Source organism: Nocardia niigatensis NBRC 100131, assembly GCF_000308655.1.
Lineage (GTDB): Bacteria > Actinomycetota > Actinomycetes > Mycobacteriales > Mycobacteriaceae > Nocardia > Nocardia niigatensis.
This window is the reverse complement of the sequence record NZ_BAGC01000043.1, coordinates 687814-744360: the sequence shown is the minus strand read 5'-3', so window position 1 is coordinate 744360 and position 56547 is coordinate 687814. Positions and strand designations below refer to the sequence as shown.

54 protein-coding genes (2 of these 54 cut by a window edge) are annotated in these 56547 nt (G+C 69.0%); 34 read left to right on the top strand and 20 right to left on the bottom strand.

The features are described 5' to 3' along the window. Nucleotides 1-1518 carry the 5' portion of an alpha-1,4-glucan--maltose-1-phosphate maltosyltransferase gene (locus tag ON33_RS20705; RefSeq protein WP_040860479.1) on the bottom strand. Its footprint begins 486 nt before the window's first position, so only the first 1518 of its 2004 coding nucleotides appear in the window; the start codon lies at nucleotides 1516-1518; the stop codon falls past the left edge of the window. A 22-nt stretch (nucleotides 1519-1540) separates the two neighbouring features. Then, entirely contained in the window at nucleotides 1541-2200 is a 660-nt protein-coding gene (locus ON33_RS20700; protein WP_040860478.1) for a PaaI family thioesterase, read from the bottom strand. 211 nt (nucleotides 2201-2411) lie between these two features. On the opposite strand from ON33_RS20700, the gene glgP reads away from it, so the two are divergent. After that, entirely contained in the window at nucleotides 2412-4979 is a 2568-nt protein-coding gene (glgP, locus tag ON33_RS20695) for an alpha-glucan family phosphorylase (protein WP_040860477.1), read from the top strand. A gap of 2 nt (nucleotides 4980-4981) precedes the next feature. Here glgP and ON33_RS20690 read toward each other — a convergent pair whose 3' ends face one another. Then, nucleotides 4982-7036 carry an AMP-binding protein gene (locus ON33_RS20690; protein WP_040860476.1) on the bottom strand — a complete coding sequence of 685 codons (2055 nt, stop codon included), beginning with the start codon at nucleotides 7034-7036 and terminating at the stop codon, nucleotides 4982-4984. A 271-nt stretch (nucleotides 7037-7307) separates the two neighbouring features. Here ON33_RS20690 and ON33_RS20685 point away from each other — a divergent pair, with 271 nt between their 5' ends. Further along, nucleotides 7308-8669, top strand: coding sequence for an NCS2 family permease (locus tag ON33_RS20685; protein ID WP_040860475.1), 1362 nt, complete (start codon nucleotides 7308-7310; stop codon nucleotides 8667-8669). A 158-nt stretch (nucleotides 8670-8827) separates the two neighbouring features. Then, a complete protein-coding gene (locus ON33_RS20680) occupies nucleotides 8828-9346 on the top strand; it encodes a DoxX family protein (RefSeq protein WP_040860474.1) in 519 nt (172 codons plus the stop codon). 159 nt (nucleotides 9347-9505) lie between these two features. Here the strand turns inward: ON33_RS20680 and ON33_RS20675 are convergent, their stop codons facing one another. From ON33_RS20675 to ON33_RS20665, 3 genes are all read right to left on the bottom strand, one after another. After that, entirely contained in the window at nucleotides 9506-11557 is a 2052-nt protein-coding gene (locus tag ON33_RS20675; RefSeq protein ID WP_040860473.1) for an ATP-dependent DNA helicase, read from the bottom strand. Between the two features lie 213 nt (nucleotides 11558-11770). Continuing rightward, a complete protein-coding gene (locus ON33_RS20670; RefSeq protein WP_040860472.1) occupies nucleotides 11771-12340 on the bottom strand; it encodes a nicotinamidase in 570 nt (189 codons plus the stop codon). Nucleotides 12341-12661: 321 nt separating this feature from the next. Then, nucleotides 12662-13975, bottom strand: a complete 1314-nt coding sequence (locus ON33_RS20665; protein WP_040860471.1) for a nicotinate phosphoribosyltransferase — start codon at nucleotides 13973-13975, stop codon at nucleotides 12662-12664. Between the two features lie 135 nt (nucleotides 13976-14110). Between ON33_RS20665 and clpS the strand changes: the two genes are divergently transcribed. The 10 genes from clpS (at nucleotide 14111) to ON33_RS20615 (ending at nucleotide 21317) form a co-directional block, all read left to right on the top strand. Beyond that, nucleotides 14111-14467, top strand: a complete 357-nt coding sequence (gene clpS, locus ON33_RS20660; RefSeq protein WP_085996795.1) for an ATP-dependent Clp protease adapter ClpS — start codon at nucleotides 14111-14113, stop codon at nucleotides 14465-14467. Nucleotides 14468-14489: 22 nt separating this feature from the next. Then, entirely contained in the window at nucleotides 14490-15059 is a 570-nt protein-coding gene (aosR, locus tag ON33_RS20655) for an oxidative stress transcriptional regulator AosR (RefSeq protein WP_040860470.1), read from the top strand. Nucleotides 15060-15115: 56 nt separating this feature from the next. After that, nucleotides 15116-16183, top strand: coding sequence for a P1 family peptidase (locus tag ON33_RS20650; RefSeq protein WP_040860469.1), 1068 nt, complete (start codon nucleotides 15116-15118; stop codon nucleotides 16181-16183). Between the two features lie 115 nt (nucleotides 16184-16298). Further along, a complete protein-coding gene (locus tag ON33_RS20645; protein ID WP_040860468.1) occupies nucleotides 16299-16730 on the top strand; it encodes a M67 family metallopeptidase in 432 nt (143 codons plus the stop codon). Nucleotides 16731-16780: 50 nt separating this feature from the next. Further along, nucleotides 16781-17059: a MoaD/ThiS family protein gene (locus ON33_RS20640; RefSeq protein ID WP_040860467.1), complete on the top strand. Its 279-nt coding sequence runs from the start codon at nucleotides 16781-16783 to the stop codon at nucleotides 17057-17059. Nucleotides 17060-17061: 2 nt separating this feature from the next. After that, nucleotides 17062-18024 (top strand): PLP-dependent cysteine synthase family protein, encoded by a 963-nt coding sequence (locus tag ON33_RS20635; protein ID WP_040860466.1) that lies wholly within the window; start codon nucleotides 17062-17064, stop codon nucleotides 18022-18024. 182 nt (nucleotides 18025-18206) lie between these two features. After that, a complete protein-coding gene (locus tag ON33_RS20630; protein WP_245550606.1) occupies nucleotides 18207-18911 on the top strand; it encodes a rhomboid family intramembrane serine protease in 705 nt (234 codons plus the stop codon). A gap of 68 nt (nucleotides 18912-18979) precedes the next feature. Next, on the top strand, nucleotides 18980-19744 hold the full coding sequence (locus ON33_RS20625) for a cyclic nucleotide-degrading phosphodiesterase (RefSeq protein WP_040860465.1): 765 nt from the start codon (nucleotides 18980-18982) through the stop codon (nucleotides 19742-19744). Nucleotides 19745-19941: 197 nt separating this feature from the next. Next, nucleotides 19942-20712, top strand: coding sequence for a ribonuclease PH (gene rph, locus ON33_RS20620; RefSeq protein ID WP_040860699.1), 771 nt, complete (start codon nucleotides 19942-19944; stop codon nucleotides 20710-20712). Beyond that, on the top strand, nucleotides 20709-21317 hold the full coding sequence (locus tag ON33_RS20615; protein WP_040860464.1) for a non-canonical purine NTP pyrophosphatase: 609 nt from the start codon (nucleotides 20709-20711) through the stop codon (nucleotides 21315-21317). The genes rph and ON33_RS20615 overlap by 4 nt, the downstream gene beginning before the upstream one ends. A 225-nt stretch (nucleotides 21318-21542) precedes the next feature. Here ON33_RS20615 and ON33_RS20610 read toward each other — a convergent pair whose 3' ends face one another. The 3 genes from ON33_RS20610 to ON33_RS20600 all read right to left on the bottom strand — a co-directional run bounded on the left by ON33_RS20610 (nucleotide 21543) and on the right by ON33_RS20600 (nucleotide 23397). Further along, nucleotides 21543-21908: a DUF3817 domain-containing protein gene (locus ON33_RS20610; RefSeq protein ID WP_085996810.1), complete on the bottom strand. Its 366-nt coding sequence runs from the start codon at nucleotides 21906-21908 to the stop codon at nucleotides 21543-21545. Between the two features lie 47 nt (nucleotides 21909-21955). Next, nucleotides 21956-22432 (bottom strand): transcriptional regulator, encoded by a 477-nt coding sequence (locus tag ON33_RS20605; RefSeq protein WP_174391547.1) that lies wholly within the window; start codon nucleotides 22430-22432, stop codon nucleotides 21956-21958. An 89-nt stretch (nucleotides 22433-22521) separates the two neighbouring features. Next, nucleotides 22522-23397 carry an oxidoreductase gene (locus tag ON33_RS20600; protein ID WP_040860461.1) on the bottom strand — a complete coding sequence of 292 codons (876 nt, stop codon included), beginning with the start codon at nucleotides 23395-23397 and terminating at the stop codon, nucleotides 22522-22524. A 121-nt stretch (nucleotides 23398-23518) separates the two neighbouring features. Between ON33_RS20600 and ON33_RS20595 the strand changes: the two genes are divergently transcribed. After that, a complete protein-coding gene (locus ON33_RS20595) occupies nucleotides 23519-24190 on the top strand; it encodes a TetR/AcrR family transcriptional regulator (protein ID WP_040860460.1) in 672 nt (223 codons plus the stop codon). Nucleotides 24191-24266: 76 nt separating this feature from the next. Then, nucleotides 24267-26303, top strand: coding sequence for an MDR family MFS transporter (locus ON33_RS20590; RefSeq protein ID WP_040860459.1), 2037 nt, complete (start codon nucleotides 24267-24269; stop codon nucleotides 26301-26303). A 57-nt stretch (nucleotides 26304-26360) separates the two neighbouring features. On the opposite strand, the gene ON33_RS20585 is transcribed toward ON33_RS20590, so the two are convergent. From ON33_RS20585 to ON33_RS20575, 3 genes are all read right to left on the bottom strand, one after another. Then, nucleotides 26361-27560, bottom strand: coding sequence for an FAD-dependent oxidoreductase (locus tag ON33_RS20585; RefSeq protein WP_040860458.1), 1200 nt, complete (start codon nucleotides 27558-27560; stop codon nucleotides 26361-26363). A gap of 188 nt (nucleotides 27561-27748) precedes the next feature. Next, complete coding sequence (locus ON33_RS20580; RefSeq protein ID WP_040860457.1) at nucleotides 27749-28411, bottom strand: PadR family transcriptional regulator; 663 nt, start codon at nucleotides 28409-28411, stop codon at nucleotides 27749-27751. A gap of 85 nt (nucleotides 28412-28496) precedes the next feature. Next, nucleotides 28497-29294: a helix-turn-helix domain-containing protein gene (locus tag ON33_RS20575; RefSeq protein WP_040860456.1), complete on the bottom strand. Its 798-nt coding sequence runs from the start codon at nucleotides 29292-29294 to the stop codon at nucleotides 28497-28499. Nucleotides 29295-29426: 132 nt separating this feature from the next. On the opposite strand from ON33_RS20575, the gene ON33_RS20570 reads away from it, so the two are divergent. The 3 genes from ON33_RS20570 to ON33_RS20560 all read left to right on the top strand — a co-directional run bounded on the left by ON33_RS20570 (nucleotide 29427) and on the right by ON33_RS20560 (nucleotide 31613). After that, nucleotides 29427-30470, top strand: a complete 1044-nt coding sequence (locus tag ON33_RS20570; RefSeq protein WP_063711034.1) for a zinc-dependent alcohol dehydrogenase family protein — start codon at nucleotides 29427-29429, stop codon at nucleotides 30468-30470. Nucleotides 30471-30626: 156 nt separating this feature from the next. After that, complete coding sequence (locus ON33_RS42515) at nucleotides 30627-31172, top strand: hypothetical protein (RefSeq protein ID WP_174391545.1); 546 nt, start codon at nucleotides 30627-30629, stop codon at nucleotides 31170-31172. Between the two features lie 33 nt (nucleotides 31173-31205). After that, complete coding sequence (locus tag ON33_RS20560; protein WP_040860454.1) at nucleotides 31206-31613, top strand: hypothetical protein; 408 nt, start codon at nucleotides 31206-31208, stop codon at nucleotides 31611-31613. Here the strand turns inward: ON33_RS20560 and ON33_RS20555 are convergent. Continuing rightward, on the bottom strand, nucleotides 31610-32350 hold the full coding sequence (locus tag ON33_RS20555) for a VIT1/CCC1 transporter family protein (protein ID WP_040860453.1): 741 nt from the start codon (nucleotides 32348-32350) through the stop codon (nucleotides 31610-31612). The genes ON33_RS20560 and ON33_RS20555 overlap by 4 nt on opposite strands. 105 nt (nucleotides 32351-32455) lie before the next feature. On the opposite strand from ON33_RS20555, the gene ON33_RS20550 reads away from it, so the two are divergent. Further along, on the top strand, nucleotides 32456-33541 hold the full coding sequence (locus ON33_RS20550; protein WP_040860452.1) for a calcium:cation antiporter: 1086 nt from the start codon (nucleotides 32456-32458) through the stop codon (nucleotides 33539-33541). On the opposite strand, the gene ON33_RS20545 is transcribed toward ON33_RS20550, so the two are convergent. Continuing rightward, a complete protein-coding gene (locus tag ON33_RS20545; RefSeq protein ID WP_051152509.1) occupies nucleotides 33542-33772 on the bottom strand; it encodes a nuclear transport factor 2 family protein in 231 nt (76 codons plus the stop codon). Nucleotides 33773-34156: 384 nt separating this feature from the next. Here ON33_RS20545 and ON33_RS20540 point away from each other — a divergent pair, with 384 nt between their 5' ends. Genes ON33_RS20540 through ON33_RS20500 form a run of 9 tightly spaced genes read left to right on the top strand, consistent with a single transcriptional unit; the run spans nucleotide 34157 to nucleotide 42730 of the window. Beyond that, on the top strand, nucleotides 34157-34993 hold the full coding sequence (locus ON33_RS20540) for an ABC transporter permease (RefSeq protein ID WP_040860451.1): 837 nt from the start codon (nucleotides 34157-34159) through the stop codon (nucleotides 34991-34993). Next, a complete protein-coding gene (locus tag ON33_RS20535) occupies nucleotides 34993-35856 on the top strand; it encodes an ABC transporter permease (protein WP_040860450.1) in 864 nt (287 codons plus the stop codon). The genes ON33_RS20540 and ON33_RS20535 overlap by 1 nt, the downstream gene beginning before the upstream one ends. A gap of 3 nt (nucleotides 35857-35859) precedes the next feature. Then, nucleotides 35860-36888, top strand: a complete 1029-nt coding sequence (locus tag ON33_RS20530) for an MlaD family protein (protein WP_040860449.1) — start codon at nucleotides 35860-35862, stop codon at nucleotides 36886-36888. Nucleotides 36889-36944: 56 nt separating this feature from the next. After that, on the top strand, nucleotides 36945-37937 hold the full coding sequence (locus tag ON33_RS20525; protein WP_040860448.1) for an MlaD family protein: 993 nt from the start codon (nucleotides 36945-36947) through the stop codon (nucleotides 37935-37937). Next, nucleotides 37925-38962, top strand: a complete 1038-nt coding sequence (locus tag ON33_RS20520) for an MlaD family protein (RefSeq protein ID WP_040860447.1) — start codon at nucleotides 37925-37927, stop codon at nucleotides 38960-38962. The genes ON33_RS20525 and ON33_RS20520 overlap by 13 nt, the downstream gene beginning before the upstream one ends. Continuing rightward, a complete protein-coding gene (locus ON33_RS20515) occupies nucleotides 38962-40044 on the top strand; it encodes an MlaD family protein (RefSeq protein ID WP_040860446.1) in 1083 nt (360 codons plus the stop codon). Before ON33_RS20520 ends, ON33_RS20515 begins: the two co-directional genes overlap by 1 nt. Continuing rightward, entirely contained in the window at nucleotides 40041-41171 is a 1131-nt protein-coding gene (locus tag ON33_RS20510; protein ID WP_083869120.1) for an MlaD family protein, read from the top strand. Before ON33_RS20515 ends, ON33_RS20510 begins: the two co-directional genes overlap by 4 nt. Next, nucleotides 41168-42124, top strand: a complete 957-nt coding sequence (locus tag ON33_RS20505; protein ID WP_040860445.1) for an MlaD family protein — start codon at nucleotides 41168-41170, stop codon at nucleotides 42122-42124. Before ON33_RS20510 ends, ON33_RS20505 begins: the two co-directional genes overlap by 4 nt. Before the next feature lie 24 nt (nucleotides 42125-42148). Continuing rightward, nucleotides 42149-42730, top strand: a complete 582-nt coding sequence (locus ON33_RS20500; RefSeq protein ID WP_040860444.1) for a hypothetical protein — start codon at nucleotides 42149-42151, stop codon at nucleotides 42728-42730. Nucleotides 42731-42787: 57 nt separating this feature from the next. Here the strand turns inward: ON33_RS20500 and ON33_RS20495 are convergent, their stop codons facing one another. Together ON33_RS20495 and ON33_RS20490 are read right to left on the bottom strand one after the other, a co-directional pair. Then, nucleotides 42788-44383, bottom strand: a complete 1596-nt coding sequence (locus ON33_RS20495; protein ID WP_051152507.1) for a GMC oxidoreductase — start codon at nucleotides 44381-44383, stop codon at nucleotides 42788-42790. A gap of 128 nt (nucleotides 44384-44511) precedes the next feature. Then, a complete protein-coding gene (locus tag ON33_RS20490) occupies nucleotides 44512-45057 on the bottom strand; it encodes a YdcF family protein (RefSeq protein ID WP_373281044.1) in 546 nt (181 codons plus the stop codon). Nucleotides 45058-45184: 127 nt separating this feature from the next. Here ON33_RS20490 and ON33_RS20485 point away from each other — a divergent pair, with 127 nt between their 5' ends. Next, nucleotides 45185-45991, top strand: a complete 807-nt coding sequence (locus ON33_RS20485; protein ID WP_040860443.1) for a nuclear transport factor 2 family protein — start codon at nucleotides 45185-45187, stop codon at nucleotides 45989-45991. Here the strand turns inward: ON33_RS20485 and ON33_RS20480 are convergent. Both ON33_RS20480 and ON33_RS20475 read right to left on the bottom strand, forming a co-directional pair. Further along, nucleotides 45988-46176, bottom strand: coding sequence for a hypothetical protein (locus ON33_RS20480; protein WP_245550604.1), 189 nt, complete (start codon nucleotides 46174-46176; stop codon nucleotides 45988-45990). The two genes, ON33_RS20485 and ON33_RS20480, sit on opposite strands and share 4 nt — an antisense overlap. A 148-nt stretch (nucleotides 46177-46324) precedes the next feature. After that, nucleotides 46325-47407, bottom strand: coding sequence for an AraC family transcriptional regulator (locus ON33_RS20475; RefSeq protein ID WP_245550602.1), 1083 nt, complete (start codon nucleotides 47405-47407; stop codon nucleotides 46325-46327). Here ON33_RS20475 and ON33_RS20470 point away from each other — a divergent pair. From ON33_RS20470 to ON33_RS20460, 3 genes are all read left to right on the top strand, one after another. After that, on the top strand, nucleotides 47406-48902 hold the full coding sequence (locus ON33_RS20470; protein ID WP_040860442.1) for a flavin-containing monooxygenase: 1497 nt from the start codon (nucleotides 47406-47408) through the stop codon (nucleotides 48900-48902). The genes ON33_RS20475 and ON33_RS20470 overlap by 2 nt on opposite strands. A 228-nt stretch (nucleotides 48903-49130) precedes the next feature. Continuing rightward, on the top strand, nucleotides 49131-49706 hold the full coding sequence (locus ON33_RS38365) for an Rv3235 family protein (protein ID WP_157184626.1): 576 nt from the start codon (nucleotides 49131-49133) through the stop codon (nucleotides 49704-49706). Between the two features lie 135 nt (nucleotides 49707-49841). Beyond that, nucleotides 49842-50189 carry a histone-like nucleoid-structuring protein Lsr2 gene (locus ON33_RS20460; protein ID WP_040860441.1) on the top strand — a complete coding sequence of 116 codons (348 nt, stop codon included), beginning with the start codon at nucleotides 49842-49844 and terminating at the stop codon, nucleotides 50187-50189. A 124-nt stretch (nucleotides 50190-50313) separates the two neighbouring features. On the opposite strand, the gene ON33_RS20455 is transcribed toward ON33_RS20460, so the two are convergent. Then, nucleotides 50314-53811 (bottom strand): ATP-binding protein, encoded by a 3498-nt coding sequence (locus ON33_RS20455; protein ID WP_169336821.1) that lies wholly within the window; start codon nucleotides 53809-53811, stop codon nucleotides 50314-50316. Nucleotides 53812-54080: 269 nt separating this feature from the next. Here ON33_RS20455 and ON33_RS20450 point away from each other — a divergent pair, with 269 nt between their 5' ends. Further along, nucleotides 54081-54305 (top strand): hypothetical protein, encoded by a 225-nt coding sequence (locus tag ON33_RS20450; RefSeq protein WP_218001471.1) that lies wholly within the window; start codon nucleotides 54081-54083, stop codon nucleotides 54303-54305. 33 nt (nucleotides 54306-54338) lie between these two features. Here ON33_RS20450 and ON33_RS20445 read toward each other — a convergent pair whose 3' ends face one another. Then, nucleotides 54339-55619, bottom strand: coding sequence for a M20 metallopeptidase family protein (locus ON33_RS20445; RefSeq protein ID WP_040860439.1), 1281 nt, complete (start codon nucleotides 55617-55619; stop codon nucleotides 54339-54341). Nucleotides 55620-55842: 223 nt separating this feature from the next. On the opposite strand from ON33_RS20445, the gene ON33_RS20440 reads away from it, so the two are divergent. Continuing rightward, nucleotides 55843-56547, top strand: the 5' portion of a protein-coding gene (locus ON33_RS20440) for an ATP-dependent Clp protease ATP-binding subunit (protein ID WP_373281043.1). The gene runs 1860 nt beyond the window's last position; 705 of the gene's 2565 nt are visible here — the first part of the coding sequence; its start codon is at nucleotides 55843-55845; the stop codon falls past the right edge of the window.

Here is a 56547-nt window from a genome sequence, read left to right as displayed (position 1 = left end):
CTGGTGCTCGTAGAGTTCGAAGCCCGAGTACACACCCCAGGTGGCCCCGAGCGTCGCCGCCAGCACCGCGCGGATCGCGAACATGCCCGGTCCGCCGTGCTGCAGGCTCTCGTGCAGGATGTCGGGGGTGTTCACGAACAGGTTGGCCCGCGCCTCATCGGCCTTGGCGGCCAATTCCCAGCCGAATTCCTCGATCTCGTGCTTGTGGGTGCGCCAGGTGAAATACGTGTAGGACTGGCTGAATCCGCGCCGCGCCAGACCGTACATGCGGGCCGGGCGGGTGAAGGCCTCGGACAGGAAGATGATCTCCGGATGCTTCCGGTGCACCTCGGCGATCAGCCATTCCCAGAAATCCGCGGGTTTGGTGTGCGGATTGTCGACCCGGAAAATGGTGACGCCCAGGCCGATCCAATGCCGCACCACCCGCAGCACCTCGGCGTAGAGCCCGTCGGGATCGTCGTCGAAATTGAGCGGATAGATGTCCTGATACTTCTTCGGCGGATTCTCCGCGTACGCGATGGTGCCGTCGGGCAGCGTGATGAACCATTCCGGATGCGCCGTCACCCACGGATGGTCGGGCGCGCACTGCAGCGCCAGGTCGAGCGCCACCTCCATGCCCAATTCCCGTGCGGCCGCGACGAAGTCGAGGAAGTCGGCCTCGGTGCCCAGCTGCGGGTGGATGGCGTCGTGCCCGCCCTCGGCCGACCCGATGGCCCACGGCGAGCCCACATCGTCGGGCCCGGCGGTCAGGGAATTGTTGGGCCCCTTGCGATTCACCGTGCCGATGGGGTGGATCGGCGGCAGGTACACCACGTCGAAGCCCATGGCGGCGATTCGGGGCAGGTCCTTGGCGGCGGTGGCGAAGGTGCCGTGCACGGGCCGGCCCGCGGCGTCCCAGCCGCCGGTCGACCGCGGGAAGAATTCGTACCAGGAGCCGACCAGCGCCCGCTGCCGCTCCACCTGCACGGCGTGCAGCGGACCGTGGGTCACCGACTCCCGCAACGGCGTTGCCCGCAGGATCTCGCCGACCTCGGCACTGAAGGCCGCGGCGACCCGCGCGGGCAACTGCGCGTCACTGCGCAGCGCGGCGGCCGCGGCGCGCAGGATCTCCCACTGTCGCTTGGGGACCGCGAGCGCGGCCCGCTCCAGCAGCCTGGCCCCGAGCTCCAGATCATTGGCCAGATCGACGGCGCTCTGCCCGACCGCGAGCTTGGCCTCGACCCCGGACCGCCAGGTGGCGATCGGATCGCCCCAGCCTTCGATCCGAAAGGTCCAGCGCCCGGGCATGGTCGGGGTGAACAGGGCGTTGAACACATCCGGCTCGTACTCCGGATTCATGCGAATGCGCTGTGTGCGCGTCGAACCCGGGCCCCGCACCGCCAGCGTGGCGGCCACCGCCTCGTGGCCCTCGCGCCAGACCACCGCCCGCACCGGGACGACCTCGCCGACGACGGCCTTGGCCGGCCGGCCGCCGGGAATCACGGGGGCGGTGTCATCGATGGCGATGCGGCCGGTCACGCCCTCGAACTTACCGGAGTGGCTACTGCTGGCCGGGCTTGAGGAGTACGAAAAGGCCGTGTGCCTCGGCACAGAGCCGGTCGCCGTCGTGCAGGGTGGCGCGCAGGAACACCTTGCGGCCCTCCTGCCGCTCCACCCAGCCGCGCAGCACCAGTTCGGTATTCAGCGGCGTGATGGACCGGTAGTCGACGTGCAGGAAAGCGGTGCGGGTGGCCTGCTTGGTGTACACCGCGGCCGTCATGCCGAGCAGGTCGTCGAAGCCGAGCGCGATGTGGCCGCCGTGGGCCGCGCTGTTGCCGCCCAGGTGGAAGGTGCGGAAGGTGATGCGGGCCTGGACCCCGTCCTTGCCCGCGGAGTCGATCTCGAACGGCGGCAGCGTGATGTTGCCGCGCGCGGGCAGGTCATTGCGATGCCAGGTCGGCGCGTCCCACTCGTCGACGACCGCCGCGTCGAGCTTGTCGTTCAGCTCCTTCAGGGTGGCGATCACGTCCAGCGCCAGCGCATCGGACGGGTCGGCCAGCCGCACCCGGTCCATCAACCCGCGCACCTGGTCGATGAACTCCCCGTAGTGCGGTCCACCCCGGGTGTTGTCGCGGCCCAGTTCTCGGATCGGCCGGAACCCGCCCTCATGATGCTCCTGGGTGGGCTGTCCCTCGACCGCCTCGATCTGCTGCTCGCTCATGTGAAACACGTTATCGGCTGCCGACTGGATGCTCCGCGCGGGGGATGCTCTGACCAGCATCAGATGCACGCAAAGGTTCGCGGCCGTCTCGATTCTGGACTGCGCTCCGCCTCCCCGCGCTTGGAGCGGGGGAGCGAAGCGGAGGAGGGAAGAATCGAGACCTCGGGGCCGCGATCCCGCCCGGAGCGAAGCGGAGGGCAGAATAAGCACCGTGAAGGCACTCAGGCGTTTCACCGTCCGCGCACACCTGCCCGAGCGGTTGTCCGCGCTGACCGAGCTGGCGACCAATCTGCGCTGGTCATGGCATGAGCCGACACAGGACCTCTTCAACGAGCTGGACCCCCGGCTGTGGGTCGAGGTCGGGCGCGACCCGGTGCGGATGCTCGGGGAGGTGCCCGCCGACCGGCTCGACGAGCTGGCCCGGGACGAGGCCTACCTGCGCCGGGTCGACGCCGCGGCCGCCGATCTGCAGGACTACCTGGACCGCCCCCGCTGGTTCCAGAAGCAGCAGCGCGGGCCGCGCGGAATCGCCTACTTCTCCATGGAGTTCGGTGTCACCGAGGTACTGCCCAACTATTCGGGCGGGCTCGGGATTCTGGCGGGCGACCATCTCAAGTCCGCCTCGGATCTGGGACTGCCGCTCATCGGCGTCGGATTGCTGTACCGCTCCGGCTATTTCCGGCAGTCGCTGACCGCAGACGGCTGGCAGGCCGAGCACTACCCGGCGCTGGATCCGATGGGACTGCCGCTGCGGCTACTCACCGAGGGCGGTGCGCCGGTGCTCATCCACGTGGCCATGCCCGAGGGCCGGGTGCTGCGGGCCCGGGTGTGGATCGCGCAGGTGGGCCGGATTCCGCTGCTGCTCCTGGACTCCGACATCGCCGACAACGACCCGGAACTGCGGGCCGTCACCGACCGGCTCTACGGCGGCGACCAGGACCACCGCATCAAACAGGAGATCCTGGCCGGGATCGGCGGCGTCCGCGCGGTACGCGCCTACACCCGCGCCAACGGCCTGCCCGACCCCGACGTCTTCCACATGAACGAGGGCCACGCCGGCTTCCTCGGCATCGAGCGCATCCGCGAATTCATGGCCGCCGGAATGGATTTCGACTCGGCGCTGACCGCGGTCCGGGCCGGCACCGTTTTCACCACCCACACCCCGGTCCCCGCCGGCATCGACCGCTTCGCGAGCGCCCTGGTGCGCCGGTACTTCGGCGGCGCGCACGGCGAGCGGGAATCGCCTGTGCTGCCAGGCGTTTCGGTGGACCGCATCCTGGCCATGGGCCGGGAGGCCGATCCTTCGGTGTTCAACATGGCCCACCTGGGCCTGCGACTCGCCCAGCGCGCCAACGGCGTATCGCGACTGCACGGTGAGGTCAGCCGGGAGATGTTCGCCCCGCTGTGGCCCGGCTTCGACGCCGCCGAGGTGCCCATCGGCTCGGTCACCAATGGCGTGCACGCCCCCACCTGGGCGGCGCGCGAATGGATCGACAAGGCCCGCGAGCTCATCGGCGCCGAACTGGTCGAGGAGGCCCGCGGCTGGGAGCGGCTCTGCGATGTGGACCTGCGGGAACTCTGGTCCACCCGGAACGCGCTGCGCGTCGTCCTGGTCGACGAGGTGCGCCGTCGGCTGCGCAACTCGTGGCTGGAACGCGGCGCCGCCGGCGCCGAACTCGGCTGGATCGACCAGGTTTTCGACCCGGGCGTGCTGACTGTCGGCTTCGCCCGCCGCGTCCCGACCTACAAGCGTCTCACCCTCATGCTGCGCGACCCGGAACGCCTGCGCGCCATGCTGCTCGACCCGGAGCATCCGGTGCAGCTGGTGGTGGCCGGCAAATCCCATCCGGCCGATGAGGGCGGCAAGGCGCTCATCCAGCAGGTGGTCCGCTTCGCCGACGACCCGGCCGTGCGCCACCGCATCGTTTTCCTGCCCGACTACGACATGTCCATGGCCCGCTACCTGTACTGGGGCTGCGACGTCTGGCTCAACAACCCGCTGCGCCCGCTCGAGGCGTGCGGCACCTCCGGCATGAAGTCGGCCCTCAACGGCGGCCTCAACCTGTCCGTCCGCGACGGCTGGTGGGACGAGATGTACGACGGCGAGAACGGCTGGTCCATCCCGACCGCCGACGGCGTCCGCGACGAGCACCGCCGCGACGACCTGGAGGCCTCGGCCCTCTACGAGCTGCTGGAACGCGCTGTGCTGCCGCGCTTCTACGACCGCGACCACGACGGCGTGCCCGTGCGCTGGATGGAGATGGTCCGCCACACCCTGCGCACGCTGGGCCCGAAGGTGCTGGCCTCCCGCATGGTCCGCGACTACGCCGTCGACTACTACGCCCCCGCCGCCGCGGCCTACGCGGCGGTCTCCGCCGACGACTTCAAGGGCGCGCAGGACCTGTCGGTGTACCGCCGCCGCGTCGAATCCGCCTGGCCCACCGTGAAAGTCCTGCAGGTGGACAGCTCCGGCCTGCCCGACACCCCGGTCATCGGCGCGGATCTGGACCTGCGCGCCCGCATCGACCTCGGCGGCCTCACCGCCGCCGACGTCAGCGTGCAGGCTGTCCTGGGCCGGGTCTCGCCCACCGACGACCTGACCGACGCCCACACCTTCCCCATGCGGCACGCCGGAACCGATTCCGGCGCCGATATTTTCACCATCCGGACGCCGGTCCCGATCTCGGGCGCGGTCGGATACACCATCCGCGTGCTCCCGCACCACCCGCTGCTGGCCAGCGACGCCGAACTGGGGCTGATCGCCACACCCAGCCCCTAGGGTCAGGTCGGCGCGATCAGCGTCCGCTTGAGGATCTTCCCGGTCGGGTTGCGCGGCAACGACTCCAGGAAGGTGACGTCGCGCGGCACCGAGAACCGGCTGACCCGATGCCGGATGTAGTTGCGCACCATGTCCGAATCCAGCCCGGAGCCCGGCCGCTTCACCACGAAAGCGGCCAGGCGCTGGCCGAATTCGTGATCCGGGACGCCCACCACCGCGACCTCGCTGACCTGCGGCAGGTGCGAGAGGGCCTCCTCGACGGCGCGGGGGAAGACGTTCTCGCCGCCGGAGATGATCATCTCGTCGTCCCGGCCCGCGACGAACAGCTTGCCGGTGGCGTCCAGGTAGCCGATATCGCCGGTGTCGAGCATGCCGTCGGCCTCGTCGGGCGGGGTGGCGTCGGTATAGCCGTCGAACAGCATGTGATTGCCGACGAAGATGCGACCGGTCGCACCCACCGGCACCGGACGCCGATCCGGGCCCAGCACAGCCAGTTTCGTGCCCAGCGGCGGCCGGCCCGCGGTGGTGGGGGAGATGCGCAGATCGGCCGGATCGGCGATGGAGGCCCACGACACCTCGGTGGAGCCGTACACGTTGTAGAGGATCTCGCCGAACGCGTCGAGGAACTTCAGCACCGTCGCACCGGCGAGCGGCGCCCCGCAACTCGCCACCACCCGCAGGCTCGACAGGTCGTAGCGGGCGCGCACCTGCGTGGGCAGGTCCAGGATCCGGTTCACCATGATCGGCACCACGATCAGCGCCGTCACCTTGTGCTCGGCGATACGGCGCAGGCAGTCCTCGGCGTCGAAACGGTCGCTCAGCAGCACCGTCGCCCGCACCGCCGTGGAGATCTGCAGGGCGCCCAGCCCCCAGGTGTGGAACAGCGGGGCCGGAATGAGCATGGTCTCGTTGGTGCCGAACGGGATTCGGGACAGCAGCGCCGCCACCGTCCCGAAACCCTTGGGATGCGGCCGCCGCGCGCCCTTCGGCGTCCCGCTGGTTCCCGAGGTGAGCACCACCAGCCGGCCCGGGCGCGGCGGCTTGCGCGGCGGCTCCTGCCGCATGGCGATGAGTTCCTCGATGGTGGTGCGCCCGGGATCGAGTGGGACGTCGTCACTTGTGAAGCGCGGCAGCCCCGCGGGCAGATACCGCACCAGATCGTCGAATTCGCTGTCCACGAACACCGCTGCCAGCTGATGCCGCCCGACGATCTCCTCGACCTGGCAGGCGGGCAGTCCGGTATTGAGCAGCACCGCGTCCGCGCCCGACTTGCCCGCCGCCACCATGCACTCGACCATGCCGGTGTGATTGCGGCACAACAGCCCGATCGCGGTGCCCGGCCCGAACCCCAGCGCGCCGAAGGCGCCCGCGAGAGCGCTGGTGCGCGCGTGCAATTGGTCGAAGGTGCTGGAGTACCGGTCGTCGATCACGGCCGCCCGCTGCGGCGAGTGCGCGGCCGCCGCCGCGTAGCCGCCGGCCAGGCTGAAACCCCACTTGGCCAGCCCGCCGATCTGCCGCAGGCCCACATCCGGCCGGTAGGTGCGCACCACGCCGGAGCTCACCATCCGCTTGACCACGCCGGCCTGCAGCCGCATCCGCGAATCCTCGCCATTGACGATGAGCGAGGACGGCGTACCCAGGATCAGGTCGCTCACCCGCCGCAGCCCGGCCAGCGTCCAGGCCACCACCGCCGAGTTCGGCAGCTGCGCCGGCACCGGATGCACCAGCCCGGCCTTGAAGTAGGTGACGTAGACCCGGGTGTGCTGTTCGTCGCCGCGCAGGCGCACGGTCGCGAAGCTGCCGCGGTCGGGGCAGTGCAGTTCGAAGCTCTCACCGGTGCGGGTGATGTGCAGTTGCACGCGCAGCACCCGGATATCGACGCCATTGCCGCCGACACGCATATTCAGCGTCGGGTGGACATCGACGGTGTCGAGTTGTTCGCACGCGCCGATACCAGGAAATAGCCTTGGATAGGTCTGGGGGTCGACCAGGACGTCCCAGATCGCTTGGCGATCGATCGCGAACTCCGCGACCGCATCGATGACATCGGTTACCACTGGCGCACTACTTCTGCCTGGCCGGTTCCGCTGAGCAACCCCGGGCTGAATACGTATTTGTAACGTCCCAGACAATAGGGGTCAAGGCTCATGGATTACCGGCCGGTAGTTATTTAATTTGCCGATCAATTGCGCTGGTGGCACCCGGAAAACAATGCTCTGGCAGGTGGGATTGCCCACAATTCGCGAGGTCAGTGACAGATCGTGCCATCCGGACCAGTACGGTGCCCACGGCAGCCTTCTACCCTCCCGCCGACTGGAGACACCCCACATGACCACCGACGTCCTCACGCGTACCAAGGGGCGCGTCGACGCGTACTTCGGCATCAGCGAGCACGGTTCCACCTTCAAGCGCGAGATCATGGCGGGGACCATCACCTTCCTGGCCATGTCCTATGTGCTCGCCGTGAACCCGCGCATCCTGGGCGATCATGGGGACCTCGGCGACAAGGGCATGCCGTTCCAGGCCGTTTTCACCGCGACCGCCATCGCGGCCATCTTCGGCACCCTGGTCATGGGCCTGTGGGCCCGGTACCCGGTCGCGCTCGCACCCGGCATGGGACTCAACGCCTTCTTCGCCTACACCGTCGTCCTGCACATGGGAATCCCTTGGCAGCAGGCACTTTCGGGCACCCTGATCTCCGGCGTCGTCTTCTTCGTCCTCGCCGTCACCAAGGTGCGCGAGAAGATCATCGAAGCCATCCCCATGCAGATGAAGCTCGCGGTCGGCGCGGGCATCGGCCTGTTCGTGGCCTTCCTCGGCCTCAAGAGCGCGGGCATCGTCACCGCCGATCCGGCAACCCTGGTGCACCTGGGCAACTTTCACCACGGCACCACCCTGCTGGCGCTGTTCGGCCTGGTCGTGACCGTCGTCTTCCTGGTGCTCGGCTGGCACGGCGCGGTGCTCTACGGCATCCTCTGCACCACCGTGCTCGGCATGGTCACCGGTTTGGTGCAACTGCCGAACTCGGTGGCCGCCATGCCGCACGGACTGGATCAGACCTTCGGCCAGGCCATCATCCACCTGCCCGACGCCTTCACCGGGAAAATGGTGGTCGTCGTGCTGACCATGCTGTTCGTCGACTTCTTCGACGCCTCCGGCACGCTGATCGGCGTCGCCAACCAGGCCGGGCTGCTGACCAGGGACGGCAAGCTGGACCGCGCGGGCCAGGCGCTGGCCGCCGACTCGGTCGGCACCGCCGCGGGCGCGATCATCGGCACCTCGTCGACCACCGCGTATGTCGAATCCACCGCGGGCGTCTCGGCGGGCGGGCGCACCGGTCTGACGGCGGTCACCACGGCCGGCTGGTTCCTGGTCGCGCTGTTCTTCTTCCCGATCTTCGCCACCTTCGCCGACGTGTCGGCTGTGACCGCGCCCGCGCTCATCGTGGTCGGCGTGCTCATGTCCCGGGCGCTGGGCGAAATCGAGTGGAACAGGCTGGAATACGCGGTTCCGGCGTTCATCACCGTGGTCATGATGCCGCTGACCTACTCGATCGCGAACGGCATCGCCATGGGCCTGCTGTTCTACCCGATCGTCATGGTGGCCAAGAAGCGCGGCCGCGAGGTGCATCCGGTCATGTGGGTGCTGATGGCCGTGTTCCTCTACTACTTCTGGTATCTGGCCAAGTAGCCGGCCGACAGGGTCGGTCCTGAATTTCCCTTACCGGGCGCGAGGCGGAATAGCCTCGCGCCCGGTCTCGTTGGGGGCCTGCTGTACGCTACGAAGCGGACCACGGTCCGGATAGTACGCCGTAGCGCCGAACAGACCCGAGAGACGAGGACCCCGACATGACCGCAACCGTGAACGCCGCCACCCCCGCCACCGCATCGAGCGGCCTCGGCGGCACCGACGTCGGCCTGCTGGTCGCCCGGGTGGGATTCGGCGGCGGACTGGCAGTGCACGGCGCTCAGAAGCTGTTCGGCTGGTTCAACGGCTACGGCCTGGACGCGACCGCGCAGGCATTCCAGGGAATGGGCTACGACCCGGGCAAGTTCTTCGCCGGCCTGGCCGGCCTCAGCGAGCTCGCCGGCGGCCTGCTGCTCCTGCTGGGCCTGCTGACGCCGCTCGCTGCCGCCATCGCACTGGGCACCATGATCAATGCCGTGCACGTCAGCTGGAGTGGCGGATTCGCGATGTGGGAGCTGCCGGCCGTGTACGCCCTGGCGGCCGTTGCCATCGCGTTCGCGGGCCCGGGCCGGCTGTCGCTGGACTCCGGTCGCCGGTGGCAGCGTCAGGGTCTGGTCTGGGGCGCCGGGGCGGTCGCGCTGGGCGTGGTCGCCGCGCTCATCACCCTCGCTGTGAAGTAGGGCGAGAAGAAAGTTTCGGTGTCCCCGCGCCGCGTGCAGGGCTTGGCGCGGGGACGACGGACACGTCCGATGTGGGAATTGGGGGGTTCACCGGAGTATCGAAAGCTAATTTACTTCTGATCGGAAGTAGGAACCACCCCTGTGACAGTTCTCACAAGGTCATTTCATTTTCGCGACACTATTTGTCAGTCTTTCGAGAGCTTTTGTCACAACTTGGGGATCGGATGTTTCCCAATAGGGTGGTAATGACGCTCGGAGATAACCGCCATAGCGTGCCGTCGCCAGTCGCGAATCCAGAATTGCGATAACGCCGCGATCATCCACACTGCGCAGCAAACGCCCCGTTCCCTGCGCCAGCAGCAGTGCCGCGTGATTGGCCGCGACGGACAGGAACCCATTGCCGCCGCGCGATTCCACCGCGCGCTGCCGGGCCACCAGCAGCGGGTCGTCCGGACGCGGGAACGGAATCCGGTCCAGGATCACCAGACTCAGCGACGGACCCGGAACGTCCACGCCCTGCCACAGCGACAGCGTGCCGAAGAGCGAGATTTCCGGGTCGTCGGCGAATTTCCGGACCAGGGCGCCGGTGGCGTCGTCGCCCTGGCACAGGATGGGAGTGTCGAGCCGCTCCCGCAGAATCTCGGTGGCGGCCTTGGCCGCTCGCATGGACGAGAACAGCCCGAGGGTGCGCCCGCCGGCCGCGCGGATGAGGCGTTCGATCTCGTCCAGGTACGACTGCGGCAGCCCGTCCCGTCCCGGCGCGGGCAGATGCTTTGCCACATACAGGATTCCGGACTTGGCATGGTCGAACGGCGACCCCACGTCGACCGAATTCCAGCGCAGTGTCTTCTCGTCCGACGGGGCCTCGGTGCCGGTGGCCAGGGCGGGATCCACGGTCGCCGAGGACTGCGGCGGCAGGCCCCAGGTCACCGCGAGATTGTCGAACGAGCCACCGATCTGCAGCGTCGCCGAGGTGAGAACCACGGTGGCCGTACCGAACAGGCGGCTGCGCAGCAGCCCGCCCACCGACAGCGGGGCCATGTGCAGTGTGCGGCGCGCGACTCCGCGCACATCCTCCGATGCCAGCCAGATGACATCACGGTGCGCGGCGGGATCGGACTCCTCGAAGGTGGTGAGCACCCGCACCGCCGCGTCGTGCACCTCCTCGATGGCCGCCAGCGCCTGATTGCGCGCTGCCGCGGACTCCGGGTCGCCGCCGGCCGAGGTGCCGCCCTGCGGGGCCAGTGCGGTGCGCGCGTTCCAGGCGGCGTCGCGGATGAGGGCGAGCACGGGGGCCGCGCCGTCCGGCATCCGGTCCCAGCGGCCCGGCTGCAGGTCGTCGAGCAGTTCGTGCCATGCCTCGGCCGCGCTCTCGACCCGGTCCACCTCCTGCTCGTCGATGAGCTTCGAGCAGCGTTTGGCCGCGGCGCTGATGGCCGAGGTGGACAGTTCGGCGGTGGCCACGCCGGTCACCCGGTCGACCAGCTCGTGCGCCTCGTCGACGACCACCACGTCGTGTTCGGGCAGCACCTGGATGCCGCTGATGGCGTCGATGGCGAGCAGCGCGTGATTGGTGACCACCACGTCGGCCTGCCCGGATTCGGCGCGCGCCCTCTCGGCGAAGCAGTCCTGCCCGAACGGGCAGCGTGACTTGCCCAGGCATTCCCGGGAGCTCACGCTCACCTGCCGCCAGGCCCGGTCGCTGACGCCGGGGGAGAGCTCGTCGCGGTCGCCGGTCTCGGTGTCGGACACCCACTCGTTCAGCCGCTGCACCTCGCGGCCCAGTTTGGAGATGGCGAAGGCGTCGAAGAGTTCGGCCTCGGGCTCCTCCGGAATCGCGCTGTTGATCTTGTTGAGGCACAGATAGTTGTTGCGCCCCTTGAGAATCGCGAACTGCGGCACCCGGCCCAGCGGAGTGGCCAGCGCGTCGGCCAGCCGCGGCAGATCCCGGTCCACCAGCTGCCGCTGCAGCGCGATGGTCGCGGTCGACACCACCACGGTCCGCCCGGTCCGCACCGCGTGCCGCAGACTCGGCACCAGATAGGCGAGGGATTTGCCCGTGCCGGTCCCGGCCTGCACCGCGAGGTGTTCCCCGGTGTCGATGGCGTGCGCGACGGCGGCCGACATGATCTGCTGCCCCTTGCGCTCCTTCCCTCCCAGCGCCTGCACAGCGTCGGCCAACAGCTTCGGAACGGGAGGCAGTTCAGGCACGGCGGCCAGATTACTGCGCGGCCCCGACAGTGTTCGATTTGCGGCGGCTTCGCCGCCGCGGGTTCGCGGCCCTGAGGGTCTCGTGCTTCCTTCCGCTCCTCCGCTTCGCTCCCCCGCTCCAAGCGCGGGGAGGCGGAGCGCAGTCCTGAACGAGACGGGCTGCGAACCTCTGAGCGGATCAACCACGAGTTGCGGATCAACCTCGAGTTGAGATCAGTTCTCCATTGCCCCGGCCAGTTCGACGCCCGAGGCGCGGAGTTGGTCCAGGGCGGTGGTCAGGGTGCCGGGCGAGACAGCGGCGGTGAGGCCGAGCAGGACGCGGGTGTCGAAGCCCTCCGCGCGGGCGTCCAGTGCGGTGGCGCGGACGCAGTGGTCGGTGGCGATGCCGCAGACGTCGACGGCGTCGATGGCGTGCGCGCGCAGCCAGTCGGCGAGGGTGGTCGAACCGTCCTCGGCAGTGCCCTCGAAGCCCGAATAGGCCGCGGTGTAGGCGCCTTTGGAGAAGACCTCCTGGATCGGCGCGGTGTTCAGGCCGGGGTGGAAGTCGGCGCCGGGGGTGCCGGCGCGGCAGTGCGGGGGCCAGCTGTCGACGTAGTCCGGCTCCGCGGAGAAGTGGGCGCCCGGGTCGATGTGGAAGTCGCGAGTGGCGACGATGGCGGTGTAGTCGGAGACGCCCAGGTATTCGGTGATGCGTTCGGCCACGGCCGCGCCGCCCGCTACGGCCAGCGATCCGCCTTCACAGAAATCGTTCTGCACGTCGACGACGATCAGGGCTCGGCTCATGGGCGGACCTCCCGGGAATCGGCGGCTGAACCACGACGGCGCGCCGCTCGTATTGCATTGTGCCGCCCGGCGCCCGGCCGGTCCACGGCGGCACAGGTCTGTAGATCCTGACGAAGACGAGCGATTTCACCGGGGGAAAGATGAAAAGTGCCGCGCTCATGGCCTTGCGGTTCTTCGTGGCGTTCGAGATCGCCAGTGCGGTGTCGAATCTGATGTGGCATGAGATCTCGTTCGAGGCAGGTGATCTGCTGGACGCACTGGTGCGCACGGTTCCGTTCGCCGCGCCCGCCGCGGTGCTCGCGGCGGGGCTGTGGTGGTGGTTCAGCGCAGGAACGTCGTCGGAATCGCGGGTTCGCCCGCCGACAGCTTCAGTCCCTCCCAGGGAAGACTGATCAGGCTCTCGGCCACCAGTTCCCGGCTCTGTGCCAGGGTGGGCAGGCCGGTCAGGGCCTGGCCGTCGCGGACGAGCGGGACCTGCAGGTCGCGGATGTCGAAGCCACCCGGATCCGGGCGGGCCGCGGCCGCGGGGTAGATGATCTCCTCGACGATGGTGCCGGTGCGCCGCGCGAGCCGGACGGCGCGCTTGGTGCCGCCGCGAGACTCCTTGTGGGAGCTGCGTTTCGCCACCGGTACGCCCTCCACCTCGACCAGCTTGTAGACCATCCCCGCGGTCGGCGCGCCGGAGCCGGTGACCAGCGAGGTGCCGACGCCGTAGACGTCCACCGGTTCGGCGCGCAGCGCGGCGATGGCGTATTCGTCCAGGTCGCCGGACACCACGATGCGGGTGCGGACCGCGCCGAGCGTGTCGAGCTGGTCGCGCACCTGCCGGGCCAGCACGCCCAGATCGCCGGAATCGATGCGTACGCCGCCCAATTCGGGCCCGGCCACCTCGATGGCGAGGGCCACGCCGCGGGTGATGTCGAAGGTGTCCACGAGCAGTGTGGTGCCGACGCCCAGCGCCTCGACCTGGCTGCGGAAGGCGGCCGCCTCGTGGGCGCCGTCCGCGCCGCTGTGCAGCAGGGTGAAGGCGTGCGCGCTGGTCCCGGCGCTGGGGACGCCGAAGCTGCGGGCGGCTTCCAGATTGGAGGTGGCGTCGAAGCCGGCCAGGTAGGCGGCGCGGGCGCTGGCGGGCGCGGCGAGTTCGTGCGTTCGGCGCGAACCCATTTCGATCATGCGGCGGCCGCCGGCGGCGCTCACCATGCGGGCGGCCGCGGCGGCGATGGCGCTGTCGTGGTTGTAGATCGACAGGATGAGGGTTTCCAGCAGCACGCATTCGGCGAAGGTGCCGCGCACGGTGACGATGGGGGAGCCGGGGAAGAAGAGCTCGCCCTCGCGGTAGCCGTCGATCTCGCCGCGGAAGCGGTAGTCGCGCAGCCACTCCAGGGTGCGGGCATCGAGGAAGCGTTCGGCGAGCGCGAGTTCGGGTTCGCCGAAGCGGAATTCGTCCAGGGCGGTCAGCAACCGCCCGGTCCCCGCGACCACGCCGTACCGGCGGCCGTTCGGCAACCTTCGGGCGAACACTTCGAAGGTGCACTGCCGCTGGGCCGAACCGTCGGCCAGCGCCGCCGCCAGCATGGTCAGCTCGTACTGGTCGGTCAGCAGCGCCGTACTGGTCAGTCCGTCCGCGATCGTCACGGGAACCACTCTAAGCACACCGGGGACCTCGGCGCCGACCCTGCGCAACGCCCGGGCGGCGCGCACACTTCCACGTCGGGACGGCGTGTCGGGCAGACTGTTGTTTCTGTGATGTCAGGTCGTACCCTGGTTGATATGGGTCTGTGTAATCACGACGTAGTCCGGGTCGCCGCCGGTCCGGGCGGCGCGAACGTGACACTGTCGGCGGCACAGGCGACACCGGAGGCCGTGGAATACACCGAGATTCTGGAGGCCGAGGATCGGCCGTGGGTCACCGTCGTTTGGGACGATCCGGTCAACCTCATGCACTACGTGACCTACATCTTCCAGAAGCTTTTCGGATACAGCAAAGGCAAGGCAACCGAGCTCATGCTGAAGGTCCACAACGAGGGCAAGGCCGTGGTGTCCGCCGGCTCGCGCGACAAGATGGAGCACGACGTCCAACGGCTGCACGCGGCCGGGCTGTGGGCCACCATGCAACGTGACGAGTGATCAGGGCGACTACGGTAGGCCCGTGCGGAAGTGGAGCAGGAAGAACTCCCTGGGCGGGCTGAAACTGCGTTCGGAAATGGACGCCCACGAGGCGGAGGTATTGCGTTCGCTGGTCGGGGCGGTCACCGGACTGCTCACCGATCGCGCCCGCTCGGCCCCCGAGGACGACCTCGCGGCGCTGACGGGGCTACAGACGGGCAACACCACCCCGCCCGACGATCCGCGCCTGGCCCGGCTGCTCCCGGATTTCCACAAGCCCGAACCCGGTTCCCCCGACGCCGAGCGCGCCGACCTCAACAGTGCCCTGCGCAGCCTGCACGAGCCGGAGATCATCGAATCCAAGGTCGCCGCCGGGCTGGTCATCCTGGAAACGCTGCCGCCGCAGGGCGGCAAGATCGCCATCAGCCAGGAGCAGGCCCATGCCTGGCTCACCGCGCTCAATGACGTGCGGCTGGCCCTGGGCACGGCCCTCGACATCACCGCCGACACGCCCGACCATTTCGCGGACGACGATCCGCGCGGCCCGAGCCTCGAGGTCTACCACTGGCTCACCTGGATGCAGGACTCGCTGATCCAGGCGCTCATGCCCTAGCGCTCCGGACCGGACGCGGGCAGCGCACCGGACGTGGCCACCGAGGAGGAACTGCCGTGAACAGTGTTGCGGGACCACGTAATTCGATCACCGACGTCGGCGGTGTCCTGGTCGGCCAGCATCAGGTGCTGGACCCGGACGCCACCCTCGGCGCCGGCGCGGCCACCGGCTGCACGGTGGTGCGGGTGCCGGGCGGGGCCGTGGCCGCGGTGGACGTGCGCGGCGGTGGCCCGGGCACCCGCGAGACCGACCTGCTGGATCCGGGAAACACTGTGCGGCAGGTGAATGCGATCCTGCTCACCGGCGGCAGCGCCTACGGGCTGGCCGCCGCGGACGGCGTCATGCGCTGGCTCGAGGAGCACCGCGAGGGGATCCCGATGGATCCCGCCGACCCCGCCCGGGTGGTGCCGATCGTGCCCGGGGCGGTCATCTTCGATCTTCCGGTGGGGGCGTGGAACATTCGGCCCGACGCCGATTTCGGGTTCCTCGCGGCGGACGCCGCGGGCCCGGAGTTCGAGCGCGGCTCGGCGGGTGCGGGCGTGGGCGCGCGGGCGGGCTCGCTCAAGGGCGGAATCGGCACGGCCAGTGTGCGTTTCACCGACGGTCCGGCGGCCGGGATCACCCTCGGCGCGGTGATCGTGGCCAACCCGGTCGGCTCGGTCTTCGACCCGCGCACCGGATTCCCGTGGGGCGCGGGCACCGACGGCCCCGAGCATTTCGGCCTGCGGCCGGTCACCGCCGAGCAGTTGGCCGCCGCGAACGCGCTCGCGGTGAAGGGCACTGTGCTCAACACCACCATCGGCGTGGTCGCGACCGATGCGGCGCTGGATCCGGCGGCCTGCAAGCGGCTGGCCGCGACCGCGCACGACGGGCTGGCCCGGGCCATCCGGCCCGCGCACTCGCCGCTGGACGGCGACACCCTGTTCGCGCTGGCCACCGGTACCGCCGAGCAGCCGCCGGCCGTCCCGATGCCGCCCGCTTTCCCCGCGGATCTGCTGGTCCTGGACCAGTTGTGCACGGCCGCGGCGGTATGCGTGGAGCGCGCGATCGTGGACGCGATCCTGTCGGCGACCTCGGTGGCGGGCATCCCCGCCTACCGCGACCTGTTCGGGCCGCTGCCGTGACCGGGTCCGGCCGCAGGGGTGTGACCGGGTGCATCGGGAATAGCCGCCTAGTCTCACCTGTTGACGACAGCGTTTCGGCCGTCCGGCCGGGGCCGTCGAGCGGAAGGATGCGACTGTGCTGGTGATCAGGGCCGACCTCGTGGAGGCGATGGTCGCGCACGCGCGCGCCGACCACCCCGACGAGGCCTGCGGTGTCATCGCCGGCCCCGAGGGCTCCGATCGACCCGAGCGGTTCATTCCCATGATCAATGCCGCCCGCTCGCCCACCTTCTACGAGTTCGACTCGGGGGAGCAGCTGCGGCTGTGGCGGGAGATGGAGGCCGCGGACGAGGAGCCGGTGGTCATCTACCACTCGCACACCGCCACCGAGGCGTACCCGAGCCGCACCGACATCTCCTTCGCGTCCGAGCCGAACGCCCACTACGTGCTGATCTCCACCCGCGATCCGGAAACGCACGACCTGCGCAGCTATCGGATCCTCGAGGGCGAGGTCACCGAGGAACCCGTCGAGATCGTCGCTGCCCGCAGCGAATCCGCCGACGCCTGAACGACTTTCACCGCCCCCGCCCGCCGGAACAACACAAGGAGTCCCCCCTCATGCCGGTCACCGTGTCCATCCCGACCATCATGCGCCCGATCACCAAGGGCGAGAAGCGGGTTCAGGCCCAGGGCGCGAGCCTGGCCGCCGTCATCGCCGACCTGGAGGCCAACTACCCGGGTCTGGAGGCGAAGCTGCTCAAGGACGGCAAGCTCAACCGCTACGTCAACATCTACGTCGACGACGAGGATGTGCGTTTCAACGGCGGGCTCGAGGCCGAGGTGCCCGCGGACGGCACCGTCACCATCCTTCCGGCGGTCGCCGGCGGCGCGCGCTAGCCGTGGCACGCTACGAGTCGCTGATCGCGACACTGGGCAACACCCCGCTGGTCGGGCTGAAGAACCTGTCCCCGCGGTGGGAGGGTGACGAGCACGTGCGGCTGTGGGCCAAGCTCGAGGACCGCAACCCGACCGGATCCATCAAGGACCGCCCGGCGCTGCGCATGATCGAGCAGGCCGAGGCCGACGGACGGCTCACGCCCGGCTGCACGATTCTCGAACCCACCAGCGGCAATACCGGCATCTCGCTGGCCATGGCGGCCAAGCTCAAGGGGTACCGCCTGGTGTGCGTGATGCCGGAGAACACCTCGGTGGAGCGGCGGCAGCTGCTCACCATGTTCGGCGCCGAGATCATCGACTCGCCGGCCGCGGGCGGCTCCAATCAGGCTGTGGCGCTGGCCAAGCAGATCGCTGCGGAGAATCCGGACTGGGTGATGCTCTACCAGTACGGCAATCCGGCCAACGCGCTGGCGCACTACGAGACCACCGGCCCGGAGATCCTGGCCGACCTGCCCGAGATCACGCATTTCGTGGCGGGTCTGGGCACCACCGGCACGCTCATGGGCACCGGCCGCTTCCTGCGTGAGAAGGTGCCGGGCATCGACATCGTCGCCGCCGAGCCGCGCTACGGCGAACTGGTCTACGGGTTGCGCAATCTCGACGAGGGTTTCGTCCCCGAGCTCTACGACGAGTCCGTGCTGACCTCCCGCTTCTCGGTCGGCCCCTACGACGCCGTCCGCCGCACCCGCGAATTGGTTCTCGAAGAGGGCATTTTCGCGGGCATCTCGACCGGCGCCATCCTGCACGCCGCCCTCGGTATCGCCAAGAAGGCCCAGCGGGCGGGCACCCGCGCCGACATCGCCTTCGTCGTCGCCGACGGCGGCTGGAAGTACCTGTCCACCGGCGCCTACGACGGCACCCTCGAAGAGGCCGAGGAGAAGCTCGACGGCCAGCTCTGGGCCTGACCCGAGCACCGCTGACCGCGCCCGCTGCGAAGCCGCAGCGGGCGCGTCGCGTTCGCGGCCTCGACCGGGCGCCCGGCTGCGGGGCCCGGCCGCCGGAGGATCGGCGATTCGGGGATCTTCCCGAGGCGGCCGGGCATATCGCGGCGGTACGCTCGGGGCAGGGGCGGCTAGGAGGAGTTGCTATGAGCGGCGGGAGCGGCATGGGCGCGTCGTTCGATCCGGATCGGATCGCACGATTGCGGGGGCAGCCGGCGAAGCCGGCCGCCGGGCCGGGCGGAAACGGCGCTCTGAAGTTGCTGTGGCAGCGAGCCATTGCGCTGACCCTCGGTTTCACGACGTTGCTGTACGTCGTGGAGGGCATCAACAGCGTCACGAACAACGAGCTCGATCAGGCGGGGGTGAAGCCGCGCAGCGAGTCGGGGCTGCTGGGCATTCTGTTCGCGCCTGTGCTGCATGCCAATTGGGGGCATCTGTTCGGGAACACGCTGCCGGTGATCGTGCTCGGGCTGCTCACCCTGCTGACCGGGATCGGGCGCGGGCTGACGGCGACGGCCATCATCTGGGTGATCGCGGGCGTGGGCCAATGGTTCACCGCGCCGCCGCACAGTGTGTCGGTCGGCGCCTCGGTGCTGGTGTTCGGCTGGCTCACATATCTGATCTGCTGGGGCTGGTTCGCTCGAAATGTGTTGCAGATCGCGGTCGGCGTGGTGGTGGCCGTGCTCTACGGCTCGATTCTCTGGGGCGTCCTGCCCGGCAACCCGGAAATCTCTTGGCAAGGACATCTTTTCGGGGCGATGGGTGGAGTGGTTGCCGGATGGGTACTCTCTGGGAATGAACGTCGTCACCGTCGTGGGGCTGACGCCGGCCGTCTCGCGTCGCAGGGGTGACGCTGGACGCGGTCGGCGATTTGGGGGATCCCTCCTTGAGTGAGAATGCAGCGTGGCAGCATGGGGGAATGCGCCTCACCGTCCTCGGGTGCTCGGGCAGCGTGTCCGGCCCGGATTCCCCGGCGTCGGGTTACCTGCTGACCGGCCCGGATATGACACCGACCGTCATCGATTTCGGTCCCGGGGTGCTCGGCGCCCTGCAGCGCCACCTGGATCCGGGTGAGGTCGACATCTTCCTCACCCACCTGCACGCCGATCACTGCCTGGATTTGCCGGGCCTGCTGGTGTGGCGTCGCTACCACCCGAATCCGCCCTCGGGGAAGGCCGTCGTCTACGGCCCCACCGACACCTCGCTGCGAATCGGCAACGCCTCCGCGGAGATCGGCGGCGAGACCGACGACTGGTCCGACGTGATCGACATGCGGGTCTGGCAGGCGGACGTCCCCACCGCCTTCGGCCCCGGCCACACCGTCGAGGCCCGCCGCATGTACCACCCGCCGGAGTCCTACGGCCTGCGCATCTCCACCGCCGCGGGCCGCACCCTCGTCTATACCGGCGACACCGCCCTGTGCGACGAGGTCTTCGAGTTGGCCAGCGGCGCAGACGTTCTGCTCGCCGAGGCCTCCTGGACTCACGACCCGGCCAACCGCCCGCCCGGCATCCACCTCTCGGGTCACGAGGCGGGCCTGATCGCCGCCCGGGCCGATGTCGGTGAACTCCTGCTCACCCACATCCCGCCGTGGACCTCCCGCGAGGACGTCATCGCCGAAGCCAAGGCGGTTTTCAGCGGTCCCGTGCACGCGGTGTCGCCGGGCGAGGTTTTCGATATCTGAGGCGCTCCCCGCCTCCCCGGGACTTCGGTGGGCGGCTGATTTCCGTCGCCGGTCGCACCTCCGTGCCGGCGGTCGAGTGCCGAATTCAGGACGCACCCGAGGAGTTACCCCGATCGCCACGAAATCAGTTCCGCCTGATTCCGGAGCGCCGGGGAGTCCATCGACAACGTCGCAGCCAGGGCTACTAGGCTGTGCGCGTGTCGAAACGAGCCGATGGCAGGGCGGATGACGAACTCCGCGACGTACGGATCACCCGCGGTTTCACCACGCACCCAGCCGGGTCCGTGCTGGTGGAGTTCGGGCAGACGCGGGTGATGTGCACCGCGAGCGTCACCGACGGGGTGCCGCCGTGGCGGCGCGAGTCCGGATTGGGCTGGCTGACGGCCGAATACGCGATGCTGCCCGCGGCGACGCACACCCGCTCGGGGCGAGAGTCGGTGAAGGGCAAGGTCGGTGGCCGCACCCAGGAGATCTCGCGGCTGATCGGCCGTTCGCTGCGCGCCTGCATCGACCTGTCGACCATCGGCGAGAACACCATCGCCGTGGACTGCGATGTGCTGCAGGCCGACGGCGGCACCCGCACCGCCGCCATCACCGGCGCGTACGTCGCGCTCTCGGACGCCATCACCTACCTGGGCGCGGCCGGTAAACTGACCGACCCGCAACCGATTTCCTGCGCCATCGCCGCGGTCAGCGTCGGCGTGGTCGACGGCCGGGTGCGCCTCGACCTGCCGTACGAGGAGGATTCCCGCGCCGAGGTCGATATGAACGTGGTCGCCACCGATACCGGCACCCTGGTGGAGATCCAGGGCACCGGCGAGGGCGCGACCTTCCCCCGCTCGACCCTCGACAAGCTGCTCGACTCCGCCCTGGCGGGCTGTGAGCAGCTGTTCGTGGTGCAGAAAGAGGCGCTCGCACTGCCGTATCCGGGCGTGCTGCCGGAGCCCGGGGAGTCCAAGAAGCGATGACCCGCCGCCTCCTGGTCGCCAGCCGCAATGCCAAGAAGCTGAACGAGCTGCGCCGCATCCTGGATGAGGCCGGTATCGAGGGCATCGAGCTCGTCGGGCTGAACGACGTGCCGCCCTACGACGAGGCCCCCGAGACCGCCCCCACCTTCGAGGGCAATGCCGTCGCCAAGGCTCGCGACGGTTTCGCCGCTACCGGATTGCCCTGTGTCGCAGACGATTCCGGACTAGAGGTGGATGCCCTCAACGGCATGCCCGGCGTGCTCTCGGCCCGCTGGTCCGGCGCCCACGGCAATGACGGGGCCAACAACACGCTGCTGCTGGCCCAGCTCGGCGACGTCCCCGACGAGCGCCGCGGCGCCCGCTTCGTCTCCGCCTGCGCCCTGGTCGCCGACGGCGTCGAGGAGGTCGTGCGCGGCGAATGGCCGGGCGTGATCGGCCGAAAGCCGGTGGGCGACGGCGGTTTCGGCTACGATCCGCTGTTCTTCCCGGACGGCGGCGACGTCTCCTCCGCCCAGCTCACCCCCGCCGAGAAGGACGCCGCCTCGCACCGCGGCCGCGCCCTGCGTCAGCTCCTCCCGGCGCTGGCGGCGCTGGCCGGCAACTGAATTCCCAAAGACGCGAAAGGGGTTCGGGGACCTGGTCCCCGAACCCCTTTCGGCCGTTCGTATCCGGCGGTTGACGTAGCTCGATCGAGAGGCCGGCAACTGATCTCGTGCCGTTCGGGGTAACTCACCGGGTACGCCCAAGATAGTTATGGCACCCGACCGCCGGCACGGGTGCGCGACGGCCGACGGCTCCCGAGCCGCCCGCCAGCGTCCCGGAGAGGCGGTTCAGCGTCCCGGAGAGGCGGTGAGAGCCTTGACCTCGCGGGTGCGGTAGTGCTCGAAGACGAAGGACAGGAAGGGAATCGTGCCCGCGATGCAGGTCAGCGCCGTGGTGGCGGGCTTCCAGCGGGCCTTGATGCCGAGGTCGATGGTGAAGACCAGGTAGATCATGTAGAAGATGCCGTGCACCTGGCCGATGTAGAACAGCCAGTGCGGGGCGGTGCTGCTGTCGTCGAGGATCAGGTATTTGTAGACCATCTCGCCGCACAGCACCAGCAGCCAGACACCGGTGATGTAGGCGAGGGCGCGGTATCGGATCAGCGCGCCACGGATCTTGGCGGGCGCGGCGGCGCCGAGCGGGCGGGGCGCCAGCGTGGTCTCACCGGCGACGGGGGATGGTGCGGAGTTGTCGCGGGTGCTCAACCGGCGCTCCTCTCGGTGTGGTGCAGACCGGCGCCACGGACCTTGTCGTCCATGTCCCGGGCATGCAGATCGGCCAGGTATCTGTTGTATTCGGCGAGCTCGGGGTCCTCGTCCCGCGCTGCCCGGGGACGCTCCGGCAGCAGTCCCGCCGGAATCTCGCGCGGCGGCGCGGACTTCGGCCGCCGCGGGCGGGCGGCGGGGGCGCTGGTCGGCAGCGATTCGACGGCCGGCTCGGACACCGGAGCGTCATCCTGCTCCGCCTCCTGTTCCAGACGAACGAATCGGACATAGGCCCACACCACGAATCCCGCGAACAGCGGCCATTGCAGGGCGTAGCCGAGATTCTGATAGGTGCCGCCACCGGACTCGAACCGGGTCCACTGCCAGTAGCCCAGCCCCAGGCAGGCCGCGAACGCCACGACCACGAACACGATCAGGGCCGGGCGGCGATGGGGAGCGGACACGCACTCCACGGTACCTGGGGACTACGCACTGCGTAGTAGGAGGTGGGTAACAGCAGGGACCCGCCGCACCGGACGTTGCGACGGGCCCCGGCGCACGCTCAGAACTTGTAGGTGACCCCGGTCAGGCGCTCGGATTCGGTCCAGAGCCGGCGCTGCAGTTCGGGATCCTGCGAGATCTTGCTGGACGGCGAGGCCTCGACCGGGCCCTGGCTGCCGAACCAGCGGGTGGGACCCCAGTAGACGGTCGGGTCGGCGTCGGTCTCGGTCGCGGCGAACAGCGAGGAGTAGGCCGCGTGGAACGGGGACTGGCCCACGATCCGGATGAACGGCTTCGAGACCTTGTCGAGGAGGGTTTCGGTGTGGGCGAAGAGGTCGGTCGCCGAGACGCCGGGGTGCACCGCGTAGGAGCGCTTGGCCGAACCGGCCTCGGTCAGCCGCCGCTGCAGTTCGCGCGCGAACATCAGGTTCGACAGCTTGGCCTGCGCGTAGGCGAGATTGCGCTGGTAGCGGCGGTTCTCGTAGTTGAGGTCGTCGATCCACAGCTTGGGGGTCTGCTTGTGGGCGATGGAGGCGAGGGTGACGACCCGGTCGCCGATCCGGTCCAGCAGCAGCCCGGTCAGCGCGAAGTGGCCGAGATGGTTGACGCCCCACTGGGTTTCGAAGCCGTCCTGGGTCCGCGAGAACGGGATGTTCATCAGGCCGGCGTTGTTGATCAGCACGTCGAATTCGCCCTGGCTCTCGGCGAATCGCCGCACGGAGTCGAGGCTGGCCAGGTCGAGGCTCGCGACCCGCACATCACCGTCGATGCGGTCGGCCACCTCCTGGGCCTTGGCGGCATTGCGGCAGGCCATGATGACGGTGGCGCCCTTGCTCGCGAGCACCTTGGTGGTCTGTTCGCCGATTCCGCCATTGGCGCCGGTGATCACGAAGGTGCGCCCGGTCTGGTCCGGGATTTCGCTGGGCTTCCATGCCATGGCTTTGACCTCACAGTTCGAGTCGTTTCGTGCGACCTTACTCCAGAGTAAGTTCCGACGGTACCCCTCGCCGGCTCAGCCTAACTTGTGACAGTCCTAAAATGAGAACGATAATGAATTCATGACGTCCACCGGCGCGCCCCTGGGCCTGCGCGAGCGCAAGAAGCTGCAGACCCGCCAGAATATCTCGAACACCGCCACCCGGCTGTTCCTGGACCGCGGGTACGACAATGTCACGATCGCCGAGATCGCGGAGGCGGCCGAGGTCGCCAAGATGACGGTGACCAACTACTTCCCGCGCAAGGAAGACCTGGTGCTGGATATTCACGACGCCTTCGTCGCCGGTCCGGCGGTCACGGTGCGGGAGCGGCAGGCGGGTGAGTCGGCGCTGGCGGCGCTGTGGCGGGTGTATCTGGCGGCGGTCGCCGAGCGGGATGCCGTGCTCGCCGGATTCTCCGGGCCGGACTTCGCCGCCCTGATCACCGGCAGCCCCGCTCTGGTGGCTCGGCTGCGGGAGTTCCACGAGGATCGGGAGCGGCGGCTGGCCGAGGTTCTCGCTGCGGAAACCGGTTGCGCCGCCGATGATTTCACGGCCCGGATCGCGGCCGCGCTACTGGGCGGCGTGCATCGGACGCTGTTCGAGGAGGTGCTGCGCCGCACGGTCGCGGGGGAGTCGAACGACGTCATCGCCGAGGCGCTGGGCGACCGGGTGGCCGCGGCCTTCGGCACCCTCGAGCCCGCGCTCGGCGGGTACGCGGTGCGGGCGGACCGACCTGCGCCGTACACGAACTGATCGGTCGCTCTGCTGGGCTGGCCCGGCCCCCGTGTCGTTGCCAAAGGTTCGCTGGTGACCGGCACATACTGGGCCGATGACCGGTGCCAGCGCCACCGCCGACAAGCCCGCCTCGCCGCATCCGCTGAGCCGGGCCCGCCGAAACGTCATCTTCGGAACCGTCGCGCTCGGCATGCTCATGGCCGCGCTGGATTCCACCATCGTCTCCACCGCCCTGCCGACCATCGTGGCGGACCTGGGCGGGGCCGGGCACATGGCCTGGGTGGTCACCTCCTACCTGGTGGCCGAGGCCATCGCGACCGCGCTGTCCGGCAAGTTCGGCGACCTGTTCGGCCGCAAACTGGTGTTCCAGATCAGCGGCGCCGTCTTCATCATCGGCTCGATGGTGGCCGGGCTCGCGAACGGCATGACGCTGCTCATCGTGGCGCGGGCCGTCCAGGGGCTGGGCGCGGGCGGGCTCATGGTCACCGCCATGGCCCTCATCGCCGACGTGATCCCGCTGCGCGAACGCGGCAAGTACCAGGGCGCCCTGGGCGCGGTCTTCGGCATCACCACGGTCATCGGGCCGACCCTGGGCGGGCTGTTCACCGACCATCTGAGCTGGCGCTGGTGCTTCTATGTCAATGTCCCGCTCGCCATCGTCATGATCGCGCTGGCGGCCCGCACCATCCCGATGACGAAGGCGGTCGTCAAACCGATCGTGGACTATCTCGGCATCGCGGTGATCGCGGTCGGCGTCACCTGCCTGATCCTCGGATTGGAATGGGGCGGACAGGAATACGCGTGGAGCTCGCCCACCATCATCGGCCTGTTCGGGGCCGCGGTGGTGCTGATGGGGACGTTCGTGGCCGCGGAGTTCCGAGCCCCCGAACCCATGCTGCCCATGCACCTGTTCCGCAGCAATGTGTTCACGGTGTGCTCGATCCTGAGCTTCATCGTCGGCTTCGCGCTGCTGGGCGCAATGACCTACCTGCCCGCGTATCTGCAGTACGTGCAGGGTGTTTCGGCGACCGCGTCCGGGGTGCGGACGCTGCCGCTGGTGGTCGGGTTGTTCTTCACCTCGATCCTGTCGGGCAATATCGTCGGAAAGACGGGGCACTACAAGGCTTTTCCGATCATCGGCTGCGCGGTGATGGCGCTGGGCCTGTATCTCATGTCGACCATGGGGGCGCACACCGGCTTCTGGATCATGTCGCTGTACATGCTGATCCTGGGTCTGGGCGTCGGTCTGGCCATGCAGGTGCTGACCATCGCCGTGCAGAGCAGCGTCCCCTACTCGGATCTGGGGACCGCCACCTCCGGCGTGACCTTCTTCCGGACCATCGGCAGCGCGTTCGGCACCACCGTGTTCGGCACCCTGTACTCGAACAAGCTGCGCCCGAGTCTGGAGACGGCCCTGATCGAGGCGCGGGTCCCGCCGGCGGCGGCGCAGAATCCGGCGGCGCTGCGCGAGCTGCCGAAACAGCAGTCGGCACCCATCATTCAGGCCTATGCGGACGCGATCGATTTCGTCTTCCGCTGGGTGGCGCCGGTGGCGCTGCTCGGCTTCGTGGTGGCCTTCTTCCTGAAGCAGGTGACGCTGCGTGACAGTGCCCGGGCCGAGGCCACCGATGTGGGGGAACAGTTCTCCGTGCCGGACTCCGGCGATCGGCTGGTGCAGCTGGAGCGGTGCGTCGCCCAGGTGCTGAGCAAGCAGCACGACAATGCCGTGCCGGATCCGGGAATCCTGGCGGCGGCCGGCAGCTCGCTGGGCCGCGACGAAGCCTGGGCGCTGGGGCAGGTGCGCATGTACAACCGCCTGCGCGGGACGGCGACCATCGGCGACATCGCCCGAACCCATTGGATCCCGGCCGAATTGATCGGCGCCGTGTACGACAAGGCCGAAAGCGAGGGCCTGCTGCGCCGCGACGGTGACGCGCTCGTACTCACCGACAAGGGGGTGGAGGAGGTGGACCGGGTGCGCGGCGCGTGGAAGCGCTGGCTCGAAACCCAGCTCACCGGTTGGGATTGCGCCGATGCCGCCGATCGGGCCCTGCTCGATCAGGCCCTCGACAATATCGCCACCAAGCTGCTCGACGAGGCCGACCGCCCGGACGTGCTGCCGGTGCGCTGACCGCCCGAGCCGACGCCCCGCTGCGGAATTCGCAACGGGGCGTCGGCTTTTCGAAGGTCAGGCGTTCACGGTGGCGGGCCGCACGGTGGCGTCCCAGTCGATCCGGAAGCGCTGCTCGCCGCCCAGCATCTTCTCCGGATCCATCCGCTTGAACATGAGCGGCATGATCAGCTGCATGGCCTTGCGGGCGATGGGCCCGGCGGCCTTGGTCTGGTTCGTCCGGGCGACCCGGGCCGCGACCCCCTCCACCCGTGGCCGCCGCAGCGCCTCGTAGGTGGCGAAAGCCTGTGCCGGATCATCGATGTCGCGCAGGCACCGGGCCAGCTCGATCCCGCTCTCGAGGGCCAGCGAGGCCCCCTGCCCGGAGGTGTTGCTGGGCGCGTGGATGGCGTCGCCGGTGAGCACCAGCCGGCCCCGGTGCCAGTGCGGCACCCGCGGCATGATGGTCAGCGCGCCGATCACCGCCAGCTGCGCCGGGGTGGTGCTGCGGGCCAGCTGCTCGCCCGGATCCTCGCCGGCGTAGGTCTCGCGCAGGGTGCGCAGCCACCGGTCGGCGGGCACGGCCCGGGCCTCGGTCAGCGAGTAGTACTGCTCGCTGGGCAGATTCGCGCCCCACGCGACGCGGCCGTCGGGCATGGGCCAGTACAGGTAGTAGGCGCGCCGGCCGAAGGCGAAGGTCATCATGCCCGGTTCCAGGTCGATCGGGCAGTCGGTGTAGGCGCCGAAGCCGAGCATGCGCAGATAGGTCGGCCCGGGGGCCTTCGGATCGACCAGGGTACGCACGGTGGAGCGGATGCCGTCCGCGCCGATGAGGACATCCGCGGTGGCGCTGCTGCCGTCGGCGAAGACGGCGGTCACCCCGCCCGCGTGCTCCTCCACCTCGATCAGCCGCTTGTCGTACTCGAAGCGCACTCCGGCGGCGACGGCATTGTCGTGCAGCACCTGGTGCAGGTCGGCGCGGTCGATCACCCGCAGCGGCTCGATGTCGGTCATAACCGGCAGCTCGAATCGCCTGCCGTTCACCGACATCGAGGACCGGCTGATCGGGACGGCGTGGGCGCGCACCGCGTCGCCGGCCCCGACGATGTCGAGGGCGGCCACGCCATTGGGGGCGAGCGCGAGATTCGCGCCGATGCCGTAGGCCGGGCCCGGATAGGCCTCGAAGACGGTGACGTCGATGCCGGACATGCGCAGTGCGGTGGCGGTGACCGGGCCGGAGATGCCGCCGCCGATGACGAGTGCGGAACGAATGGACATGGTTCTCTCCCGAGAAGTGTTCGTGGTTTGTCGGAAACCCCGAACCGTCCCGCGCGTGGAGAACCCAGTTATCCTGTAGTTGCCAAACTCGGTGCCGGGTTCGCCTGCACGGACGCGGTTCGAGACGGTGTGTTCCCGGGCTTCGGCGGCGGTGTTGCAGCACCCTCGCCGGGGCCCGGTCCAATGGATCAGTCGTGCTGGGACTGCGGTGTGTTCGCTCCCCCTTCCGTCAGCTCGGCCATATCGGCGGGCATGACCCCGTCGCGATGCCAGGCGCGCCAGCCCTCCACATCCGGGAAGCTGCCGTCGGCGAGCGAATCACGCAGCGCGCGTGCCCATTCGGACTCCGCCGCCAGCATGGCCAGCGCGTAGTCCTCTTCGATCAGGAACAGGTGCGGCACGGTGCCCTCGACGGCGGCCAATTGGGCGCGGGATGCGGCGATGGTGGTGTCCAGCTTGGTGATTCGCTGGGTGAGCAGGTCGATGACCTCGTCGGGCGGCAGCACCGAGGCGACCGACAGCCCGGCCATGAAGCGGCGCTTCTCGGGCTCGGGGTCGGCGATGAGTTCCCTTGTCCAGTCGGTGAGTTCGGCGCGCCCGGCGTCGGTGATCCGGTAGATGGTGCGTTCCGGCCGGGCGCCGTCGCGTTCGCTGCCGGCGATCTCGAGGAAGCCGTGCTTGGTGAGGTTGTCGACGACCGTGTAGAGCGAACCCCACTTGACGCTCATGTCGTTGTCCTTGCCCCATGCCCGCAATCGCGCGGCGATCTCGTATCGGTGCATGGGCTGGAGGACGACGGCGGACAGCACCGCCAGCCCCATCAGATTGGCGACCTTGCGCTTGCGGGCCATCCGGCACCTCCTCACTCGTCTACGAATATACGTCTACGAGTATTCGGCGACAAGCATTCGGCCCGGATCGGGATCCGATCTGCGTCTAGGCGCGGGTGAAGCGGGCGCGCAGGTGGTCGGAGGTGGCCTGGTCAGCGGGCAGGAACGCCTCGAGATGCAGCTCGGACAGGGTGATGTCGGTGGCCGTCGCGAACGAGGTGATCGTCGTGATGAGCCGCAGTTCGCCCACCTCGGACCGCAGCCGCAGCGGTACCGCGAAACCCAGATGTCCCGGCCCCGGCTCGACCGGCGGCAGATAGCCGTCGAGTTCGGCGATGAGGGCGTCCAGCGCGGCATCCGGGCTGCGGCCCGCGCGATTGCGGAGGCTGTCGGTGACATGCCGCCCCCACTCCGCCAGGTTCTCCACCCGCCGGGCCAGCCCGTCGGGATGCAGGGCCAGCCGCAGCACGTTGACCGGGGGCTCGAGCAGTTCCGGCGCACAGCCCTCGGTGAGCAGCTCGAATCCGGGATTGGCCGCCACCAGCACCCCGAACGGCCGGGTCACCACGGCCGGATACGGCAGATGCCCCTGCAGGATGGTGTCGAGCGCGTGCCGGACCGCGTCGAGTTCCGGTGCGTCCAGCGAGGATTCGGGAAAGATCGGTGCGTAGCCCGCGGCCAGCAGCAGCGCGTTGCGTTCCCGCAGCGACAACTCCAGCACCTCGGCCAGCCGGACCACCATCACCCGCCCCGGCTGTGAGCGTCCCTGCTCCAGGAAGCTCAGATACCGCTGGCTGGTCTCCGCGGCGATCGCCAGGTCGAGCTGACTCAACCGCCGCCGGGTCCGCCAGCCGCGCAACTGCTGTGCGAACGGTGTGGTCGTCGCCGGGGCCATGGTCGTCATTCCTCCACTGTGCTCGAGGCGGTGTCGCGTCGCGATTCCCTCCGGGGAATCGTCACACGGACGCGGGGCCCGGCTTGCATCATTCCCTGGAGGGAATCGCGGTGGCATCCGCCGCGGAACAGACTCGATGCCATGAGCGATGGACACGAGCAGAACGCGAATGGTGTTGCCTACCAACTGGAACCGCTGCGCGGCACGGCCGGGCTGAGCACCGCGGTGCAGGCGCCGCCGATCCCGGGACCGCATCAGGTGCTGGTGCGGGTGCGCGCCGCCTCCCTCAACCGGCGCGACATCATGCTGATGGAGGGCACCTACCCGGTGCCGGCCCGGCCGGGCGTGGTGCCGCTGGTGGACGGCGTCGGCGAGGTGATCGGCCTGGGCTCGGGCGTGACCCGCGCGGCGCTGGGCGACCGGGTGATGGGCACCTACTTCGTCGGCTGGAACGACGGCCCGCAGACCCAGGCGCTGACCCGGCTGCAGTACGGCGCGACCCACGACGGCTGGCTCGCGACCTATGTGCTGCTGGAGGAGGAGTCGGTGGTGCAGGTGCCGCCGTATCTCACCGATGCCGAGGCCGCGGCCCTCACCTGCGCGGGTCTGGTGGCGTGGGCCGCGGTGACCAAGCCGGTGCCGGTCGGTCCCGCCGACACAGTGCTGACGGTCGGGTCCGGTCCGGTCGGGATCTTCGCGGTGCAGCACGCGAAAATGCTGGGCGCGCGGGTCATCTCCCTCACCTCGTCGCCGGAGAAGGCCGAGCGGCTGCGCAAGCTGGGCGCCGACGAGGTGGTGGACCGCGCCGAGGCTCCGGAGTGGGAGCGGGCGGTGCTGGAGCTCACCGGTGGTCTGGGCGTACAGCTCGTCGTGGAAGCGGTCGGGAAGCGGACGCTCGCGAAATCCCTTGCGGCGACGGCCTACAACGGTCAGGTCGTGCTGATCGGCGCGTTCCCGGCCGAGCCGGGGCAGCGGGCCGCCGATCCGCTGGGCGGCAAGTATGTGGGTCTGCGCCGCATCGCGGTGGGCAGCCGGGCGGATCTGGAGTACATGAACCGCACCATGGCCGAGTACGGCGTGCGGCCGGTGATCGATCGGGTATATCCGTTCGAGCGCGCGGTCGAGGCCTTCGAATACTTCGAGACCGGTGACCCATTCGGCAAGGTGGTGCTCGTTCTGGATTGACCGCAACTAACCGGCAATCGGTTCGAATAGATATCCACCTGGAACTATTTCCTTACCGAGTAGCCGGTTTCGGTAATCAGCAAATCTGTGTAGCGTGCCTTGAAGGAGAGGCTTTTCGGATCCACGGCGTGTGCTTCGAACCGAAGGAGGCCCCGGGTGGCGGTGGGCGCGGTACGCGAGAGACCCGACGCGGCGGGGGAGGGCCCCGTCGTCGCATCGAGTGACGGCGTACCCGGCCTGAGCGCGACAGGGGAGATGCCGCCGAAGGTGCTCGCCGGCTTGCTGATCCTCTCGCTGAGCGTGATCGTCGCCCTCATCGGCGGCACCCTGTGGGCCGGGCTCGACAGACCCGGCGGGGCCGACACTCCGGATACTCCACCGGCTTCCACCTCCGCCGTGCCGGAATCCGTCAACGCGCAGCCTCAGAAGCCCTCCTCCTCCGCCCCTTCCCCAGCCGCGCCCGCGCCTCCGCCGCCCGCCCCGGCCGCTGCGCAGAATCCCTCGCCCGCCGCGCCTGCCCCCGCGCCGCAGACCCAGCAATACGTGCCCCCGCCCGCGCCGGTCGAGGTGGCTCCCGATCCGCCCGCTCCGGCCCCGGCCCCCGCTCCCGCGGCTCCGCCGCCGGCGCCGGCGCTGCCGGACATCCTCGCCCCGATCCTTCCGTTCCTGGTGCCACCCCCGCCCCCGCCGCCCGCTCCCTGAATGTCGCGGCCCGGAATCCGAAGGAGGACAGCCATGCTCGGCACGGCAGACGAGATCGGGCACGACCACGGCGATATCGACGCGCGGCGGGTGGGCCGGGTGGTTCTGGCCGCCGTTCTGATGGCGGTGGGTGTCGGGGCGGGGATCTGGCTCACCTCGTCCGGTGATCGGCCCATCGCCGATACCCCGATCGTCAATGTCCCACGGTTACGACATGACCGGTCCGCGCCCGTCCCGCATCCGCCCGCTGTGGCGCCCGCCCAGCAGGTTCCGCCCGCCACCGCGCCGACTCCGAAACCGGCACCGACGGTAGTGATTCCGGCGCCGGTAGCACCGCATCCGGTGCAGATTCCGGCCCCGGTGGGCCCGGGTGCTCCGCCGGTCGGCGCTGCGGTGAATCCGCCTGTGCCACCCGATGATTGGGCCCGGCCGTCGGACTAGAGTCCGGAAACTCCTGCCAGCTGGCCTATTCCGTAGGTGACGGCCATGGCCAGGGCGCCGCCGAGGACCACCCGGACCACCGCGCGGCGCGCATTGGCGCCACCGAGCCGGGCGCTCACCGAGCCGGTCAAGGCCAGCGCCACCAGCACGGCGGCGAAACAGACGGGGATGCGCCACTGGGTCGGGGGCAGCAGGATGGCCAGGACCGGCAGGATCGCGCCGATGGTGAAGGAGACGGCCGAGGACAGCGCGGCGTGCCAGGGATTGGTGAGCTCGTGCGGGTTCAAACCCAATTCGGCCTCGGCGTGGGCGGCGAAGGCGTCGTGTGCGGTGAGTTCCGCGGCCACCTGGCGGGCGGTCTCGGGGGTGAGGCCCTTGTCCCGGTAGATCTGGGTCAGTTCGGCCAGTTCGTAGTCCGGCTCCTCGGCCAGTTCGCGCTTCTCCTTGGACAGCAGGGCGCGCTCGCTGTCGCGCTGGGTGCTGACGGATACGTATTCGCCGACCGCCATGGAGAGGGCGCCGGCGGCGAGGCCCGCGATGCCCGCGGTGAGGATGGCGTTCGTGTCGGTGGAGGCGGCGGCGACGCCGACCACCAGACCGGCGGTGGAGACGATGCCGTCATTGGCGCCGAGGACGCCGGCGCGTAGCCAATTGAGACGGGAGGCGAGGCCCTCGTCGTGCGGTTCGTGCGGGTGCGGTAGCGCCGCGTCAGCCGTTCCGGCTCCATTGTCGTCCACGTAGGCAGCCTAATTCACCGGGGCGCACTCATGCGGTATCGGGATCGGGGGAGGCATCGCTCGCATTTGCGGGGGATGCGGACGGTTTGCTGCAACCATGGGGTCATGGTGGGTGTGTGCAGGCGGTACTGGTCGGTGGTTCTCCCGGTGCTGAGCGCCGCGGTACTCGCCGTGACCTGGGGGCACGAGCTGGGGCCGATCCCGGCGGTGCTGGTGGGGGCGGTCCTGATCGGTGCGGTGCTGGCGGCCGTGCACCACGCGGAGACGGTCGCGCACCGGGTGGGCGAGCCGTTCGGATCGCTCATCCTCGCCGTGGCGGTGACCATCATCGAGGTCGGGCTGATCGTCACGCTCATGCTGTCCAATCCGGAGAAGTCCGCCGCACTGGCCCGTGACACCGTCTTCGCGGCCGTAATGATCACGTGCAACGGAATTTTCGGCCTCTCACTGCTGGTGGGCGCGCTGCGGCGGCGGGTGGCGGTCTTCAATGCCGAGGGCACGGGAGCGGCGCTGGCCACGGTCGCGACGCTCGCGACGCTGAGCCTGGTGCTGCCGACCTTTACCACCAGCGAGCCCGGTCCGGTGTTCTCGGACACGCAGCTGACCTTCGCGGCCGTGGCGTCGCTGGTCCTCTACGGCGTCTTCGTCATGGTGCAGACGGTCCGGCATCCGGGCGACTTCCTACCCGTCGAGAGGGTCACGACGGTCGACGACGAGCACGAGGACCCGCCCACGCCCCGGCAGGCGCTGCGCAGTCTGGGTTTGCTGCTGATTGCCTTGGCCGGCGTGGTCGGTCTGGCGAAGGTGGACACGCCGAATATCGAATCCGGTGTCGCCGCAGCGGGTCTGCCGCAGTCCGCGGTCGGCGTGGTGATCGCGATGCTGGTGCTGCTGCCGGAAACCATTGCGGCCGTGCGGGCCGCGCGCGGCGACCGGGTACAGATCTCGCTGAATCTGGCGCTGGGTTCGGCCATGGCCAGTATCGGCCTGACCATTCCGGCCATCGCGGTGGCCTCGATCTGGATCTCGGGCCCGCTCATGCTCGGCCTGGGCGCGACCCAGATGGTGCTGCTGGCGCTGACCGTGGTGGTCGGCGCGCTCACCGTGGTGCCCGGACGCGCGACGCTGCTCCAGGGCTGTGTGCACCTGGTGTTGTTCTCCGCCTTCGTTTTTTTGGCGGTAAGCCCGTAATCAAGAGTTCCAGCGATAGACCTGGCCGTCGCGTAGTTCGTAGGACGTCGCGGGTTCGGTGGCATCGTGCCGGGACAGCAGTGCCATCACGCGGGTTCGCCCGCGGGTGGTGACGCCGTGCTCGGTCCAATGCACATAGGGATGCACCAGTTTCGCGAATTCCGCCCAGTCGCCGGCTTCGATCGTGCGCAGGATCGCCGACACCGTGTTGTCCACAGCGACAGTGAACACGCACCGTCCGGTTTACGCGCGGGTTCACGAGGAAATCGAGGGTTGCTGCGAGATCACTCAATTCGGCTTTGGGTATGGCCGAGGGGCTCGAAACGGCCTCGGGGGAGCTTCGCCCGGGTCGTGCCCGAGGTCATAGTGATAGCCGATCGGCTCTGATAACACGTTCTAGAACTGCAGGTCACCTGCCTGTTCGTCCCGCTGACCGGGACCGAATTCGGATGTACCTGCAGGTAACTTAGAGGTTCCGGTCACACCTCGAGCCGATTTGTTGTAACTCCGCGTAACCATTAGCTTTGATGGCAGGCAGTGTTGCCGATCACGGAGAAGAAATTTGAAGCTCGCCACCACACGTCGGTTCCGGCGTCACGAAGAAGCAGTGCCACGATGACCCGGGCCGTCCAGAGCCGGTCCGCCGTGCGCATCGTGCGCGACAACTTCTCCAGCACCTCGGTGGCGTCGCTGCGCACCTTCGGCCGCGCGGTCGGAATTGCCGAGGAAGCGGTGATCGGTACCGTCACCGATATCGCGCGCCGCCAATTCCAATGGAAAGAAGCCATTCTCCAGGCTTGGCGGCTCATTACCGTGACCGCGATTCCGGCGGTGCTCATCGCGATTCCGTTCGGCGTCATCGTTTCGGTCCAGGTGGGCAATCTGATTCACACCCTGGGCGCGGATTCGCTGCTCGGCGCGACCGGCGGTCTGGGCGTCATCAAACAGGGTGCGCCGCTGGCCACCGGCTTCCTGCTCGGCGGCGCGGGCGCCGCGGCGCTGGCGGCGGATCTGGGGGCGCGCACCATCCGTGAGGAGATCGACGCGCTGAACACCATGGGCATCAGCCCGATTCACCGGCTGGTGATCCCGCGCCTGGTGGCCATGGTCTTCGTCGCGCCGCTGCTCAACGTGCTCATCATCTTCGTGGGCGTGCTCGCCGGCTACGGCGTCGCCATCGGCGGGCAGGGTGTGACACCGGGCTCGTACTGGTCCACGTTCGGATCTTTCACCACCACCGCCGATGTGTGGGTGTCGCTGTTGAAGGCCGTGATCTTCGGCTTCCTCGTGGTGATCATCGCCTGCCAGCGCGGGCTCGAAGCGAAGGGCGGCCCGCGGGGTGTCGCCGACGCCGTGAACGCCGCGGTGGTGCTGTCGGTGGTGTCGATCGTGACGGTGAACCTGGTCGCCACCCAGATCACCGATCTGTTCCTGCCCACGAGGCTGGCCTGATGTCGGCAACCTATGTGCCCAAGGGGATGGGCTGGGCCGCGCGCGCCTATCGACGCCGGGGGCTCATCTTCCGCCGGGTGGAGAACCTGGGCTTCGTGCTCGCGTTCGTCTGGCAGGTGCTGTCGTCGATTCCGTTGACGCTCAGGCGGTATCGCGCAGAGACCATGCGCGCGATCTCCGATATGACCTGGGGCCGTGGCTCGGTCATCGTGGGCGGCGGGACCGTGCCGATGATGATCGTGCTCGGCCTGGTCATGGGCGCCTCGGTGGCGGTGGAGTCGTTCACCACGCTGGACATGCTCGGCATGGGCCCGGTATCGGGCCTGGTGTCGGCCTACGCGACCACCCGTGAGCTGGCGCCGATCGTGGCCGCCATCGGGTTCGCCGCGCAGGCGGGCTGCCGGATGACCGCCGAGATCGGGTCGATGCGCATCTCCGAGGAGATCGACGCCATCGAATCCCTGGGCCTGCGTTCGGTTCCCTTCGTGGTGACCACCCGCGTGCTGGCGGGCGCGGTCGCCATCGTGCCGACCTTCCTCATCGCGCTGATCCTGTCCTACGCGGCTTGCCGCGGGCTGATCACGCTGGTGCACGGGGCCTCGGCCGGTGTGTACGACCACTACTTCTTCCAGTTCGTGTCCGGGTTCGACGTGATCGCCGCGGTGGTCAAGGTGGCCGTGTTCGCGGTGGTGGTCATCCTGATCCACTGCTACTTCGGCTTTTTCGCGACCGGCGGGCCGGAGGGTGTTGGTATCGCCTCGGGCAAGGCGGTGCGCGCGAGTTCGGTGGCCATCGTGGCCATGGACATGGTGCTGTCGCTGTCCCTGTGGGGCTTCAACTCGGCGATTACGTTCACGGGGTAGGGGATGCCGAATTACGGAATGCCGGGTGTGGCGGTCGATCGCAAACGGGCGATGACGGTCGGCACCGTCGCGCTGGCGCTGGTGGTGGCCGTGATGGCGGGCTGGGCGGTGTACCGCTCACAGAAAACCGAGGCCGGACTGCCGATCGCACTGCGCACCGAGCAGATCGGTGACGGGGTGCTGGTCGGCACCGACGTGCGCGCCAATGGCGTGGTGATCGGCAAGGTCACCGATATCACGCCGGATCAGCACGGGACACAACAGATTTCGCTGCGACTGGACGACGCCGAGCTGTTCGGGCTCGACGACAGCCTGCAGGTGGACTACGCGCCCGCCAACCTCTTCGGCATCAGCGAGATCGAATTGCGCAAGGGCGCGGGCGGTTCCCCGCTGCGCTCGGGCACGGTGCTGGATTTCACCGGCGCGCGTGCCGCCGCGGTCTACGACGCCACCATGGGCTCGATTCTGCGCAGCGCCTCGCAGGTGGGCGGTTCGGTGCTGACGCCGCAGATGGCGTCGGTGATCGCGCAGGCCGCGGCCGACACCCAGGCGTTCACGCCGCTGGCGCAGGCGCTCATCACCGCGCAGCGCACCATCTCCGAAAACCAGAAGATGCCGATGTCGGAGCTGGTCGGCAACCTCGGCCCGGCCTTCGACGGCGGCGGCCGGTTCGCGGGCGCGACCGTGCAGGTGGTGGATCTGATCCGCAGCATGCAGCGGTTGCAGACCGACCGCGGCGCCTACGACAAGAGTGTCGCGACGGTCACCGGCCAGCTGCTGCCCGCCCTCGCGACCACCTTCACCCAGGCCGGGAATCAGCTCTCCGGCACCACCGACATGCTGGTGCCGGTGTTGACCGCGCTGGCCCGGATGGTGCCGCAGCCGCAGCAGTCGTCGGCCGAATTGCGCCTGCTGCTGGAGCGTTTGCGCGCGGCCATGCCGGATAGCGGGCAGGGCCCCGTGCTGAATGTGGAGGTCGACCTGAAGGGTGTGCCGGCCATCGCGGTGCCGCTGCTGGGGGGTGCCAAATGAGGCGTGCATCGCGCAGCGATTCCCAGAGGGGCCGCGGTGGGGCGACGGGTGGGCAGGTGAAATCGGCGGCCTGGCGGCTGGCCCTGTTCTCGGGCGTCATCGTGGTGGTGCTCATGTTGGTGCTCACCGCGATTCAGCGGCCGGTGTCCGGCCGGACCGAGACCCACGACGCGATCTTCACCGACGCCAACGGCCTCGAGGTCGGCGACGACGTGCGGATGTTCGGCGTGCAGGTCGGCAAGGTCAAGGCGGTCACCCTCGAGGGCGCGAAGGCGCGGGTGCAGGTATCGGTGAAAACCGATGCGCCCGTGTATGACAACTCGAAGCTGGCCATCCGCTACCAGAATCTGACCGGGCAGCGGTACATCGATCTGCAGCAGCAGCCGCAGCCGGGCACCCGGATCGCGGCGGGCGCGCGCATCGGCGAGGACCACACGGTGCCGTCGTTCGATGTGACGCAGCTGTTCAACGGCCTGAAGCCGGTGCTGCAGACCATCTCTCCGGAGGCCATCAACCAGTTCAGCGCCAGCATGGTGGCGCTGATCGAGGGTGACGGCAGCGGGATCGGACCGGCCATGGACGCGATCGGGAAACTGGCGTCGTACGTGGACAACCGGCAGCAGGTGATCTGGACGCTGATCAAGAACATGTCGGATCTGTCGGACCGGCTCGGCGGACGGGTGCACTATCTGGTGCCGCTGCTGAAACAGCTCTCCGACATCTTCGAGGCCCTGCGGCAGAACATCGGCGGGCTGGCGCAATTCGCGGTCACCGCGCCGTCGGTGCTGCGGCCCATCGACACTCTGCTGCGTTCGCTGGGGATCGACAGCGGCTCCGATGTGGACGCGCTGATCCGCGAGATCTTCCCCGACGCCAAGGAGGCGGTGGACGTCTTCGGCCGGCTGCCCGCGGTGCTGGGCGCGGCCGACGCCGCGTTGCCGACCGGACCCGGCGGCTGGAAGCCGGTGTGCAGCAAGGGAAGCGCGGACGTGCCGCAGGTGGTCAAGGTGCTCATCTCGGGACAGCAGGTGGCGATATGCAACGGATGAGTCTGGCGCGGTTCACGAGGCGCGACGACCGCGTCGTCGACGACGCGACCAAGCAGCAGCGGCATCTGCGCCAGGGCGTCATCGGCGCGGTGCTGGTGGTGCTGGGCCTGACGGCCGCGGGCGCGCTGTACGTGATCCCCTTCGGCAAGCACACCTACACCGCGGAACTGTCCGAGGCGCAGTCGGTGAAGGCCGGCGACGACGTGCGCATCGCCGGCATCTCGGTCGGCGAGGTGAAGTCCCTCGAGCTGAAGCCGGACAAGGTCGTCATGCGCTTCACCGTGAAATCCGATGTGTTCCTGGGCGATCAGACCTCCCTCGACATTCGCATGCTGACGATCGTCGGCGGCCACTACGTCGCGGTGTTCCCGGCCGGAAGCAAGCCGCTGGGCTCGGCGCCCATTCCGGCGGATCGGGTGCGCCTGCCCTACAGCCTGATCGAGACCTTCCAGGACGCGGCCACCCCGCTGTCCGAGATCGACGGCTTGACCCTCAACAAGAACCTTGCGGCGCTGGGCAATTCGATCGACGGCTCGCCCGACACCCTGCGCACCACGCTGGCCACGGTCGGCACCTATGTGGACGCGCTGGACAAGCAGCGCAGCCAGGTGTCGAACGCGGTGGCCGTGGCCGACGAGTACGTGCGCATGTACGACGGCGCCAAGACCGATCTCGGCCGGCTCATGGACAATGCCAACCTGCTGGTCACCGTGCTCGACGACAAGCACGCGGAGATGGCCGAGGCCATCCGCCTGCTCAGCGACGTACTCGGCCGGCTGGGCGGCGTGGAACCGACCTGGTCGGATCTGAAGCCCAAGCTGACCGACGCCATCACCGAGCTGGAACAGCTCGGCCAGAAGTTCGCTCCGACCCTGACGGCCGCGCAGGACCTGCAGAAGAAGCTGTCGGACCTGGTGATTCCGGACGGCGGCGCGCAGGTGGACCAGTCGCAGCAGACCGTGACGCTGCCGCAGCCGGTCGCGCAGCCGCAGGTGTGCGTTCCGGTGCCCGGGAAGGACTGCTGATGTTCAAGCGGACGCTCGGATCGCAGGCGTTCATGTCGGTGGCCGGCGCGGTGCTGGTGGTGCTGCTGGCCGTGGGCGGCTACCTGCTCTGGTTCGATCCGATGAAGAAGATCGTGTCCTACTGCGCCGTCATGCCCGACGCGGTCGGCCTGTACACGGGCAACAAGGTGACCATGCGCGGAATCCCGGTCGGCACGGTGGATTCCATCGATTCCGACGGCGCCAAGGTCAAGGTGAAGTTCTCCGTCGACGCGAAGTACCCCGTGTACGCGGACGCCGCCGCCACCACGGTATCGGATTCCATTGTGGCCGATCGCAATCTGGCGGTCCTCAATGGCGGTAAGAACCTGGCGCACTGGGATTCGTCGCAATGCATCACCAAAACCCTGACGCCCAAGAGCATCACCGAGACCCTGACCGCGCTGGCCGACCTGTCCGCGCAGCTGCAGCGGGCGCAGGCCCCGGATGCGCTGGCGCACGGCCTGTCCGCGCTGGACTCGGCCACCCAGGGCGCGGGCCCGGAGATCAACGCGATCGTGAAGAAACTGGGCTCGGCACTGGCGCAACCGGATGCGGACATCGGGCACCTGGCGGGCATCTTCGACGCCTTCGCCTCGGTCGGTGAGAAGGTCGAGCAGCACTGGGGCGATCTGCGCGCCATGCTGCTGCGGCTGGGACCCGCTCTGAACAATGCCGGCACCGAATTGCTCGGTCCCGGTGCGCAACTCATCGACCGGCTCGGTGCGGTGCTGCCCATGCTCAACGATCTGGTCACGATCGCGGGCGACCCGATCATGCGCGGGCTCGACGACACGCTGCCGCTGGTGCGGCTGCTGCGCGCCAATGTCGGCTCGCTGTCGGAGATCATGCTGAAACTCCCGGTGCTGACCGACGCCGCCCAGAACATCATGAGCAACGGCATCACCTACGGCTCTCCGCGCGCGGCCCTGCCGGCTCCGCAGGCCGAGCAGGTCTGCGCCGCTGTCGATGCCGTCACCCCGGGCAGCTGCGCCGACGCCGCCGACGGCATGGTGAACGTCCCGCTGGTTCCCCTGGTGCTCGGAATGGCAGGTGCGCGATGAGAATCGGACGCTGGGACATCGTGCTGGCGACAAGAGCTCCTGGTAGTCCGGCGGCCGCGACGAGGGCGGCCGCCGGACACCGGGTCCGGCGCGCCGGGACCGCGGCACTGGCCGCGGCCCTGCTGGCCGGAGCCGGCGGCTGCGCCTTCGATCCGTCGTCGGTGCCGGTGCCCGGGACCACCCTCTCCGGTCCGGCCTACCGGATCCACATCGAGTTCGGCAATGTGCTGAACCTGCCCGCCAAGGCCAAGGTCATCGCCAATGGCGCGCGGGTCGGCTCGGTGAGCGGTGTGCGCGTGGTGGATTCGGCGCACGCCGGCGGCCGCGGCGGCTATGTCGTGGTGGACGCCGACATCTCGTCCACGGTGCAGCTGCCGACCACCACGGTCGCCGAGTTGCGCCAGAACACGGTGCTGGGCGATATCCACCTGGCGCTGACCACGCCGCCGGACGGGTTCGGGTCGCTGCTGAAGGACGGCGGCACCATCACCCAGGACCACACCCGCCCGCCGGTGCAGCTCGAGGACACCATGGCCGCGCTGGCCGCCTTCACCCAGGGCGGGGCCGTGAATCAGTTGCAGGACATCATCAACCACTTCAATGCGGTGCTGCCCCGCGATCCCGAGGAGACCAAGCGGATCGCGCAGAACGCGGCCGGGAACGCGGTGGATCTGGCCGCCAATCTGGACCAGGTCGACAAGCTGCTCAACGGCTTGGGCGTGAACGCCCAGGTGCTGCACGACCGCGCGGACTTCCTCGACCACCAGCTCAGCCAGGAGTCGGTGGACGCCATGACCGGGATCACCGGGTCGATCAAGGGCGTCACCCAGATCTTCGCGGTGCTCGGCCAACTCGGGCAGTCGCTGGTGTGGCTGGCCCCGCTCGCCTCCGCGCTGGATCCGGTGACGCAATCCTTTGCGCCGCTGGCGCTTTCGGGCCGGCCGCTGGACCTGTCGGTGCCCTCGAACCTGTCGCTGCTGACCGCGCTGCTGCGGGACAAGCTGATTCCGTTCGTCGAGAACGGGCCGAAGGTGAACATCACCGGCGTCCAGACGGATTCGGTGTCCCGCGACGACCAGGTCGCCAATATCCTGGCCGGGCTGCGCATGATCGGAGCGGTGCGATGAAGTGGGGTTCGCTGGCGTCGCTGGGCGGCATCGCGGCCGTCACCGTGGTGGGCGCGAGCTATCTGACCTTCGGCGTGGTGCGGGCGGATCCGTTCGCGCACTATACCGAGGGCTCCATGGTGATGGCGAATTCCGGTGGGCTGAGCGTGGGTTCGCCGATTCTGCTCACCGGCATGAGGGTCGGCAAGATCACCTCGGTGGCCTCCACCGCGCACGGCGTCGAGGTGGGCTTCCGCATCGACGGTGACCGCCGGCTGCCCACCGACAGCGACGTCACCATCGAGCAATTGTCCGCGCTGGGCGAGCCGTTCGTGGAATTCCGGCCGCGCACCGCGGGCGGGCCGTACCTGAAGGACGGCCAGCGTCTCGACGCGGCCGTCGTGAAGTCGCCGCTCGCCATCCCCGAGGTGTCGCGGCTGGTCAACAAGATCATGAACCAGCTCGACCCGAAGGTGGCGGCCTCGCTGGCGAGCACGCTGGGGGCGGCTTTCCACGACACGGATTCGGCCATGCCGAACCTGACCCGCGCCGGCGATCTACTGGCCGCGGCCATTATGAGCCGCGAGCCCAAGATTGCCCAGCTACTCAACAGCTTCCAGGCGGCGGCCTCGAACATCGACGGCATGGGCGAGGCCACCACGGCCGCTGCACCGGCATTCGTGCAGTTCGAGCAGTCGCTCGAGGAGCTCATCAATGCCGTCGGTAGACTGGTCGACCGTGCCCCCCGGCCGCAGGCCTATGTCTCCGGCAATGGACTGGCGCCCTTCCTGGCGAAGCTGACCGAATGGCTGCAGCAGGCCGGACCCGAATTGAAGACCCTCGCGCCCCAGCTGCAGCCGCTCGCCGACGCGGCACGCACCGCCGGGCCCCAGCTCAATATCAGCAGCTTGATCTCGCAGGCGCTCGCGGCCACCGGTGACGGTGCCGTGCGCGTGCAGGTCGGCGTGAAGTAGCAGTACCAGCAAGGAGGAGACCCCATGTCTCAGGACACCGAATCGACGCAGCCGGTCGATCAGCATCCGGCGCCCGCCGTGGGCAAGACGGTGCAGCTGAAGGTCTCGACCCTGGTGACCGCGGTCGCCGCGGTGCTGCTCATCGGCGCGCTGGTCGCGGTCACCGTGCTGTGGCAGTCCGCCCGCGGCGACCTGAAGGACCGTGACGCCCAGGCCGCGAACGACAAGCACGCCGAGCAGGTGGCCTCCGAGTACGCCATGGGCGCGGCCAACCTCAACTTCGCCGACTTCAACGCCTGGACCGCGCGCCTGAAGTCCAACACCACCCCGGCGCTGGCGAGCAAGTTCGACGCCACCTCCTCGAAGCTGCAGGAGATCCTGGTCCCGCTGAAGTGGACCTCGAGCCCGACCCTGCTCAGCTCGCAGGTCACCAATCGCGACAACGGCGCCTACAAGGTGAATGTCTATCTGAACGTCGACTCCACCAACGCGCAGAACCCGGACGGCGTTCTCACCACCATCTACTACACGGTGAGCGTCGACCCGAAGAGCGACTGGAAGGTCACCGACGTCGGCGGCATCGACCTCCCGCTGCCCAAGCAGTAACCGCCGGAAAACCTTGGCCCGCCGTGGATTTCGAGCGCGGCGGGCCTTCGCGACCCGTCAGGCCGCGGCGCTGCGCAGGTTGTCGGCCAGCCGCACGGCCAGCGCGACGATGGTCAGCGTGGGATTGGCGTGGCCGTTGGTCGGGAAGACCGAACTGCCGGCGATATAGAGATTGGTCATCCCGTGCACCCGGCAGTCGGCGTCCACCACCCCGATGCGCGGGTCCGCCGACATGCGGGTCGCGCCGGTGGGATGCGCCCAGTCGGTGAGCCGGGCCGGGAGATCGCTGGTCTCGCGGACCCATTCGTCCAGCGCGGGCGGGGGATAGCCGAGGCGGGCGAACTCGCCCGCGACCAGGGCGGCGGCTCGGCGGACCGTGGCGTCCTCCTGGGCGCTGACCTGCCAGTCGATGCGCGGGCGCGGCATGCCGAGGTGATCCACGGTGTCGCCCAGGGTGATCCGGCTACGCGGGTCCGGGGTCTGCTCCACCATGCAGCGCAGTTCCACGTGTTCGAGTTTGCGCGGCAGGCCGGTGTGGTCGATGAGCCGGCGTTTGGCGCCGGCGAGCAGCAGGCCGGGATGGCCGGCGACGGTGCGCGCGTCGTGCAGGTTCATATGGCCGCGCAGCAGGTTCTTGACCGATTCCCAGGGGTCGTCCTCGGCGGGCACCTCCTGAATCCACAGGGCGCAGTTGAGGAGTCCCTCGTCGGCCTGGATTTCCGGTGACAGCGCCAGCCCGTGCAGGAAGGTGTGCTTACCGCCGCGGGTTTTCACCACATATTTGCCGAATCGGTCACGGGCGGCCGCCGAGGCGTGCGGATCGAGCGCGCCCACCACGCCGCAGCGATGATCCAGCAGATACCGGCCGACCACATCGTGGCGATTGCCGATACCGCCCGGCACAATGCGATTCGACGCGAGCAGCAGGCGCGCGTTTTCGATTCCACCGGCGGCCAGCACAATTCGCGTTGCGCGCACGATGCGGGTATTTCCGTCGGAATCCATCACCTGTAATGCCTCGACCCGCGCACCATCCGGATCGGTATCGATTTGGGAAACGGTGGCATTCAGCAGAATTCGAACATTGTCCGCGGCGATGTGGTCGGTGTGGACGCCGAATCGCTTGGAGTCGAACGGATCCGCCGGGTCCTTGCTGATCTGCCAGAAGTAGGGCCGCAGCCAGCGCCGGTCCACGTCCGGCTGGGCCGGAATCCGGTCGGCCAGCTCCCAGAACCGGTCACCGGTGTACCCGGCCCCGTACCCCAGTCCGAGGTGTCCGGCCGCCCGATCGAGATACGGCTCGACCTCGGTGAATCCGATCGGCCAGCCGGAGAACGGGACCCAGGCGCGGGTCGCGAAATCCAGTTCGTCCAACGGTGCGCAGCGTCCGCTCCAGGTGTGCGAGCTGCCGCCCAGAATGCGATTGCGGGCATTGCGATAGGGCTGCGCCCGGGCGGCGCCCACATTCTCGATGTCATTGAGCGCATCGGAGCCGGGAGTGAGTTCGCGCCCGCCGCTCTCCAGCACCAGCACCCGCAGCGAACTTCCCGCGAGTTCGGTAGCCAGGGTCAGACCTGCCGGTCCGGACCCGATAATGCACAGGTCGGCGGTCAGCTCACTGTCCCGCACGGTACGAAGGTCGTCGATACGCACCGGAAATCCTCCCGCACCCGCATCCACCCCCGAGACGGACGCGCTTTCCTTTGCCCGGACCTCATCGTAACCGCTCAATTGCGCGGCTGTGGCGCATCTTTCGGCCCGATGGCAGCGAGCCTTTCGGCTCAGCATCCGCCCTGTAGAAACGCGCGCACATATCCCGCCGACTGCCGTACATACATCCACGACCAGAACAACAGCCCCGAATCACTGGGACTCGCGACCATGGTGATCTGACCGGAAAAACACTTTTCCACGATGTATCGCGCGCGCGAGACATGCGGGGTATAGGTCACCACGATGATGTGCTGCCAGTGCCCGGCTCGCGCCCGGCGGCGGATCTCCTCGGCCTCGCCCTGGGTGGTCCATGGGTCCGGCACGAAGCAGGAGACCGTGAACGTGAAGCCGCCGTCGCAGTAGCGGTCCATCACCGAATCGTTCTGGCCGGTGGATCGCGAGATCAGCAACTCGGGTGCGTAGCCTTCCTCCGCCAGCTTCAGTCCCACGTCGTAGCGCGCGTACGCGGTACCGCCGAGCACCACGATGGCGTCGGCCGGGCGCAGCGGATCCACCTGCGGGTGCACGAACACCGGCAGACCCGCGAACGCGAGAGCGACGATCAGCGCCGTCGCCGTCGCGACCGCGGCGATGACCCTCCGGAGCGCAGGCACGCCACCGACGGTACCGATCCCGCCGCCGCTTTTCCGGGCGTGACCGTGGGGCAGACTTCCCGACCGCCTTCGGGAATGCCGGGGTTTCGGTATCATCGCGCGCGCTTGCCAACACCTGGAGGACACCGTGCCCGCGAATCCCACCGCCGCCGAACTAGTGGCGACCGTCGAAGCTTCACCGCGGGCGGTCGGCGCACACGACAAAGCCGCCTGGGTCGGCCTTTTCGCCGATGACGGCAGTGTCGAGGATCCGGTCGGCTCGCGCCCGCATGTCGGCCGCGCGGCCATCGAGCGCTTCTACGACACCTTCATCGCGCCCAACGGCATCGTCTTCGACGTGACCGCCGACGTGGTGTGCGGCATGACGGTCTTCCGCGATCTCACCATCGCCACCACCATGTCCACCGGCGTCACCCTGCACGTGCCCATGCATCTCCGCTATGACCTGGCCCAGGTGGACGGGACGCTGAAAATCCGTGCCCTGCGCGCACATTGGGAACTGGCGGGCATGATCGGCCAGCTGCTCGGATCCGGCGTGCAGGGCCTGCTGGCCGGGGCCAAGCTCGGCCCGCAGCTGATCGGCAATCAGGGCATCGGCGGTGCGATGGGCTTCATGTCCGGTCTGCGCGGCGTCGGCGCGGCGGGGAAGCAGGCCGCCGGGCGGCTGCTGGATGCCGTGGCCGCCGGTGATTCATCCAGTGCCCGTGCGGTTCTGGCGCCGGTCCCGCGCCTGGAGTGGGGTGTGGACGGCGCGATGTCCCTCGAGGACTTCGCCACCCGCGTGAAGGGCCTACGCTGGGGCAAGGCCATCGCCGCCGGGCACGCCGTGACGGTGTCGGTGGAGACCCGTGAGGGCCGCGGCATCGCCGAACTGGACTTCGCCGACCGCGGGCTACGCATCGAATCGGCGCGAATCTTCGTGCCGGCGAGCTAATCCCGGAATCCGGCGATCTCCGCCAGCGGGTTGTTCCCGCTGAACGTGGTGCCCCCGGCCGCGCCGACCACCTTCCCGTGCACGCTGATCAACCACTGGCCGCACACACAGCGCAGATACTGCACCCCGCGGTGGGAGGCGACAGCGGGGGAGGGCCAAGCGCAGGACGGGCATTCCGCGATCATCAGGACATCCTGAGGGTGGCGGCGCCGAATGACCATGATCGACACGCGGCGACCCGCAAATCGAGTGCGTGTTTCGAGCGACTCGCCGTGCTTGATTTGCCAATGGGCCCATCGGAACTCGAGCGCGCCGCGCCGACATACCGTGTGGTCAGCCCGCTTTGCCCTTGCGCACGGCGGTCGGCGTTGCATCCCACCAGCGCTGACAGCAACGGGTGAAAACCGACTGCTCGGAAAGTCCGATGAGTGAGGCCACCTGACTCATCGGCATATCCGTGGTGGTCAGATAGCGGCGCGCTTCCACACGCCGTACCTCGTCCAGAATCGCCGCGAAGGTGGTGCCCTCGGCCGCCAGCCGCCGCTGCAGGGTGCGCGGATGCAGGGTGAGCAGCCGTGCCACCGCATCGATTTCGGGGGCGGTGGTGCCCAGCAACTTCTGCAGCGTGGTCCGCACCCGGGGCGTGACCGCGGTGGCCGCGTCGCCGGCCTGTTCGGCCAGGAAGGCCATCGCCAGCCGGTGCAGGTTCTCGTCGCCGCCCGAGAGCGGCCGATTGCCCAGGGCGGCCGGTATCCGCAGCAGCGCCGCCGGGCGCTCGATTCGCACTGGCGCGCCGAAGAATTCCTCGTACGCCTGGATCGGGGCGGCGGGGCGGTAGGGGACCTCCACCGAGCGCAGCCCGTAGCGGTCCTCGGCCAGGCGCTGAATCGTCCTGTGCACGAACGCCAATCCGAGATCGGTGCCCTGTACAGGGGTGGGCAGACCGGGCATGGTGACGCCGTAGCGCAGGGCGAGGACGCCGCGATCGCCGTACGGGTCGGGTTCCAAGGTCAGGCTCAATGAACGGGCGTGCACGAACAGGTACCGCGAGGTGCAGTCCAGCACCGCGGCCAGGGTGGTGGCATTACGGATGGCCAGCGCCAGCGGGCCGAGCATGTCGAGGTCCTGCCGCGACGCCATGCGCAGTCCCAGATCCGGGCAGTCCAGCCGGTGCGCGGCCAGCTCCAGCACCGCCCCGACCGCGTGATCCGGGACCAGCAGATCGTCGGCGTCCAGGGCGGCGAGGGGCAGTCCGCAGGCGGCGGCCAGTTCCTCGGCGTCCCCGCCGAGCTCGGCTACGGTGGCACGGAAACCCCGCAAGCCCGCGGATCTGATCACCGACATGTCGTCCAGCATCAAATACTTGTCGCACAGAGTCAAGAAACCGGATGGCAGGCCCCACAGACTGGAAGTCATGAACGCCGCGCAACCTCACGCCGAACACCTCGACGTCGTCATCGTCGGAGCCGGGCTCTCCGGCATCGGTGCGGCGTACCGCCTGCAGGCCGAACACCCCGGCCGCAGCTACGCCATCCTCGAGGCCCGCGACGCGCTCGGGGGCACCTGGGACCTGTTCCGCTACCCGGGCATCCGCTCCGACAGCGACATGTTCACCCTCGGCTACCCGTTCAAGCCGTGGCGGGACGCCAAGTCCATCGCCGACGGGCCGTCCATCCTGCGCTACATCGCCGATACGGCCACCGAGAACGGCATCGACAAGCACATCCGATTCGGCACCAAAGTCGTTGGCGCCGAATGGGACAGCGGCGAGTCGCGGTGGACCCTGACGCTCGAGCACCGCACCGCCGGGGCCGTCGAGCGCAGCACGCTCACCTGCGGCTTCCTCTACTCCTGCTCCGGCTACTACAACTACGACCAGGGCCACTCGCCCGAGTTCCCCGGCATCGCCGACTTCGCCGGCACCGTGGTCCACCCCCAGTTCTGGCCCGAGGACTTCGACTACACCGGCAAGCGGGTGGTGGTCATCGGCAGCGGCGCGACCGCGGTCACCCTGGTCCCGGCCATGGCCGAGCAGGCCGAGCACGTCACCATGCTGCAGCGCAGCCCCACCTGGATCTCCGCGGTCCCCGGCCGTGACAAGGTCGCCGACCGGATGCGCGAACTGCTGCCGCCGAACCTGGCGCACCGGCTCATCCGCACCAAGAACATCCTGTTCAGCATCGGCTTCTACCAGTACTGCCGGCGTCGGCCCGAGGCCGCCCGCAAGCTGCTCACCGGGCTCACCACGCGAATCCTGAAGGACGAGAAGCTGGTCGCCGACCACTTCACGCCCGAGTACAACCCGTGGGATCAGCGCCTGTGCGCGGTGCCCAACGCCGACTTCTTCAAGGCCATGCGCAAGGGCAAGGCCGAGGTGGTCACCGATCACATCGAAACCTTTGTGCCCGAGGGCATCCGGCTGAAGTCCGGCCAGGTTGTCGAGGCGGATGTGGTGGTCACCGCCACCGGCCTGCAGCTGCTCGCCTTCGGCGGTATCGACCTGGTGGTCGACGGTGCGCCGGTGGAGCTGTCCGAGCAGTTCGTCTGGCAGGGCACCATGCTGACCGGGGTGCCCAACTTCGCGGTGTGCATCGGCTACACCAATGCCTCCTGGACGCTGCGCGCCGACCTCACCTCGCGGCTGGTCTGCAAGGTGCTCGGGTACATGGACCGCAACGGCTACCGCGCGGTGGTTCCGCAGCCGCAGCGCACCCTGCAGGAGCGTCCGCTGCTGGATCTGGCCTCCGGCTATGTCCAGCGCTCGATCGGCGACTTCCCGCGCCAGGGCGATCGGCATCCGTGGCAGGTGCGCCAGAACTACCTGCTGGACACCGCGATGGTCATGCGCACCGACCTGAGCAAGACGCTGCAGCCGGTGGCCGCGGCCGAGGTGCTCGAGCCCGCCCGCTGAGCGGTAGCCCGCCGATCAGCATGGCGGGCATGACAATCCAGGCGGTTCAGCGGTCCGATGCGGCCGGCGCGGGTGGCGGTGACGGTGGTCTCCGCGGCGGCGTCGGCCGCGGCCGGCGGGCTCGGCGCCCAGGCCGCCGCCGCGCCTCGCGCTGCTGAAGCAGGTCGAGGGGTGCGAACCCGGTTTTCGTGCCGCCCGGGCCCGGCTGGGGTGTCATGCTCTCGCGCCATGGGAGCAGTCGAAGCGCGAGCGGTGCGGGCGGCGGGCGGATTCCTGCTGCCCACACCGCAGTTCGAGCCGTCACTGGAGCAGTGCCGGCGTAAACCGGCGCCCGCTCGGGCGCCGTCCGGCACCGCGGGCCCTCCGCCCGGATGCCGGAATCGAGTCGACCGCGGATCGGCGTCCTCGTCGTCCGGATCCGCCGGCCTGCACCGGGTGCTGCGTTCTTCGCACGCTGTGAAAGTCCGGGGTGGTGACGAATGCAACACTGCGGCAAGACAATTCGCCGGAGCGACGCTGCGGCTGGCGCTGGAGGTGCTGGACGGCCGTCGTCCGGCGGGGCAGTTGGGCCCGCTCGCGGAGCCCGCGGTGGTGGCCGCGGTGCGCACCCTGGCCGGTGCGGGCCGGCTGCCCGGACGGGACCTCGGCACCGCCACCCTCACCAGGGTGGATGTGATCATGGCCGGGCCGGGGCAGGCGGAAGTTTGCGCGGGTTACGACCGCGGCAGGCGGCGTTTCGCGCTCGCCGCCCGCATTGTCCACGGTCGTTCCGGGTGGCGGTTGGCCGCATTCCGGGTGTGCTGAAGGCCGGCCGGTCTCAGCGGTAATAGCAGAATAGTCTGGTCGCCCCTAATTCGATTCGCGCCTGGTTTGAATCCTGCATCGCGCGGCATTAGCATTTCGGCGAATAGCGGCACCTCACACGTGGAAGGGCAGTCCATGGCGAAGAAAGTCACCGTAACTCTGGTTGACGACTACGACGGCGAATCGAAGGCCGACGAGACCGTCTTTTTCTCGATCGACGGCAACGACTTCGAGATCGACCTGTCGAACAAGAACGCCGGGAAGCTGCGGGAGGCCCTGGAACCGTGGACCGATAAGGCCCGCAAGGTCGGTCGCTCCAAGCGCACCGGCAAGGTGGCCGCCGGTGGCCGCACCCGTCCGGCGGTGGACCGCGAGGAGAGCACCGCGATCCGTGAATGGGCGCGCGCTCAGGGACACCAGGTTTCCTCGCGCGGTCGTATCCCGGCCGAGATCGTCGACGCTTACCAGCGCGCCAAGAATTAACCAGCGCAAATCCCGGTGCTGAAAATTCGCTGGGAGCCGATGGCCGTCCGGCATCCGCTACCGGACATACGGGCCGCGGCTTCTGACATTTCAGGCCGATGACTCGATCCGGATTTCTCGTACATCAGGCCGCGCGCAGTAGCGCGGCACCGCACGCGGGAAGTTCGGCTCGAATCCTTTCGAGCAGGCGTTCTGCGTGGTCGCGATGCGCCGCGGCCGCCTCGTCGTCGCCCCGGGCGACGGCCAGCGCCGCGAGGATCGAGTCCATCGGGCCGAACTCGGTCATCCCGGTCTCGAGTCCGATGAGGGTGCCGCTGTGCGGCGCCAGGTATTCGTAGAGCCGCTCAATTGCTGGAGTGTCGCCGAGCTCGATGGCAGCGACCGCCCTCAATGCCGACATGAGGACCGGATAGAAGCCCGCCGCAATCGGATCCGAGTTCTCGTACACGCCGCGTGCGCGCTCGCGCTGTCCGCTCTGTAACAGCGCGAGCGTGTAGGCCGGGGCCGCGGCCGCGGGCAGTGCCGCATACGCGTTCGCGAGCCGATCCGACAGCCCGCCCAGTTCGCCCCGCGCCCAGCCGATCGCGAGCGCGCAGAACAACTCCGCCTCCGCATGGTTGGCCACCCCGGAAAGCCGGGTGCGGGTGGTGAACCGCAGGTACAGCTCATCGGCCGCGTCGATGTTCCCGCGCAGTAGTTCCACGGTCCCGGCGAAACAGCTGACCATATCCAGCAGCGGCTGCAACTGGCCCTCGTCGGCGAACTCCACCGCGGCCGTCGCCCGCCGTCCCGCCTCCACCAGATCCGCCCGGGCCACCGCGGCCCGATATTCCAGATAATGCGCCAGCGCCCGGTACTCGGCCAGACCGGCGGTGGTGGCCAGCTGTTCCAGCTCGGTGACCAGCGCCGAGAACTCCGCGTCGTACTCGAATGCGAGATAGGTCACCGCATTGATGGCGGCACACAGCAATTCGGGATCGCCGATCAGCCGCGCCGTCTCGAGGGCCAGCCGGGCCAGCCGCCGCCCGGCCGCGGACTCCACCAGTCCGGTCTCGAAGGTCGCCGTGACCAGCAGGCGCACCAGATCGCGGTCTCGCCCGTTCGAATCCGCTTTCTCCGCACCGGCATTCGCGTCGTCACGCATGGGCGCCAGGGGACTGGGGACCTCGCTCCCCAGCAGGGCCAGCGTGGCCGCGCCGACGCCGTGCCGGGCCAGGGCGCGCGCCAGGGCCCGCCGCATGTGGTGATCGGGCCTACGCCAGTTGCGAATTGCCCAGATGATCGGGGCGCGCCAGCAGGTCAGCGCCCGGTCCACCAGATCCGGATCGCCCAGCTGCTCGGCGAGGCTGAGGGCCCGGTCGCGTTCGACGCGGGCCTCCCGATGCCGATTGTCGTAGGCCAGCGCGGTCACCAGCGCGCAGCGGGTGCGCAGCAGCGCGATGCGGTCGCCGGCGGGCGCGTGGTCGGCGTCGTGGCGGGCCAGCCGGTGCAGTTCCACCGCCGAGCGCAGCAGCCGTACACCGGCGCTGCGCATGCCGCGGCTGGTGCGTAGTTCGGCCGCCCGCTCCACGTATTCGATGGCGTGCGAGGCGGTTTCGGCTGTCGCCCCGGCGAGGGCGTGCCGGGCCAGCACGTCCGGGTCTCGTGCCACCGCCGGATAGCTTTCGGCCTGTTCTTCCAGCAGTTCCAGTGCGGCCCAGTGCATCCGGCCGCGCCGCAGCGGAGGGATGCCCAGATACACCGCATCGCGGATCAGCCCGTGCTCGAAGCGGATGCTGCCGCCGCTGCCGGATCCCACCAGGCCCGCCGCCTCGGCCGCCGCCACCAGGTCGATCACCGTGTCCTCGGCCAGGCCCGCCGCGGCGCTGAGAATCGCCAGATCGACGCTCTCGCCCCAGATGGACAGCCGGCGCAGCACCTCGGCGACACCGTCGGGCAGCTGCGCCACCCGATCCTCGATCAGCTCCCGGATCGAGTCCGGCACCTCGTCCAAACTCCCCTGTGCGGCGGCCGCTTTCGCCACCTCCCGCACGAACAGGGGGTTCCCGCCGGTGCGCCGGTGCAGCTGTTCCAGCGCCTCGGTCTCGATCCCCGTCAGCCCCACCGCCGCAGCGGCCCGCCGCGTCCCCTCGACATCCAGCCCGTTGAGCTCCACCCAGGCTCCGGTGTACTGCGCCAGCGCCGCGACCGTGTTGTGGGCGCCCTGTCCCGCCTCCGACCGCCGCATGGTGATCAGTACGAAGACCGGCTCGTCCCGCAGCCAGCTCACCACCTGTCGCAGGATCTGCAGCGTCTCCGGATCGGCGCGTTGCACGTCCTCCAGCAGCAACGCCACCGGTGCGGAACCGGTCGCGCGCCTGCACTTCTCGGCGATGGCCCGGGCCCGGCTGAAGGTGTCGTCGGCCCGGGACGATGACCGTCCCGCTGTCGTGACCAGACTCGGTTCGGAATCGTCGAGGGCGGTGAGCATCTCGGTCCAGGCCCACGCGCTGGGTGCGCCATCGATCTCGGGGCAGGCGCCGGTGGCGACCGTCCAGCCCGCGGTCGTCAGCGTGGCGAGGGTGGCCTCCGCCAGCACAGACTTGCCGATCCCGGCCTCCCCGGCGATCCACGCGACCCGCAGTCGCCCGGCCCGCGCCGCCTCGGCGGCGGTCAGCAACTCGGATAGCTCGGTGAGATAGCCGGTGGCGCACTGGGATTCGGTGTTGTGGAACTCCGTGGCGGCGGCGCTCGCCGTGGCGGGGGCGGGAACAGGGGCGGCGCTGCCGGTGGGGAGCCCGAGGGGCGCGGGCTGTTCGGAATCGGCCGGAGGGCGGTGTGCGGGAAGCGGCGGGGTCCGGTTGAGAGTCGCCGAGTGATTGAGGATGGCTGTCTCGAGCTGACGCAGGGCGGGGGCGGGGTCCACTCCGAATTGGCCACCCAGGAATTCGCGCGAGCGGCGGATGGTGGTGAGCGCCTCGAGCTGCTGGCCGAGCTGGTACTGCGCCAGCGCGAGCAGGCGCACGATTTCCTCGCGGCCGGGATTGTCCTCGAAGTGCTGGCGGAGTTCGCGGACCACTTCGCCGGAGCGGCCCAGCTCCAGTTCGGTGCGGGCATTGAGTTCGACGGCGGTGAGGTAGAGGTCGGTGAGCCGGTTGGCCTCGGCGGTGGCCCAGTCGGCCTCGGCGAACGCTTCCAGGGCGGGGCCGTGCCAGAGCGAGAGAGCGGTCTCCAGCAGGGCATTGCGCTCGGTGGGGTCGGTGTGGATCTCGGGATTGCTGACCAGTTCCTGATAGGTCCGCAGCTGCTGCTCGAAATGCCATGCGTCCACGGCGTTCTCGGGGATCTTCAGGGCATACCCGGACGACTCGGACACGATGAAGCGGGAGGGCGCACGCCGCGGTCGCTGGGGTTCGAACAGCCGCCGCAGATTGTGGATGTGTACCTGCAGTACCGCGGCGGCCTTGGGCGGCGGATGCCCGGACCACAGGTCGTAGATCAGCCGCTCGGTGCTCACGACCTGGCCGTGCGCCACGATGAGGCGGCCGAGGACGGCGCGTTGCATGGGGGTGCCGAGGGGGGTGTCGCGACCGTCGACGGACAGCTGCAGGGAGCCGAGCACTCTCAGCTCCGCGCCTGCCATCGGTGTCCTCCTGCGACCGGAAGCGAACCGAGCGTTCGCCGCAAGAAGAGCACTATCCCTCAAAAACCTGAAGATGCCAAAAGTTAGCCGAATGGTTGTCCGATAGTTACGGCGGCCCGCCGCCATAAAGAAGACCGTGTGGTACGGAAATTGATTTCCAACGCTAGTGGGGCGAATCCGTCACACAACCCGGCCGGAAGTGAATCGCAAGAGGCGGGGACAATACTTCTGACTGGAAGCAACCTTGAAGTTAAGGGGTGGTTGGTGTGATGAAGCCAGTGGATTTCCCCGGAGGGCTGGGAGAAACCGGCATCGAGCCCGAGAGCACCGGCATATATGTGGACCGTGACGGCGATATCTGGGAGAAGCAGGACGACGGCTGGCGCCTGATCCTGCAGCGCGGCGTATCCGTGGACCCCAAGTCCCTCTGGGACTGGACCGAGGGTCACGTCCGCGACTACGCACCGTTCATGCCGGTCGTCGCCGGCCGCTGACCGGTCCTACCGCGAGTGTGATTGCGGCACAATCTAATTCGGTACCAGCGCGCCGCTGAGATGGTCGTAGGCCACCTGGGCGTGCAACCGCACGCCGGTGACAAGGGTGTCGTCGTCGGCGTAGAAGTGCGGGTTGTGGTTCATGAAGAGCCCGCGTCCGCCGGGCAGCGGCGTCGGCAGGCCCGCCGCGTCGAGCTGCGCGTCCTGCACGCCCAGCGTCACGTACAGGCCGCCGTACCGATTGACGAACTCCGAGACGTCGTCGTACCCGAGCGTGGCCCCGGTCGGCACCACCCGGTCGTCCCCGGCCACCCGCCGGAAGGTGGGCAGTCCGGCGTCCATCCAGGCCTGCTCGTTGTGCACCGCGGGCACATCCTGCAGGAAATCCACTGCGGCCGAACAGTTATAGGCCGCCGCGGTATTGGTGGCGAGGGTTCGCAGCCGCGTCTGCACCTCGCCCATGTCCTGTTCCATCGCGCAGCGGATGGTGCCCCACAGCGTCACGGTCTGTCCGATGATGTTGAACCGCCCCACATCCTCGACGTGCCCGATGCTCACGGTCACCGGGTCGAAGGCGCTGACCTGCCGGTAGAGCTGCCCGATCCCGGTCAGGACCGCCCCGGCCGCCGGCATCGGGTCGATGCCCATCCACGGCGTGGACCCGTGCACCTGCTGTCCGGTGATGGTGATCCGGGCCAGGCAGGACGCGCCGAACTGGTTCCCGACCCGATAGCCGATGCAGCCCTTGGGATATGGCGTGACGTGGAATCCGAACGCCATGGTCGGCACGGGATCGTCGAGCGCACCCTCGGCGAGCATCTCGCGCGCGCCGCCCCGCTCCGCCACCGGCGGCCCCTCCTCGGCGGGCTGGAACACGAAAAGCACGGTGCCCGGCAGTTTTTCGCGGACCCCGGCCAGGACCGTGGCCGCGCCCATCAGCATGGCGGTGTGACAGTCGTGCCCGCAGGCATGCGACACCGGGAACGGTCCGCCGGGGTACCGCTGGTCGACCACGTGGGAGGCGAACGGCACCCCGCACAGGTCCGGCACCGGCAGCGCGTCGATGTCCGCCCGCAGCGCCACCACCCGTTCGCCCGCCGATCCACCGCGCAGGACGCCGATCACACCGTGGCCGGCGATGCCGGTGCGAACCTCGTCCAGGCTCAACGACTTCAGATGATCGCTGATCAGCGCCGCGGTGTTGACCTCGCGATTGGAGAGTTCCGGATGCTCGTGCAGGTACCGCCGCCAGCGCACCACCTGTCCGGCCACCGCTGCCGCGCGGGCGTCGAGATCGTCGTGGATCGCGCTCATCAGGACTCCGTTCGATCGGGCGGAACTCCGAGGGCGGGCAAGGGCCGAATCGATCCAAAACAAAGTCGTTACGGCCATTTGCCGTCCGCGCCGAGGCTACTACTGTGGACCTCGAGTTCGCCATCTGTTAGCTGACGCGTCGGCAGGCTCGCTGCGAACCCGAGTCCTGTCGAGCGTCACCCGAAGCCGCGAGGTGACCATGACCCAGGGGTGGCCCAGTTCGATGGGTTCCTTCGATTCCTTCGACGACATCTTCAACCGATTCTTCGGCTCCGGAATGTCCCGCCAGCCACCGGTGCAGCGTATCGACCTGAGTCGCTTGCTGAGCGAGAGCGCCAAGCAGGTGGTGAACTCCGCCCGCCAGGCCGCCCACGACTGGGGCAGCGCCGAGATCACCCCCGAGCATCTGCTGTACGCGGCCGCCGCCGTCGAACCGTCACAGAGCATCATCGCCGAAATCGGCAGGGACACCGAACAACTGCGCAAGCAGATGCGGACCGCCGCGGGCAGCGGCGTCGGCGCGCACGGCGCCGGCCACGCGCTGGCGCTGAGCCCGGCCGCCAAGCTGGCCCTGCGCAATGCGCAGCGCGGCGCCGCCGAGGCGGGCAGCAGCTACATCGGGCCGGAACACATTCTGCTCGGCATCGCGAGCCTGCCCGACAGCCCGGCCGCCCAGGCCCTCGCGGGCGCGAAGATGCCCGCCGCCCAGACCGCCAAGGAACCCTCCGACACCCCGACCCTCGACGAGTACGGCCGCGACCTCACCGCGGAGGCCCGCGCGGGCAAGGTCGATCCGGTGGTCGGGCGGGCCGCGGAGATCGAGCAGACCGTGGAGATCCTGTCCCGGCGGCGCAAGAACAATCCGGTGCTCATCGGGGACCCGGGCGTCGGCAAGACCGCGATCGTGGAGGGCCTGGCCCAGCGCATC

Excerpts from the sequence above, each read along its gene's own strand:
- ON33_RS20520 (WP_040860447.1), top strand. The coding sequence starts at position 37,925 with ATGCAACGGATGAGTCTGGCGCGGTTCACGAGGCGCGACGACCGCGTC.
- ON33_RS20595 (WP_040860460.1), top strand. The coding sequence starts at position 23,519 with ATGACGTCCACCGGCGCGCCCCTGGGCCTGCGCGAGCGCAAGAAGCTG.
- ON33_RS20700 (WP_040860478.1), bottom strand. The coding sequence starts at position 2,200 with ATGAGCGAGCAGCAGATCGAGGCGGTCGAGGGACAGCCCACCCAGGAG.
- ON33_RS20510 (WP_083869120.1), top strand. The coding sequence starts at position 40,041 with ATGAGAATCGGACGCTGGGACATCGTGCTGGCGACAAGAGCTCCTGGT.
- ON33_RS20575 (WP_040860456.1), bottom strand. The coding sequence starts at position 29,294 with ATGACGACCATGGCCCCGGCGACGACCACACCGTTCGCACAGCAGTTG.
- ON33_RS20445 (WP_040860439.1), bottom strand. The coding sequence starts at position 55,619 with ATGAGCGCGATCCACGACGATCTCGACGCCCGCGCGGCAGCGGTGGCC.
- ON33_RS20670 (WP_040860472.1), bottom strand. The coding sequence starts at position 12,340 with ATGAGCCGAGCCCTGATCGTCGTCGACGTGCAGAACGATTTCTGTGAA.
- ON33_RS20505 (WP_040860445.1), top strand. The coding sequence starts at position 41,168 with ATGAAGTGGGGTTCGCTGGCGTCGCTGGGCGGCATCGCGGCCGTCACC.
- ON33_RS20585 (WP_040860458.1), bottom strand. The coding sequence starts at position 27,560 with ATGTCCATTCGTTCCGCACTCGTCATCGGCGGCGGCATCTCCGGCCCG.
- ON33_RS20455 (WP_169336821.1), bottom strand. The coding sequence starts at position 53,811 with ATGGCAGGCGCGGAGCTGAGAGTGCTCGGCTCCCTGCAGCTGTCCGTC.
- ON33_RS20480 (WP_245550604.1), bottom strand. The coding sequence starts at position 46,176 with ATGATCGCGGAATGCCCGTCCTGCGCTTGGCCCTCCCCCGCTGTCGCC.
- ON33_RS38365 (WP_157184626.1), top strand. The coding sequence starts at position 49,131 with ATGGGAGCAGTCGAAGCGCGAGCGGTGCGGGCGGCGGGCGGATTCCTG.
- ON33_RS20450 (WP_218001471.1), top strand. The coding sequence starts at position 54,081 with ATGAAGCCAGTGGATTTCCCCGGAGGGCTGGGAGAAACCGGCATCGAG.
- ON33_RS20540 (WP_040860451.1), top strand. The coding sequence starts at position 34,157 with ATGACCCGGGCCGTCCAGAGCCGGTCCGCCGTGCGCATCGTGCGCGAC.
- ON33_RS20515 (WP_040860446.1), top strand. The coding sequence starts at position 38,962 with ATGTTCAAGCGGACGCTCGGATCGCAGGCGTTCATGTCGGTGGCCGGC.
- ON33_RS20500 (WP_040860444.1), top strand. The coding sequence starts at position 42,149 with ATGTCTCAGGACACCGAATCGACGCAGCCGGTCGATCAGCATCCGGCG.
- ON33_RS20640 (WP_040860467.1), top strand. The coding sequence starts at position 16,781 with ATGCCGGTCACCGTGTCCATCCCGACCATCATGCGCCCGATCACCAAG.
- ON33_RS20590 (WP_040860459.1), top strand. The coding sequence starts at position 24,267 with ATGACCGGTGCCAGCGCCACCGCCGACAAGCCCGCCTCGCCGCATCCG.
- clpS (WP_085996795.1), top strand. The coding sequence starts at position 14,111 with ATGGGTCTGTGTAATCACGACGTAGTCCGGGTCGCCGCCGGTCCGGGC.
- ON33_RS20570 (WP_063711034.1), top strand. The coding sequence starts at position 29,427 with ATGAGCGATGGACACGAGCAGAACGCGAATGGTGTTGCCTACCAACTG.
- ON33_RS20475 (WP_245550602.1), bottom strand. The coding sequence starts at position 47,407 with ATGACTTCCAGTCTGTGGGGCCTGCCATCCGGTTTCTTGACTCTGTGC.
- ON33_RS20685 (WP_040860475.1), top strand. The coding sequence starts at position 7,308 with ATGACCACCGACGTCCTCACGCGTACCAAGGGGCGCGTCGACGCGTAC.
- ON33_RS20535 (WP_040860450.1), top strand. The coding sequence starts at position 34,993 with ATGTCGGCAACCTATGTGCCCAAGGGGATGGGCTGGGCCGCGCGCGCC.
- ON33_RS20470 (WP_040860442.1), top strand. The coding sequence starts at position 47,406 with ATGAACGCCGCGCAACCTCACGCCGAACACCTCGACGTCGTCATCGTC.
- ON33_RS20560 (WP_040860454.1), top strand. The coding sequence starts at position 31,206 with ATGCTCGGCACGGCAGACGAGATCGGGCACGACCACGGCGATATCGAC.
- ON33_RS20680 (WP_040860474.1), top strand. The coding sequence starts at position 8,828 with ATGACCGCAACCGTGAACGCCGCCACCCCCGCCACCGCATCGAGCGGC.
- ON33_RS20630 (WP_245550606.1), top strand. The coding sequence starts at position 18,207 with ATGAGCGGCGGGAGCGGCATGGGCGCGTCGTTCGATCCGGATCGGATC.
- ON33_RS20600 (WP_040860461.1), bottom strand. The coding sequence starts at position 23,397 with ATGGCATGGAAGCCCAGCGAAATCCCGGACCAGACCGGGCGCACCTTC.
- ON33_RS20530 (WP_040860449.1), top strand. The coding sequence starts at position 35,860 with ATGCCGAATTACGGAATGCCGGGTGTGGCGGTCGATCGCAAACGGGCG.
- ON33_RS20625 (WP_040860465.1), top strand. The coding sequence starts at position 18,980 with ATGCGCCTCACCGTCCTCGGGTGCTCGGGCAGCGTGTCCGGCCCGGAT.
- ON33_RS20550 (WP_040860452.1), top strand. The coding sequence starts at position 32,456 with ATGGTGGGTGTGTGCAGGCGGTACTGGTCGGTGGTTCTCCCGGTGCTG.
- ON33_RS20460 (WP_040860441.1), top strand. The coding sequence starts at position 49,842 with ATGGCGAAGAAAGTCACCGTAACTCTGGTTGACGACTACGACGGCGAA.
- ON33_RS20615 (WP_040860464.1), top strand. The coding sequence starts at position 20,709 with ATGACCCGCCGCCTCCTGGTCGCCAGCCGCAATGCCAAGAAGCTGAAC.
- ON33_RS20580 (WP_040860457.1), bottom strand. The coding sequence starts at position 28,411 with ATGGCCCGCAAGCGCAAGGTCGCCAATCTGATGGGGCTGGCGGTGCTG.